The sequence below is a fragment of the Verrucomicrobiota bacterium genome (assembly GCA_034440155.1).
In the GTDB taxonomy this organism is placed as follows: domain Bacteria; phylum Verrucomicrobiota; class Verrucomicrobiia; order JAWXBN01; family JAWXBN01; genus JAWXBN01.
Map to the genome: position 1 here is coordinate 1 of JAWXBN010000090.1, position 53,015 is coordinate 53,015.

A 53,015-nucleotide genomic window follows, 5' to 3' on the forward strand; every position below is an offset into this window, starting at 1 on the left:
ATTTGCACCACGAAGGATGATGGGAACAAGATGGGTTAACTCATTCTGTAGGGCGCGCGACCCCGGTTGCCGAATGCCGAATGTCCGCGTGAAACTCTGGGATTATGCCCAGAACCGTACGACCCCCATCATATCGGCACCACTAGTCCTTCCACCTCGGCCAATTTCTTCTGGTTCATATCTAATGTGAGGAATGCACCCGCACCCAGATGAAGTGCAGTGGCCACGTGGAGAATGTCTGCTAAGCGGTGACCTCCATCTAAAGTATGCGCGCCGCTCAGCGACTCCGCCCGCTGATGCACGTCAGCCCAATCTACAGGCAGCACACTCAGGATTCCCGCATTCAGATCGATCTGAATATCTCGCAGCATTTGCAGGCCTTCATTTTGGGGAAACCCCTGAGTTCTGTCATGGTTGTACAGACGGATTTGGAGCCGCACGGACTGCCGAAACTCCAGCAGCAACAGACTCGAGACCCGTAGCGGTCCTAGAAGCCCCACCATGAAAGCATCCGCTTTCGAAGAATTAAACTGCGTCCGGTAAAGCGCACAGAGAAAGGACGTGTCGGGAAAGTGACTCATCCTTCTTCCCCCTCTAGCTCGTCTTCCCGCATTGCCGCCACCTCCCCTTCGGTGAATACCCGATCACCCCAAATAGCCTTGCGACGCGCAGCAAAGTCAGGTTTGGCAGGACGAGCATCCCGCGCGGGGGTCCATCCCGTGAGCACCCCGATGGGTTTCCCACGCTTTTCGATATGGATTTCTTCTCCTTCGGCGAGCCATACTTCAAGCTTTGAGAAGGAATTACGCAGATCACGAACAGTTACGGTTCTCATGTGGACATATTTAGTCCACATACCATTTCGCGTCAATAAAAGTTTTACGCAAAGTCCGCGACGGGACGTAAAGTTTTTTTCATGATTGCCAGACGTGGTGAGAGGGCCTTATCCTCGGCGCGATGAAACGCCTATTCTTTTTAATCATTTTATTCGGAACCCCCGTTTTCTCCCATGCGGATGAAATCCAATTACCACCTCCTGTGCGCGACGGGTTAAAGGCCTTGATCGACAAGGGGGCACAACAAGCTGTTAATATCTGGGTAAAAGGAACCCCTGTCGAAAAAGATGCAAAACTGACCACCAGCCTCCTGCAAAATCTCGAACCCATGATCGCCATGATGGGTAATGTGAATGGTTATGAGATCGTCCGCCAGGTCCAGATCAGCCCGTCGGTGGTCACCTCCTATATCGTGATCAAACTCGATCTAGGCCCGATTTACATGGTTTCGGACGCCTACCAGTCAAAAAACGGGTGGATCATCGCCAATATCCGTTTTGACGGGAATCTGCGTCCGCTCTTTAGCGAAGACTTCATTATTGATCTTTACGATCAGGCCCAAAAGAAGTAGTCATTGATCCCTTATGTTTGAATCCCTGACGGATAAACTCCAGCAGGCCTTTAAAACCCTCTCGGGTTATGGCCGTATCTCGGAGAATAATATCGGAGACGCTCTGCGCGAAGTGCGCATGGCGCTGCTCGACGCTGACGTGAATTTCCAAGTCGTCAAAGACTTCATCGAGCGGGTGAAAGAAAAGTCCCTCGGAGCGGAGGTCATTAAGTCCGTTTCCCCCGGCCAACAAATCATCAAAATCATCCATGATGAATTAGTCGGCCTCCTCGGATCGGAAAATGCCGAGCTGAATACAAACTACAACCCCACTAAAATCATGATGGTCGGGCTGCACGGCTCCGGGAAAACGACCTCCACTGGGAAACTCGCCAAGCTCCTGCAAAAACAAGGCAAAACCCCGCTCCTCGTGGCTTGTGACGTTTACCGCCCTGCGGCTATCGACCAGCTCAAAACCCTCGGGGCCCAGCTCAATATCCCGGTTTATACAAAACTCGGCGAAATGAATGTCCCGAAAATCGCCGAGGAAGCCATCGGATTTGCTATCCTCAAACAATGTAACGTCCTGATTTTTGACACGGCCGGACGCCTCCAGATCGATGAACCACTCGTCGAGGAACTCAAAAACCTGAAGAGCAAGGTCAAACCCCAGGAAATCATCCTGGTGGCGGACAGTTCCTTAGGCCAACAAGCCGTCGATGTGGCCAAAGGTTTTAATGACGCCCTCGACCTGACCGGGGTGATCCTGACTAAACTCGACGGTGACGCCCGCGGGGGAGCAGCCATTTCCATCAGGTCTGTGACCGGAAAACCCATTAAATTCGTCGGGACCGGCGAAAAAATGGATGCCTTGGAGCCATTCCACCCGGATCGTATGGCCTCACGTATCCTCGGGATGGGTGATATCGTGACCTTGGTCGAAAAAGCCCAGGAACATATCGATACAGACAAGGCCGAGGAGCTGGAGCGCAAAATGCGCAAAGGCGACATGGACATGAATGATTTTCTGGAGCAGCTCCGGCAAGTAAAAAATATGGGGAATTTGGAGAATTTACTTGGCATGCTCCCCGGAGTTGGTAATGTGCTCAGTTCCCAGTCAGGCGGCGGGCTTATTGCGCAGGGCGAGAAACAGATGAAACGCTCTGAGGCGATGATCCAGTCCATGACACCGGGTGAGAGGCGTTTTCCGCATCTGATAAATGTCAGTCGCAGACAACGTATCGCCCGTGGCAGCGGTGCTTCCCTTGTGGAAGTGAATCAATTCTTGAAGCAATTCGAGGAAATGAAAAAAATGATGAAAAACATGGGTAAAATGCAAAAACTCATGACGAAAATGGGAGGCGGGCTCCCGATGCAGATGCCCGGCATGCCCCGCTAAAAACGGGGAAATCAGAATAAAGAAAACAAGCATTGGCAATAAACAAACAGGATTTGTCAGAGGAAAAAAGTTATGGCAGTTAAGATTCGTCTCACCCGTACGGGAACAACAAACGCACCCAGCTATCGTCTGGTTGTCACCGATAATCGTAATCCCCGTGACGGTCGTTACCTTGAAAATCTCGGGACTTATACCCCGAGGGATGCAAAGCAGAATTCCGATTTGAAGCTCGATCGTATCGAGCATTGGCTTTCTAAAGGTGCAGAAATGACCGAAACAGCTGCGAGCTTGATTAAAAAAGCGCGTAAAATCGCCGTCCAAGTCGCGTAGTTTTGGATTTTTATCACCCAACGGGTAATTCCTTTAGCGGAATGCCGGGAGGTCAAAAAAACAATGCAAATTGAAGTTTTGACCTTGTTCCCCGGAATCGTCGAGGGTTCGGTGGGTGAAAGCATTATTAAACGCGCACAGGAAAAGGAACTCGTTTCGATTCGTGTGCGGAATTTACGGGATTGGACCCGTGACCGGCATAAAACAGCCGATGACCGCCCTTACGGGGGTGGTGCAGGGATGGTTCTGAAACCCGAACCGATATTTGAGGCGGTGGACGCCATCTGTGGGGAGTCGAAGTCAGAATGGCATGTGATTCTGACTTCTCCCGCAGGAAAAGCCCTCACGCAGGAAAAAGCGCGGGAGCTGGCCGGAAGGCCAAAAGTTCTTTTGATATGCGGTCATTATGAAGGAATCGATGAAAGGGTCAGGACGGCCCTCGTCGACGAGGAAATCTCCATCGGAGATTATATCCTGACGAATGGTTCTCTGGCGGCCTCGGTGATTATCGACGCCACGGTCCGGCTCATCCCCGGAGTGCTTGGTTGTGAGGAATCCGCCGAGACTGAGTCATTCAACGATTTCCTTTTGGAGTATCCCCATTACACACGGCCCGAGAATTACCGGGACATACCGGTGCCGGGGGTTCTCCTCTCGGGTAACCACGCGCAAATTGCGCAATGGCGATACGAGGAGTCCCTGAGACGGACCACCGAAAGGCGACCGGATCTCTTAGAAAAACATTTGCAGTACAAGAAAACCAATTAAAAAAAACAAATAGAGTGGAGAAGACATATGAGCAGCGCAGTTGACATCATCCGTGCGATCGAAGCCGAACAATTTAAAACTGATCTCGCCCCTTTCAATATAGGGGACACGATCAAAGTACACACCCGTGTTAAAGAAGGTGAAAAAGCCCGTATCCAGATTTTTGCCGGGCTCGTCATTGCCAAAAAAGGAACCGGGATTAATGCAAATTTCACCGTCCGCCGTATTTCTTATGGTGAAGGTGTCGAGCGTATCTTCCCCCTCCACTCCCCAAATATCGCCAAGGTCGAAGTGGATAAACATGGAGCCCCACGCCGCGCCAAACTTTATTACCTCCGCGATCGCCTCGGTAAAGAAGCCCTTCTCGTTAAAGAAAAAGGCGGCCGTAAAAAATAGTTTTTATTAAGAACCCCTCTCTAAAGGTTTTCTTTTATAACACCCGTCACTTGACCAAGTGACGGGTGTTTTTTTATATGAATTTTCCGGTGCCGACCGGTTAGGCCTTTTCCCAGCGGCTAACGGCCAAGGGAAGGTGGGTGGGCGGAGAAGTCGGGGGAAAGAAAATATTGCGCCGTCGATAAGAAGTGATAGAATCAGGATGTGGGATATCCCACTAAAATAAAAAACACTCTAAGCTGGAATCAAGAGTTCATCCACACGGTGATGATAAGATACAAAAGCCTCATATCACTTAAAAAATGCTAATCACTCTGAGAATAAGGAGCAACTAACATGACGACGACATTAGTCAAAAAGTATGAAGCGCATTTGGATGCCAAAAAACGTCTAGTCCTCCGGGGAACAGAATATCAGCACTACCAAGTCCGTATCTATAAGGATGGCCATGTCGAGTTGGAGCCCCGAGTGCTCATTCATCCCTGCGCGGTATCGAAACGAACACTTAAAACCATGGATGCATCGATGGCTAACTTCAAAAAAGGAAAAGTCTCCAAGCCCATTGATCTGTCCAGATACTAATCTGGAGGAGCAAGAAAATGGACCGTTTCGAGATCGTCATGGGCGTCCCTCATATGGGAAAATATTGGGACGAGCTGAAAAAAAACAGGCATCAAATAGACTATCAAAGTCCGAACAGAAGGACTTCAAGAAACTCATCAAGGCCTTCAAGTTGTTGGAGGCGAATCCCCAATATCCGGGATTACAATCACACGAGATTGATCCTCTGACGCGGCGTTATGGTTCAAAGGTCTTTCAGTCCTATCTGGAAAACAGGAAACCCGCCACCGGTCGGCTCTTTTGGGTGTACGGCCCAGGCAAAGGTCAGATCACAATCATCGGTCTTGAACCGCACCCTGAAGATAACAAAAGGGGCGGTTATGATCGTGTGGAACTGTCCCAGTTACGGCCCCACAAATCGTCGGATAAAGCTTTAAAAAAGAGTTTTTTTCTTTGTTAGGCCTTACCCCAAGAGCCAAGGAGAGGTGGGGGTGGGTCTATGACAGGAGTGTGATGGATCCGCGGTGGTGGGCGGAGAAGTCGGGGGAGAAAAGTGCTGGATCATTGAAGAAAAAAACTGTCCAATATGAAGAGGAAGTTACTGAGAACTAAAAAATGGAGCCGTTTATGGTAGGAATTATCTCGCAAACTAACTGCCATTCCAGTCTGGCCTCGATTTCTATTGCTATTGGTGCGTGCAGACGTATGGCAGTAATAACGATTATGTGAGGCTGAGATTTTAGATTATTTTTTTCAGCAAATTGCTCAAGAGGCTATCTTTGGGGAGCATACTCGCTCCCCGAGTGTTGCAGGCATACACCCGCTCCGCCGTTTTTTATCAAATGCCCCCGGAAGGCGTTCGGGGCCTAAATGGTTCCATCGGGCGGGGACGCCCTCGGATGCACTCGGGGACACATGCTCTCCCCGATCCTCGGCAAGCAGAGCCGCCCGCCCTACCCGCGTAAAAATCAAAACTTCTTCCTTCGGGAGCAAATTGCTCCCTAGATGGGAACGGGAGCTCTGTCGCCCTACACACTCACTCGTCAGGCTTTTTCTTCGTGCCCTTTGTGATCTTCGTGGTGAATACCCCCCCCTTTGACGGACTTGCGCTGTGAAACTCATCTGTTTTGGAGGGGGTTTGCCGGGCAACTTGCGCGTTGACTTGATGGGGTGAATGTTCTTGAACAGTATTCATGCGCAAAACCATCCTTTTCCCATTATTTGCCGCGCTGATCGCGGCTTTCACTTTCCCTGGTTGTTCCCAAGGGGAAAAAGCCAGCAAAACGGTCGCTGAAGGCCAGATGATTAGTAAAATCCGGACGCGGGGAGTATTAAAAATCGGTGTAGCCATTTTTGTGCCTTGGGTGATCCAGGGTAAAGACGGTAACCTGAAAGGGTTTGAAGTCGAACTGGCAAATCAACTTGCCGCCGACATGCAGGTCAAACCACAATTTGTCATCAGCGACTTTGACCAGTTGATCCCCAAACTCCAAGCCGGTGAAATCGACATCATCATCTCGGGAATGTCGATCACCCCTGAACGCGCCCTGAAAGTCAATTTCACGGTCCCTTATAATGAATCCGGTACTTATATCGTGGGGAATAAAAAGAGCATGAAAAAGGTCGAAAAACCTGATGATTTGAATGATAAAAAGTATGTGATCGGATTTGTCGCAGGCACGATATTTGAAAACACGGCCCAGAAAATTTTCACAAAAGCAGAACTACATCCCTTCAGCAGCGATGATGAATGTTACAAGGCGCTCAACCTCATGCAAATCGATGCCGTGATCTCCTCGAGCCCCCGCCCCGAACTGGAAGTCCTCATGAATCCTGACAAATTTTTCATTCCGTTCAACGATTCCCTCACGAATACGGGTCAAGCCATGGTCATCCAGAAAGGGGATCCTGATTTTGTGAATTTCCTAAATTCCTGGATATTCTATTACACAGCAAACCAATGGTTGCTTGAGAGAAGACACTACTGGTTCCGTACATTGGACTGGAAAGACGCCGATGTGACTTTCGGTTTAAACTAATGCCTCCGACACTGGATTTCGAAAAGGTGGCCAGGTTCAAGGGCTACGTGCAAATTGCGGGAATCGATGAGGCCGGGCGCGGACCGTGGGCGGGACCGGTTTCTGCCGCAGCGGTGATCTTGCCTAGAGATTTTGCGCACGCGGTCCTGAATGACTCCAAACAACTCACCGAAAAAAAGCGGGAAATAATTTTTGAAGAGTTAATGGCGGACAAACAAATTCTTTGGGGCATCGGTTTAGCTAGCGCAGAAGAGATCGATTCCCTGAATATCCTCCGTGCCACCCATCTGGCTATGCAACGGGCTGTGGCGGATTTATGCAGCACCCCCGATTTCCTCCTCATTGATGGACGCCCAGTCAAAGGTTTCGCCATTCCCCAACAAGCCATCGTCAAAGGGGACGCCAAAAGTCTGTCAATCGCCGCCGCATCGATTCTGGCAAAAGTGACCCGAGACCGTTTGATGCTGGAAATCGGCCGGGAATTCCCTCAATATGGATTTGCAAAACACAAAGGATATGGAACAGCCCAACACTCAAAAACCCTTCAAGAATTTGGTCCGTGTCCCGTTCACCGTAAAAGCTTCGCGCCTGTTCGCGCGGCTCTTGCTCAAAGACCCCTCTGAGACAAAGGCCATCGGTGATTTCGGTGAAGAGATGGCGGCCTATTATCTCAGGAAATACCACCGTTATAAAATCCTCGCCCGTCAATGGGAGGCTGAACACGGGGAAATCGACCTCCTCGCGCGTGACCGCGACACCCTCGTCTTTGTAGAGGTCAAAACCCGGGCTTCTGAAGATTTCGGCAGGGCTGCGGCAGCGGTCAATGCCCAAAAGCGGCGCAACCTCAGCCGTGCAGCACTCGAATACCTCCGCCGCCTCAATAAAAAGGATATATACTTCCGCTTTGATATCGTCGAGGTGGTCAAAGTCGAGGCACCGGAGACTTATGAATGCCGCCTGATTCAAAATGCATTTGAACTCAGCACACCTTATCGTTATTAACTAGGGGATCACCTATGAAAATTCCTTTTATCAAAATGAATGGCGCGGGTAATGACTTTGTCATGATCGATAACCGCGATCTGAAAACAAACCTGACCAAAACCCAGATCGAACACATCTGTGAGCGCCACCGAGGTGTCGGGGCGGACGGGCTCCTCGCTGTCGAACCCGCCCAAAAGGGGGGTAACTACCGTTTCCGTTATTATAATAGTGACGGCGGCGAAGCTGAAATGTGCGGCAATGGGGCGCGTTGTTTTGCGCGTTTCGCCCAGAGACTCTCTCCGGGAGCTAATCAACTGGCCTTTGAAACAATCGCCGGAATGATCCACGCTATTTTCGAAGGTACACTCGTCCGCTTGAATCTCAGTGATCCTAAAGGCTTTGAACTGAATAAAAAAATCAAGCTCTCCGACGGGGAATTCCTCATCCATAACTGTAACACGGGAGTGCCCCATGCTGTACTGATCGTCGATGACGCTGACAAAGCCTATGTCGGTAAATACGGGGCGGAAATCCGTTACCACGCTGATTATGCGCCCAAAGGCACCAATGTGAATTTTGTCCAAAAAACGGGGGAAGACTCGATCCGTGTCCGCACGTATGAGCGCGGGGTGGAAGGCGAAACCCTCGCCTGCGGGACCGGGGTGAGCGCCTCGGCGATTGTTGCTCATTACGTCCTCGGAACTAAGACCCCCGTCAAGGTAAAGGTGCAGGGTGGAGACACCCTCGAAGTCGATTTTACAGTGGAAAATGAGCAAATCTCGAGGGTTTTCCTCAAGGGGCCTGCGGATTTCACCTTCAGCGGTGAAATCGAGATTGAGTAGTGGACTCCCCGGAAATCACAAGCGGGGCGAGAATATCTTACGCGTGACAACCGGGGCAAATTGCTTTAGTTAAAAAACCACCATGTTTAACGGTACATACACAGCTTTAGTGACCCCCTTCCGGAATGGAAAAATCGACACACAGGCATTTGACAAGCTCATACAAGGGCAAATTGCAGGGGGCGTGGACGGGATTGTGCCAGTCGGTACGACCGGTGAATCCCCCACCCTCGATCATGATGAACACATCGAGGTCATCCGATTGGCAAAGGAATACTCACGCGATAAGCTCAAGGTAATTGCCGGAACTGGAGCAAATTGCACCAAAGAAGCTATCGAGCTGACCCTGGCTGCCGAGGCCCTCGGCATCGACGGCACCTTGCAAGTGGCCCCCTATTATAACAAGCCCAGCCAAGAGGGGCTTTACCAGCATTTTGCCGCAATCGCACGTGCGACGAAACTGCCGATCATCCTTTACAGTATTCCCGGACGTTGCGGGATCGAGATTTCAGTTGAAACCACTCTCCGCCTCGCCACAGACTTTAAAAATGTGGTTTGTATGAAGGAAGCCGGCGGGACACCCGAGCGCGTCAGTGCCCTGCGCCAAGCGGGACTCCCCGGAAACTTCACCATCCTGAGCGGAGACGATTCACAGACGCTTCCCTTTATGAGCGTCGGTGCTGTCGGTGTCATCAGCGTGGCCTCAAACCTGATTCCGTTGGAAGTCTCCAAAATGGTTCGGCTTTTTGCCCAAGGCGACCTCGATGCCGCGCGCAGATTGCACGAGCGGCTCTACCCGGCATTCAAGGACCTTTTCATCGAGACAAATCCGGTTCCGATCAAGGCGGCCCTTGCGATCAAAGGCCTGATTGCCGAGGAGTACCGTCTGCCATTGGTCCCCATGTCCGCCGCTAACCGTGCTAAAATGGTGGAATCCCTTAAAAAAGCAGGTGCTTTATGAGTGTGACAAATTTAATGATTGTCGGAGCCAAAGGTCGTATGGGCCAAATGCTCATCCAATGCGCCGGACAGGACAACGAACTCAAAGTCATCAAAGGGCTCGATATCGATAATCCCTCGTTTGATCCAGAGATCAAACAAGCACAGGCCGTTATTGAGTTCGCCCTCCACGATGCGACCACCCGGACCCTTGAGGCGTGTTTATCAAACAAAGTGCCCTTAGTCATTGGCACGACCGGCCACTCGAAAGAGGTCCTCGCGCAAATTGCGGCAGCGGCAAAGCTCATCCCTATCGTTCATGCGAGCAATTATAGCCTAGGAATGAATGCCCTTTTTTACCTCGTCAAAAGGGCCGCCGAAATCCTCGGTAGCGACTATGATCAAGAAGTCATCGAGATGCATCACCGCATGAAAAAGGATGCCCCCAGTGGTTCAGCCCTCTCGCTGGCGAAAGTCCTCGCCGAAGTTAAAAAACAAGATCTTGAGAAACTTACCCGGCACGGCCGCGAGGGAATGCCGGGTGAACGTAGCCGCGACGAAATCGGAATCCATGCTCTGCGCGGGGGTGACGTCGTCGGTGATCATACCGTCATGTTTGCCGGGATCGGTGAACGTGTGGAGCTCACCCATAAAGCCTCCAGCCGCGAGACATTCGCTCGTGGGGCTTTGCGTGCCGCGAAATGGGCCACGACCCAGACACCCGGCCTTTACGAAATGTCTGATGTCCTTGGTTTAAAGTGATTTTATGATCCCCGTGGGCATCGCTCTTGGTTCAAACGTGGGGGATTCCGCGGGGAATATTGATAAGGCTTTTGAATGGCTCAAAACCCTTTCTTTGGATGGTACCCTCATCCCCTCGGGCCTCTACTTGTCCACCCCTGTGGAATGTGCACCCGGCACCCCCCTTTTTCTGAATGCTGTCTGCGAAATGAATGTCTCTGACCAGACCGATCCCCCCGGATTCCTCCGCAAATTGCAACAATACGAAATCCTGTGCGGACGACCCGCGATCCATGGGATCAACCAACCACGGACTATCGACCTCGATATCATCTATTTCGGAAATAAACGGAGCAATTTGCGTGAACTGGTAATTCCCCACCCGCGTGCGCACACGAGGCAATTTGTACTGGAACCGCTCGCCGAAATCCGGCCCCATCTGGTTCTACCCAGGCAAACAAAAACCGTTACCCGGTTGCTCAATGAATTGTCCGATAGAGACCCGCTCTTCAAAAAGATGTCCAGCCCATGAGAAACCTTTTCATTCTCCCTGGATTTGTCTAGGCTTTCAAATCGTGAATCAAGGCAGCCTGAAAACTTTTGGAATCGTCGCCGGCAGCGGGGTTTATCCCCGGTTAATGGCACGTGCGGCCCGCCATAATGGGGTCGAGAAGATAATCGTCGCAGCTTTCGAGAATGAAACCGACCCGCAAATTGCTTCGTTTGTCGATGAGGTAATCTGGATGCGTGTGGGACAGCTGGGAAAACTATGCAAATCCTTTAAGAATGCCGGAGTGCAAGAATGTGCCATGGTCGGGGCTATCGGGCTCAAAAACCTCTTTGACCTCAGGCCGGATTTACGCTGCATCAAAGTCATAGCGAGCCTGAAGGAAAGGAATGCCGCGACACTTTTCGGGGCGGTCGCGGGTGAACTCGAAAAAGACGGCATCCATGTCGTCGAAGCGACACGTTTCCTCGATGACATGCTCCCGCACGCCGGACATATTGCCGGGCCCAAGCCCGATAAAAAGCAATTAGCGGATATCGCTTACGGTTCACAAGTCGCCAAACAAATCAGCGCGATGAATATTGGCCAATCGGTGGTTGTCCGCAACGGGACAGTGCTTGCAGTCGAAGCCTATGAAAGCACCAGCGACACAATCATCCGGGGGGGTAAAGCAGGCAAAGAAAATGCCATTCTCGTGAAAGTCAGTAAACCCGGCCATGATTTCCGTTTTGATGTCCCTGTCATCGGGATTAAAACCCTGGAGATCGCCAAAGAGGCCCAAGTCAAAGTCATCGCCGTAGAGGCGAGAAAAACACTCCTGCTTGAGATCGAAGACCTGAAAGTTTTTGCTGACCGCCACAAAATCACCCTCTACGCTTTTGATCCGGAGCAGATTCCATCATGAAAGAAATCCAAGATCATTCAAAAATTTTTGTCATGGCCGGCGAGGCCAGCGGGGACGCAATCGCTGCCACAGTCATTGAGTGCCTTAAAACCCAACACCCCGGGATTGAAATATATGGGGCTGGCGGACAAAAATTAAAAGCTGCCGGACAAAAACAATGCCTCGACCTGACTCCCGATGCCGTGATGGGCGCCGCCGAGGTGATCCTGAAGCTCCCGAAATTTTTTAGTTACTTCAAACAAATCGTGAAGGAAATTGAAAACACCCATCCCGATATCCTTTTACTGGTTGACTACCCGGGATTCAATCTCCGCCTGGCAAAAGCGATAAGGAAAAAATCTCCTCAAATCAGGATTATCTACCTGATCTCGCCCAAAGCTTGGGCTTGGAAATCAGGACGTGCAAAAATACTCGAGAGAAATGTCGATCTCCTGATTTCAATATTCTCATTTGAAATGGATTGGTATCGCTGGAAATGCCCGAGCCTCAAAGTCGAATATGTCGGTCATCCTATGGTTGATGAACTCGAAAAGATCCAGGTTCCTGCCAACCGCGACCGGCATATCCTCGGGATTTTCCCCGGCAGCCGCCGTCGTGAAATCCAGCATATTCTGCCTCCCCTCTTGGATGCCGCCCGCAGGATCAAAGAAAGAAGTATCATTAATAAAATATTTATCGCCGCGCCAAATGAATTGGCCGCTGAACAAGTCCGAGCAGTCATTCACTCACAGAGTGCCAAATATCCCACGGCGACCTATGATATTGTCACAGGGATGTCCCGTGAGGTGGCGGCCCAATCATTCGTCGGCATAGTCAAGTCGGGTACGATCACCGCCGAATGTGCTTATCTGGGACTGCCCATGGTGGTGGTTTATAAGGCCGGATTACTGGAGGCTTTCCTGATGTGGATTTTTGTCAGGGTCAAATATTTCTCATTGGTGAACCTCATTGCTGGGCGCGAGGTCGTCCGGGAACTGGCCCAATTTTATGTCACTGGCCCGAAAGTCGCCCAAGAAACCCTGAAGCTGATCAATAACCTAAAAGCCAACCAAGAATGTGCCCGAGGACTCAGTGAAGTCCGTCAAAAGCTGGGTACTGCCGGTGCGGCTGGCCGGGCAGCAACATTAATTAATGAAGTTTTGAAAAAAGACGAACTTGCGTTATTGTGAAGCCATGTCGGATGTCTATCAACAACTCGGGGAGCTCTTGGATGTATTCGTCGGTGGAAAAACATTGCCGGAAGGAAAAAACATATCTGTTATCCTTCAGGAACTCGACCACATCAAAGATACGTGTCGTGAAGAGCTCGATCCACAAATGCTGCATTACCTTGACCGTCGCAGTTACGAAAAAGCTTTTGCCTACTTAAAAAATCCACAACTTCCCCACCGTCCATGATATCCCCAATCAAAACGTGCCTTTTTATCTTCTTAATCACCTGCACCACACAGGTCTTTCCGGCGATTAACGAGTCTTCGATTCCAAAGGCCATGACCCCGGAGCTTTTCGAAGTATTCCCCATGGAAATCAAAGACGGGTATGTCGTCTTATCAAAAACGATCCTGCTCGGTGAACAAGGCATTATTCCGGCCGGGACAATCATCCTGAATCTTCATGCCCCTGTCTTAAAAAATCAAAAAGATACACGCAGTTATGCTTCTGATGACAGGCTGAAAAACACTTTTACAAAAGGACGCGGATTAAGAAATGCCTACACAGACCTCACACCAGAGCAAAGGGCTGCTAACAAACGAACCTCCCAGACAGAATGGTTTGAAACGGAAGTTTTTGTCGAGGCCCTCCGATACGCCTCAAAAAATCCCCTCTCCTTGAGTTATGTGGATCCAGTAAAAAATACGATTGAAACAGCTCCATTGATGTTATTTGAAGGAATGTTCGTCGCAGAAGATGCCGGTAAAATCACCGTCTTGGCAATTGCCCAAAATGGCCGAGCGGCTCAGGCAGGTTTCTTGACCGGGGATATCATCACGACTTTGAATAATAAGCCCCTGCCCAACGGAGTAAATTCTTTAGTGGAAGAATATTCTCTTCATAAAAAAATGTCCGGTACGCAGCAGGCTGAAATGATATTCAGTGTTAATCGAAAAGGGGAACAGATTAGCCATACGCTTAAAGCCCCTGTCTCATTGAATTCTAGTTTTTTCTAGAAACGGAAAAAATCATAAGCATTTTGGGTGGTCACCTTAGCGACTTCCTCAAGGTTTATCCCTTTGATTTCAGCAATCTTCTCTGCAACAAGACGGGTATGGGCCGGTTCACACCTTTTCCCGCGGAAAGGAACAGGAGCCAGGTACGGACAATCTGTCTCCACCATCATCGCCTCTAGGGGAAGGGCCTTGACGGTGTCCTGGATTTCTTTGGCATTTTTAAAGGTTACAATTCCAGTAAATGATACTAAGGAACCAATTTCAAGAATCTGCGCGGCCTCTGCGGCATTATTGACAAAACAGTGCCATACCCCGCGGACCTTCTCCTTATATTCAGTCATAATCCTCAGGCAATCGTCAAAAGCACTCCGTTGATGAACGACGACATTTAATCCCAGCTCCACAGCGAGATCGAGTTGCTGGCGAAATATCAGTTCTTGTTTGACCTTATAAGGATCATCCCGTTTTTTCTTTTCAGATTCGCTGGCGTCTGGACCAAGGGATTCACTCGGTAAATGGTAATAATCCAGGCCGGTTTCACCGATAGCGACTACTTTGGGTGCACGGGCTATTTCAAGCAGCGTTGCGATCACATTATCAGGGGCCTCCAAACAATCGGTCGGGTGCCAACCAACGGCTGCGTAGACGCTTTCATAACGCGCTGCGAGGGCGACCGCCCCTTGGCTGGAAGTAGCCTTTGTCCCAATCGAAATGATTTTGGATATTCCTCTTTCATTCGCTTGTGACAAAAGGATTTCGCGGTCATCATCAAAGGTAGCGTAATCCAAATGGGCATGTGTCTCAATGAGTTCCATAATCACCTTTATTCTTCGGCCTTCCAGAGTCTTTATTCAAGGCTATTTTCATCATGGCAGATTGATGCTATAGGATAAATACGGTTATGGATCAAAAAAATAAATCCCTCAAAGGGGCATTCCTCTTGGACAACGGGTCTTTAGCAGGGACTTTTTTTGCCCGCTCGGTTATTTTAATTTGTGAACACAATGAAAAAGGGGCTTACGGATTGATCGTGAATAAATCGGTATCCACCACCATCGGCTCAGCCCTCGCCGCCGACCTTCCTCAAAAAACAAAAAACTCACCCCTTTTTATCGGCGGCCCGGTTCAGACAAAATCCCTGAGCTTTCTCTATACCTCCTCGGAAGACTCTTTCCACTCTGTCATCAAGGGAGTGGACCTCGGGCATGATCTGGACGATTTGCAGGAGATATCTAGACAAGATGATCCTTTGTTCAAGGTGAAGATTTTTGCCGGTTATTCAGGATGGACTTCCGGGCAGCTGGAAAATGAAATCGAGAGGGACTCTTGGTTAATCCTCCCATCAGATTCCAACCAGATTTATGAAGAGCCTCATGATACCTTATGGCAAGGTATGCTCCAAGCACTCGGATGGAAATACAAACTCATCGCTGACTTTCCCGAGGATACTTCCTTAAATTAAACTCCTCCCCCATGAGTTTTCTCTTGCACGGTTGAATAATGTTGAGTAAATCTTTTCATTCGTTTCATGCGCGGTTAGCTCAGTGGTAGAGCACTACCTTGACACGGTAGGGGTCACAGGTTCGAACCCTGTATCGCGCACCACTTCTTCTGATTAGAATGCCTATTTACCATTATATACAATACTAAATCGCTCTGACTTTATGCTGATTTAATAAAAATATCTATTGATAGTAATCTCTAACTATCATAATATGAATAAATGATTGACGGTGGTGAACTAAGGGTCCTCTGCGTTGATGATGATGTCGTTATGTTAGAATTAGTGGTATCATTCATCAATTCTCTCGGATATACGGCGATTGAAGCCGTTACCTTTGATGATGCCTTGAGCAAGGTACAATCTTACTCACCGCACATTATCATCTGTGACTGGAAACTTGAGGATAAAGATGGGTTGGATCTTTGTCGCCGCATACGCACCCTCGATCAGGTTGGATACATTTATTTTATTCTCCTTACCGCTTACGGCGGTGAACGGAACGCGGCCACAGCTATGGATGCGGGAATTGATGACTTCTTAACCAAACCAGTTCAAAGAAATGAATTAATTTCTCGTATGAAGGTTGGCAAACGGATTGTTAACGCCATCAACTCAAAACAGCGGCCTATCCATGATGAAGAAGGGCTACCTGTATGTGTTTATTGTAAATCTGTGGAAGACAAGGCTCGGGTTTGGGGGCCGGTAGAAGCTTATCTGGCTAAACTCACATCGGAGCCCATTCTTCCGGATATTTGTCCTACATGTTATGACCGTATCATGAGATTTAATTCTCCAAGATCATCACATCCTCAATCTCATCCGACTGCCTGATAGAATATTGGGTTAATTAACTCCAAAAATCTCCTCCTGTTTAACATTAATTTTTTATTTCTATTAATGGAGAGAGTCGTAGCCATAGAGATTCAGACATAAAAAAACCCGCAAGAAAGATTCCTTGCGGGTATTAAATGTGAATCTAGAAGAATTTCTAAGAAAGATTCGCCAATACTTCTTTAATTTTATTAAAATCAGGTAATTCTTTAGGTGTAGGTGTTTGTTCGCTGTACTGGATAACTCCATTTTTATCGATTACAAACGCTGCACGAGCACTGACAGAACCCAAACCAATCAAATCGTCGAGTAAAACTCCATAATCAGCGGCTGTTTTCTTATTCAAATCACTTAGTACCGGGATTTTGATCGCATTTTTTTCTGCCCACGCTTCTTGAGCGAATGGACTATCAACGCTGATCGCATAAACGCTAGTATTTAAGGCTTCATAAACACTGATTCCTGAAGTGATATCACACATCTCTTCCGTACAAACACTCGTAAATGCTAAAGGAAAAAAGAGGACGATTGTATTCATTTTCCCAAAGTTATCACTCAGTTTAACATCAGAAAGTCCTTCTGCGGTCTTTCTTTTAAGGCTGAAATCTGGGGCTTTTGTTCCTACTGAGAGTGGCATAATATTCCTTTTTGAATTTTTGTTTAAAGTTAAGACTCATAAATTGCCTAGAGATACTCAATTGTCAAGTTATTGCGATTACTTCTCAATTAATCAGCAGTTAAATTTCATTTTTACTTTAAGTTTACCCCTCACCCACTCCATCTTCATGATTAATATAAGTATTTTATAAAGTAGTGATATAATTTTAATTGACTCGCTCGGTTTCTTGGTCATTTTTTAAATTTATTTGATTTAGAAATATACCGTGGTACTCTATTTTTAATCAAAACCTAAAATTATGTCTTCTGAACCTAATCAAAATATCAATTCCACTATTGCTCCCTCTAATAATACTAACGGTGTACCACCAAAAATTCATGATGCAGTTATTCGTCTTGCTGGGAATTCACAAGATGGGATTCAAGCTGTAGGAGCAATTCTTGCAAGATTGGCTGGGCGCAGTGACCAAGATGTCATGACCTATATGACAATTCCTTCCACCATTTCAGGGGGGCCTTCGATTTTCCAGGTGAGAATCGGTTCCGGTGAGGTCATGTCCAGTGGGGACGAGGCGGATTTTCTCGTCGCATTTTATCAACATTCTTATGAAGAGCACATTAGCAGCCTTAAGAAAGGCGGAATTCTGCTATACGACTCCGATCACGTAACACCGAATCTTGATGACCGTAACTATAAATATGTGGGTATTCCCATCTCTGGTTTAACTGTCGAGGCGATTGGGGGAACAGCCCGTGATAAGGGGAAGAATATGTTCCTTTTAGGATCACTCACTAAAATTTTTAATTTGGATCTGGTAAAGGTGGAACGCCTTTTAAACGAAAAATTTAAAAGCAAAGACGAAAGTATTATCAATACAGTCATGTCAGCATTCCATGCAGGTCACGGATACGATACAGGAAATATTATCGGTCTTTATCAATTTGAATCTGTTAAAAGGGCTGATGGACGAGCCCAAGTCACCATGACCGGCAATGAGGCACTTTCACTGGGAGCGATTGCAGGCGGTATCCGTTTTGGGTCCGCTTATCCGATTACCCCATGGTCGGATATTATGGAGTATTTGCGCCGTGAACTTCCAAAATATGGTGGGCTCTTTATACAGGCGGAAGATGAATTAGGGGCCATTTCCATGGCTATCGGCGGATCTTATGCGGGTAAACTCGCCCTGACGGGTAGCTCGGGACCCGGGATATCACTAAAATGTGAGGCCATTAGTTATGCCGTTATGGCTGAGATTCCTTTAATTATCGTGGACGTTCAACGTGGAGGTCCCTCTACCGGATTACCGACCAATGCAGAACAAAGTGACCTCTACATTGCCTGTTTTGGTGGACACGGTGATGCCCCCCGCGTAGTGCTTGCCCCTAATAGTGTCGAGGATTGTTTTTACCTGACCATCGAGGCGATTAATATTGCCCGAGAATACAGCACCCCGGTCATCATCCTCTCGGACCAGGCTATCGCCACACGTATTGAAGCATTTGCCGAACCTGATCTGCAAAAATACGTGCAAGATATCACTCCTGATTTCAAACCAAAACCGGTAGGATGGAAACCTTATACACTCGATGGACTCACTCATCATGCGCCTCCCGGTACTTTTATGAGTGATGGGAGGTATCCTCTCGTGACAGGTTTAGAGCATGATGAATACGGCCATCCGACAGGCAAACCGGTCCTCCATAAACTCATGACTGAAAAGAGACGGGAAAAAATAAAAAAAATCGCTGAAAAACTACCACCCTCAACACTCTACGGCCCTAACGAAGGTAATGTACTCTTGGTCAGCTGGGGTTCCTCTTGGGGGCCCGTCTGTGAGGCGGTGGATAAAGGCCGTGCCAGCGGGAAAAGTGTTTCAGCATTGAATATCCGTTACGTTAACCCGCTTCCCAACGGATTAGACAATATCTTTGCCGGCTTTAATGCTGTCTGTGTCGTCGAACTTAATGACCAAGGCCTCTATGGTTATGGACAACTAGCCAGCCTATTACGGATGAAATATTGTGATCCAAAAATCAAGAGCATCACCAAAGCAGACGGATTAACCTTTAAAGTCAGCGAAATCCTGGATGCCATAAAAGAATATACCGGAACCGAAACCCTAGACCCCGTAAAAGCTTAATTATTTCAAAGACACTGATATGAATGCTACCCTCCCCACACCAAACTCCACACAAATCAAATCTGAGCCCGTCGATCTGACTGAGCGTCCGAGCCTAGAGAACCGTTCTAAATATACCAAAAAAGACCTCACCGCTGACCATCCCACTTGGTGTCCTGGATGCGGGGACTTTGGGGTCTTAGCCCTTTATTATAAACTCCTCGAAAAAAAGCAATACCCTGTCGAAAACATCACCACGATTGCAGGGATAGGTTGTTCAAGCCGCTTTCCTTATTTTGTCAATGGCCATGGAGCCCATTTTATCCATGGTCGCGCAGTGGCATTTGCTACGGGGGTGAGTTTGAGTCGCCCTGACCTGCACGTATTTACTTTTGGTGGTGATGGGGACGCTTTCTCTATCGGGGGGAACCATCTCGAACACGCTGCCCGACGCAATGTGAATATGACTTATGTGATCATGGACAATAATGTCTATGGACTCACTAAAAAACAGACTTCCCCCACTTCCCCCATCGGTTTTAAAAGTAAAACTGATCCTTGGGGTGCTTTTGATTACCCGATTAACCCCATGAAAAAGCTCATTTCATCGGGAGCGACATTTATCGCCCGTGGCACTACCACAAACGCCGCTCATCTGGCAAAACTCTTTGAACGCGCCGCTGATCATAATGGATTTTCTGTTATCCACGTTTTATCGGAATGTGTGGAATTTTTCGCAGGTGCCTTTGACTCCGCAAATCCCCGCAAAGGCGGTATTTTCAGGGAAATTGAAGAAAAGAAAAATGACGGTACGCCCGAAGACAATAAACGCCATGATGTCTCCAACGAATTGGCCGCTTATAAGCTTGCTCAAGACGACTTCCCGGGTTGGTTCGGTGTGTTTCATGAAATAAACCGTCCGACAAAAAATCAGCAAGAATGGAAAGTTATCGAAAATGCTCGTGCAAAATCAAATAATGCCTCAGCTATCGAGCTACTCCAACAAACCTTTGACCGCTTAAAATAAGCCTTTCAACCATAAACCCGGCCACTGGTTCATGGTTGAATATTCCCGTAAGTCTGGTATGGCTTAGGTCATGCGACAATCACGCCGTAAAAGGACACCCCACCATTCCGCCCTGACGGAACTCAATGTCACTCCGTTACTGGATTTGGCCTTTGTTCTTTTGATCATTTTTATGATTACGACTCCATTGGTCGAAAAAACCGTATCCATCGATATTCCCACGTCGGATACCGCCAGCCAATCAATTGATGCTGATACGATTAAGATTATAGAAGTGGATAAGGAAGGGAAAATATTTCTGGAAGGTGAAAAGCTTGAACCTTCCATGCTCGATCAACGCTTGGTTTCCATGAAACATGCAAAGCCTGACTCGGCGGTGGTCGTCAGGGGGGATCAAATTTTGAAACTTCAAGAGTTGATCAGGGTTATTGATATTATTCAGAAAGCCGGAATTACAAAATTTGGCATTGTCACAACACCCCACTAAATAATGGAAAAACGATTCAGTATTAATTTTGTGATTGTGGTCGCGGCTCACGCCACTTTGATCTTTTTTATCCTTTATTTTGGACACTTTCTCATGTCAAAACCCATGGTTACTGAAAAAGTCGCTTGGATGAGTCCGGGCATTATGAATGCCATGGGGCAACAAGGAATGGCTAAACAAGCCACCGTGCCCATTCCTGACAAAAAACCATCCCAATCTCAGGCGGCCATAACTCAGCCGTCAATTCCTAAAGCACCCCCACTCCAACCTGCTCCGATTGAAAACACCCCCACCGCTCTCCCCCCAAAGTCAGAGCCGAAAGTGCCCCCTACCCCACAGCCTACGCCTGAAATCAAAAAGACTACCCCTCCTAAAAAGGTGGTTCCTTCCCCTGCCGTCACCAAAAAGCCTGACATCACTACCCAATCAGAAACCAAGGGTGATTTGAATATTGCCAAAATACAAAGTCCAGAAAAGAATCCCCCGTCGGCTTCCACTTCCGTAGTAACTGGCGAAACAAAAGTTTCCACGGGAAAATCTTCACCCGTCATCAAAAAATCAGATAAAATAGTCAAAAAGAGTGCCCCAGGCAACGTTGCAACGACATCTTCTATAACCCAAAAGAATACAGACTCTTCTACAGCAAACACCGACTCTAATCAAGAATCAACCGGTTCGGGATCGGCTAGCGCAGCTGCTATCAGTAGCTTGGAATCTATCGCCGGGAATATAGCAGGATCGGGGGCTGCAAAGTCCGGTCTTACCACATCGATGACGATCGGCACTTATGGTGTGGCAGGAGGACAGGAATCTGATTTTTCAGATTACTTTGGCCACATTAAAAGCAGAATGATTGATGCATGGGACCAACCCAAAGAACTCCTCGGTGTGGGGAAAAAGTTTAAAACGGGTATCAAAGTAAAAATCACAAGGGGAGGGGCTATTTCTTCTGTGAGTGTTATTTCCTCATCGGGCAATCCCCTATGGGATGAGTCCGCACTTGCCGCTGCAAGGAAAGTCTCAAAAGTCAATTCCCTACCAGAAGGCCTCGGGGATGATACGGGACTTAATCTGACCATTTACTTTGAGCCTGAGGATTAATCATAAAAAAAAGCTGCCAGTAAAAATACTGGCAGCTGATTAAAAAATCTTCCGCTTTGCAAAAGACTACTTTTTAGTTACCGACGCACGGATGGCATCCAAAGTTCCAGCGGAACCGAGCTTCACATTTTTGGCAGCGATAAATTTCGCATATTCATCCATAAAGATTTTACCCGGAGGACGGAAATCAAATTCACTGGGTTTTTCATGGAAGAATTCACGGTGGACACGGGTCCAAACCAAACGGCCATCAGTATCAATATTGACTTTTGTCACACCCAGCTTTGCTGCGGGCAAGTATTCATTTTCATCCACGCCACAAGCACTCGGGTCAAGGGTACCACCGGCCTTATTGATCCGGGCGACTTCTTCTTTAGGAACACTGCTGGAGCCATGCATGACAATGGGTTTACCTGGGCAGATTTTCTGAATTTTCTCAATGATGTCGAAATGCAAACTCTGGTGACCTTTGAATTTATAGGCACCGTGACTGGTTCCTATTGCAGCGGCAAGAGAGTCACAACCCGTCTTATCGAAAAATTCTTTAGCTTCATCAGGGTTAGTCAAGCAGGCATGCCCATCCTCGACAACGATGTCTTCTTCCACACCCCCGAGCTGACCGAGCTCAGCTTCGACGCTGATTCCCTTAGCATGGGCCTTATCGACGACACGTTTGGTAATTTCCATATTTTTCTCAAATGTCTCGTGGGAGGCGTCAATCATGACGGAACTGTAAAAACCGGAGTCGATACAGTCATAACAAGTTTGCTCATCACCATGATCGAGATGTACCGCAAATATCGCCTCGGGAAAAATCTGGTCGGCAGTACGGATAATTGCTTCGAGCATGAGTTTATTCGAATAATTACGGGCACCTTTCGAAAGCTGAATAATGAATGGGGCCTTTGAGTCCATACATCCACGGAAAAGACCCATGGTTTGTTCAATGTTATTAATATTGTAAGCGCCTACGGCAAATTTACCGTATGCAACGTCGAAGAGTTGTTTTGTGGTTACGATCATATCTTTGTCCTTTTTAGATGAAGCTTTTGATTCGGAAAGCTCCAATTCTGTAATTTCGTCCCTTTCTTTGACCAAAAGAGACCTCTTTTGTCAAAGATAGTCGTCGCAAATATTTTACTTGATATTATCTTTTCAAAAATTGTTTCCGAGAGCATACTCCGGCCCATGATCAAAGAAATCTCCAATCTCCTCGGCGATAAAGCGGATTCACTGCTCAATCATACTTGTCAAACAATTCCCAAAGACATGCTTCACATCCCCCGACCGGGTGTTGTCGACAATCTTTTCGGCCCTAGCGACCGGAATAACCGTGTGTTAAACAACTTGCACCGTCTGTATAATACCGGCCGGCTGGCTGGTACAGGGTACATGTCTATTTTACCTGTGGATCAGGGTATTGAACATTCTGCCGGGGCTAGCTTTGCGAAGAACCCGATCTATTTTGATTCGGAGAATATTGTCAAACTCGCTATTGAGGGCGGGTGTAACGCTGTCGCCTCGACATTCGGGGTTTTAGGCAGTGTTGCCCGGAGATATGCCCACCAGATTCCATTCATCGTCAAAATCAACCATAATGAATTGCTCACTTATCCAAATAAGTTCGATCAAATCATGTTCGGCACCATCGAGGAAGCCTATGAAATGGGTGCAGCCGCTGTGGGAGCTACCATTTACTTTGGATCAGAAGAAAGCGGACGTCAGATTGTGGAGGTGTCACAAGCATTTGCTTATGCGCATGAACTAGGAATGGCCACCGTCCTCTGGTGCTATTTGCGCAACAACGAATTCAAGAAAGATAAAGATTACCATGTCTCCGCCGACTTGACCGGACAAGCAAACCATATCGGAGTCACTATCCAGGCGGATATTATCAAACAAAAACTTCCTGAAAATAACGGCGGTTACACTGCATTAAATATGGGTGATTCCAGTTATGGAAAGATTGACAAACTGGTTTATGAAAAACTCAGTAGCGACCATCCGATCGACCTCTGCCGTTACCAAGTGGCAAATTGTTATTTAGGCAGAATCGGCCTGATCAATAGCGGCGGCCCCTCTGGTAAAAACGACTTTGGCGAGGCAGTCACCACAGCCGTGATTAATAAACGCGCTGGAGGCTCAGGCCTGATCTCGGGACGCAAAGCTTTCCAACGTCCCATGGCTGAAGGGGTAAAACTCTTGAATACCATCCAAGACGTTTATCTCTGTAAAGAAATCACGGTCGCCTAATTTTCTATCAAAACTCATCAAAAAAACCCGCGCAAATTGCTCTGCGCGGGTTTTTTTATATGACTTTTTAAAAAAAGTTTCTTAGTAAGGTAATGGAAACCGGGAGGTTAATTCGCGTACTTTTCCGCGGATTTCTTTTAACTTTGGATCTTCGGCATTCCCCGTAGCCAATGCCTCGGAAATCAAGTCACCTACCTGGTCAAATTCTTTTTCCTTAAACCCACGTGTGGTACAGGCCGGTGTCCCCAGACGGATTCCGCTGGCGACAAACGGGCTCTTTGTATCAAAAGGAATCGCATTTTTATTCACCGTGATTCCAGCTTGGTCGAGGATCGTTGAGGAATCTTTACCCGTCAACCCCTTGACAGAGACATCCACGAGGCAAAGATGGTTATCTGTCCCCCCGCTGACAATCCGGAATCCATTCTTCTGCATCCGGGCGGCCAGAGTCTTTGAGTTTTTCACCACTTGCTCTTGGTAAGTATTAAATGAGGGTTGTAATGCCTCATGGAAACAAACCGCTTTTGCGGCGATGACATGTTCCAATGGCCCCCCTTGGATTCCGGGGAATACCTGGGCATCGATTTCCTTTGCATACTTTTCCTTGCAAAGGATCAGGCCACTGCGCGGGCCACGGAGGGTTTTATGTGTGGTGGTCGTGACAAAATCCGCAAAGGGAACCGGAGAAGGATGTACCCCGGCTGCCACCAAACCGGCAATATGCGCCATATCCACCATCAGAAGGGCTCCCACTTCTTGGGCTACTCGGGAGACCTTTTCAAAGTCAATGATCCTAGGATAAGCAGAAGCCCCTACTGTGATCAGTTTTGGTTTATGCTCATGAGCAAATTGCTCCAGTGAATCATAATCAAGTAACTCATTATCCCTACGGACACCATAATGGACGACCTCATAAAAGCGTCCTGAAAAATTAGTTTTAAACCCGTGGGTCAAGTGACCGCCATGGGCCAGATCCATTGTCAAAATCTTGTCCCCAGGCTGCAAAAAGGCAAAATAGACAGCCATATTTGCGCCACTTCCGGAATGGGGCTGTACGTTGGCATGTTCCGCCCCGAAAAGTTTTTTGGCGCGGTTAATAGCAAGTTGCTCCACCTCATCGACAAATTCACAACCGCCATACCAACGTTTTTTAGGGTAACCTTCCGCATATTTATTGGTCAGTACGGATCCTTGGGCCTCCATCACCGCCGGACTGGTGAAATTCTCACTGGCAATCAGCTCGATATTCTCCTGTTGGCGTTCCCTCTCCTGCTCAATAAATTTCGCAATTTCAGGATCCACATGGCTCAAACGTAATGAAGTCTCCTCAATCTTGGAAACACGACGCTCATGGCGACCTCCTTCGAAATTTGTATTCAACCAGATATCCACGATTTCCTTAGCCCTATCCGGCGAAGTCTCATCAGCAGAGAGGCAAATAACATTCGAGTTATTATGTTCACGGCTTAAACGGGCTGTCATGTCATCGTGGACCAAAGCGGCCCGCACCCCGGGGATTTTATTCGCCGAAATGGACATCCCGATGCCAGTTTTACAGACTAATATACCGCAATCAAAATTCTCATTAGAAACCGATTCGGCGACTTGATGGGCAAAATCCGGATAATCCACTGAATCCTTGGAATGGGTGCCAAAGTCCTCAATATTAATATTATTATTTTTCAGGGTTTCCTTGATGGATTCCTTGAGCTCAAAACCGGCATGATCCGATCCGATAGCGATGCGCAATTTGCGTTGTAGTTCCTGTTCCATAGGCTTTTGTTTTTGTGACTCCTCGATAAATTCTAAAATAGAAGATAAGGCTTTTTTAATTTCCTGGCAACAATCCATGTAAATTTCCAGCGGCATTCCGATCGGATCGACGATATCCCTCTCAAAGTCTTCGATATCCATGACAAACTCTTTGACCAAAAAAGTCTTCTCAGATGCAAACGGGAAGAGCATTTTAACCGCTTGGGCGTGTGACGAGGTCATGCAGAAGATATAATCGGCAAGCACAGCGATCTCCTCAGTCATATTCTGACTGCGGATATTGGAGATATTAATCCCTTCTTCACGACAGGCAATCACCGAATATTGACTCGGCGGCTGGTTTGGCATCGCTCCCAAACCACATGAAATAACCTGAAAATCATCATGCCCAGCGGACTGGACAAGCTTTTCAAAAAGCCCTTCAGCCATTGGGCTGCGGCAGATATTACCTGTACATACAAAGACGACTTTTATCATGGAATATTACCCAGACTATAACACGCCCTATTTTTTTTCAAACATTGATTCTGATATTCCTCTAAAACATAAAATCTCAATATTTGATTCTGAAAATAAAATTGACACGGCAATTTTTCTGCCGGATGCTACCACGATGAAACATCCGCTTAAACTTCAAGCATTTACATTAATTGAACTCCTTGTCGTGATCGCCATTATCGCTATATTGGCAGGCATTAGTTTTCCCGTTATCATGAGGACAAAAATGAAGGGAATGATTGTTAAAAGTTCCTCGAACCTAAAGAATATCGGGGTAGCTTGTCGCTTATACACGAGTGATAATGATGGATTCTTCCCGGTCAGTGCCATCCCCGCCACTACCGCCGCCCGATCTGATTATAACCTCTTGATTCCTAACTATGCGAGTAAAGGAGTATTTCAAGCTCCTACAGATACGACTGCATTAAATATCGCAAAAACTAATTCATCAGCCACCCTTGTATCAAATGAAAATAGTTATACTTATTTTTCAGGCTTGGATGTCATTGCTCTGTCCGGTGCTGTCAGCAGTTCAACAGACTCAAGTATTCCTCTTGCTTCAGAAAGGTTGAATCAAAAACCCTTGGTGAATACCAATGCCCAAGCCCTGACAACCACGATTTTTAATGGAACGGGGGTGAACATATTAAAATCAGATGGTTCAGTCGCCTTCACTCCCGCCACAAATGCCCCTACGGCATCAGTCAAACTCTATCGGGATATCACCGTGGCTGTCGGCATCACAAATTTGAATACCAACGCTGGCTGGAGGAATAATGAATAAAGCCGCGTGATTAGAGCGGCTTGATTTTATTGATACCATGCCTGACTGACTCAGGCTGAAGCGGATATTGTCTTTAAATCCGGTCTTTTATTCTGGTATGTTTCAGCGTAGGCGAGGACTTTGGGATCAGGCTCGATACCCCAAGCCTTGCAGGCATCCTGATAAACCTCCGGCCACCAGCTTTTGTGTTCAGTTAACCCGTCAGTCTGATACTTATTCCAATCCATGAGGATTTTTGACCAGCATTGGTCACCATATTCAATGGCCTCGTGGGCATCTTTAAAATCGCTGACGTACCAATCACGCCCGATCCGTGCATGGAGCACCTCATCAGCCCAGTCATAATCCTGGAAGAGCGCTGAAAGGGGATTTCCGGATATCTGGGCAACCTCCCACTCATAACGCTTACCTGTCTTTGGCATCAACCCTTGCTCGATAAAATAAAGCACGGCATGCCGTTCAATCGGTTTGAGCTGGGTATTGAGTCCCATGGACCAGTTAAAAGTGAATGTTATTTTTTTCCAATCGATACCTAGATTCACAAATCCCACTTCCCCCATCATCCCATGGCGGGCCTCATCCCAGAGCTGCCGGCTCAAATCACGGTAATATTCCCAAGGTTTACCCTTTGTCTGGGCGATAATACCGGCCATCATCTCCGGCACATCGACCTCCCGGAAACGTTTAAAAAACATCATGATCGTTTTTGCCTGAGCGGAGTAATCGGGATTATACAAAAATGCTTCGGCATTGACCCCTTGGTTATAAAGATCCTTGAACCGTTCATCACGTTTGGGCACCGGATCATAGGTGTAAGGCTTTAGGGAATAAAACGTGTCGGCTTTTTTCCCAGACACCTGATGGGTCCCATCAATCCCGCCAGAGGTAAGGAGGGCTTCATCCAAGACTTCGCAATAATGATTCATCTTATCCTGGCACTGGGCATCAATCATCCCTTTGATAGCCTGTCCGCCAAAATCATTCATATCATTCAACTCCAGTAAGGCAAAACGCAAAATCCGGACGGTAGGTTGATCCGCCAGGATATTGGTGTCCTGCTGGAATTTTTCGATCGCTCCTATCAATGAGGGAATCGCCTTCCCATAAAGGCCGAAAACAAGTTCCTCGGAGGTAGGGCAGCAAAGGATCTCATCAAAAAAGACTTCTAAATTCCCATCTGGAACGGTATCTAATCCCAATGGTGGCTCCCTCATTTCCCCGACACGTTTCCTTAAGGCTGCGACATGTTCGGCGGCCAACCATGAGTGGAGACTGTAAGCCGATTTTAGCTCGTAGATTGGTTCGGCAGTGATACGGGCTGTCATGATTTCGTGCAAACGTTTTAATGAATAATGAAATCGTTTCAGACGACGGACGACCTCTTCGACGGAGAGTCCTGGCCTCATCGCATCTGTCATCAGTCCTATTCCCGCAATATGGGGAATGCCACGGTATTCAGGGTAATTTATTGCTATCATAGAGTGCTTCCTAAAATGTTTAGTGATGTTTTGACAATCCATTAAAAATATCCATGTTAATTAGAAATTCAACCTTTCATTGACATTCCTCTGTTAATAAAAAAAACAGAAACCGGCCAATAAACTTATGAAATATAGACGTTTCGGACGGACTAACCTTCAAATACCTGTTTTATCATGTGGCGGAATGCGTTACCAGCACAGCTGGAATGACACTCCCCTGGGGGATATCCCCGCAGATAACCAGTCCAATCTAGAGCAAACAATCCATCGTGCGTTGGAACTAGGGATTAACCACATTGAAACCGCACGCGGGTACGGTTCATCAGAGGTGCAGCTCGCACAAGTCCTCCCGCGCGTTGAAAGGAATAAGATTATTGTCCAGACAAAGGTAGCACCGTTTGAAAATCCGAAGGAATTCCTTGCGACTTTCGAGACATCCATGGAGCGGTTAAATCTGGATTATGTTGATTTATTTTCCCTTCACGGGATTAATACCGCTGAGATACTAGACTGGTCCCTAAAAAAAGGTGGATGCATGGACATCGCCCGCCAGCTCCAAAAGGATGGACGTGTCCGTCATATCGGATTTTCCACCCACGCTACCTGCGATGTCATTACAAAAGCGATTGAATCCGATGAATTCGACTATGTGAACCTCCACTGGTATTTTGTGAATCACCTGAATTGGCCGGCAGTGGAATGCGCCGCCCGTCACGACATGGGAGTCTTTATTATCAGTCCGAATGACAAGGGGGGGAAGCTCTACGCGCCACCGGAGAAATTAGTCCGTTTGTGTGAACCCCTTTCCCCGATGATTTTTAATGACCTTTATTGTCTTTCCAAATCCGGAGTCCATACATTGAGTATAGGTGCGGCCAAACCTTCCGATTTTGATGAGCACATCAAGGCCTTGGAATATTATGATGATATCTCTACGACCATCGCATCCATTGAAAGCAAATTGCGCAAAGAGATGGATTCCGTCCTCGGTCATGACTGGTGTGCAAAATGGGATCAAGGAATCCCCGAATATTTCGATATTCCTAGCCAGATCAATATCAAAGAGATCCTGCGGTTATGGACCTACACAAAATCTTTGAATCTAATCGACTGGGGCAAGATGCGCTACAATTTGCTCGGGGGCGCCGGAGGACACTGGTTCCCCGGTGAAATGGCCAAGGAAATCGATAACGAAAAAATTATTCAGGCCTGCCAAGCAAGCCCGTTTTCGGAAAAAATCCCGACTATTCTGAGGGAAGCCCATGAGTTACTTTTTGACAAACCAGTTAAACGCCTCAGTCAAAGTGATTAATCTCACCCTCTGCTAATCCGTTTAGACAAATTGCATCTTCATTAAAAACTCAGCATTGGACTGTGTGGCACTGAGTTTCCCGAGCATATTGGTGTAAGCCTCCACGGCGGGCAAAGTTCCCATAGCTTTCCTCATCAGATTCACACATCGTAACTCATCAGGGTGCAGTAATATCTCCTCCCTGCGGGTTCCAGACCGCGCAACATCCACAGCAGGGTAAATCCTCATATCCGAAAGGTCCCTGGAAAGGTAGAGCTCCATATTTCCCGTGCCCTTGAATTCCTCAAAAATCAATTCATCCGCCTTGCTCCCGGTATCGACGAGCGCAGTCGCAATGATAGTGAGACTCCCCCCCTCTTCCACATTCCTTGCACTCGAGAAAAACTTCCGGGGCCGCATCAATGCCTTTGCATCCACCCCGCCTGAGAGCACACGGCCATTACTTGGCATCATATTATTATACGCCCTTGAAAGGCGTGTGATACTATCTAACATTATTAATACATGCTTTTTATTCTCCACCATTCGTTTGGCGCGTTCCATAGCCAGTTCTGCCACTTGGATGTGACGGGCGGGATTCTCGTCAAAAGTCGATGCGATGATTTCAGCTTGTAGATTCCTCTCCATGTCGGTCACCTCTTCAGGGCGTTCATCGATCAAGAGGATAATCTGAACCAGCTCTGGATAATTTGCGGTGACCGCTGTGGAAATTTTCTGCATCAGGACGGTCTTTCCTGTCCTGGGGGGTGCGACGATTAATGATCTTTGACCCCGGCCAATGGGACAGAGGAGGTCGATTACCCGTGAAGATATCTCATGAGGGTCATGCTCCAAAATCAGACGTTCCTTGGGGAATTCAGCAGTCAATTGCTCAAAAGGCATCCGAAGGCGGTTCCCGTCAGGATTATTTCCATCGACAGCCTCGATTTTTAATAGCGCGAAAAATCGCTCATTATCTTTAGGCGGACGGATGTGACCGGTGATCTGGTCTCCTGTTCTTAAACCAAACCGCTTGATCTGCGAGGGGGAAATGTAAACATCCTCAGGACAGGGGAGATAATGGTACTTTGGGTAACGAAGAAAACCATAACCCTCTTGGGTGATTTCCACGATTCCCTCGGCGACCATATGCCCGTATTTCTCGGCATTTTTCTTTAAAATTTGAAAAACCAGTGCTTGGGTATCATTCGGATTAAAATCCTCCACCCCATAGTCCCGCGCCAGATTAAATAGATCGGGTGCTGCCATGGATTGAAGATCAGAGATATTCAGGTCGGTGCCGACCAGATCTTCACCTCGGAATTTCCGCCGGACAAAACGCCTTCCCTTTTTAAAATAGGGCCGGGCCACCTTCCCTTGGGGTTTGTCGACATGTTCACCCTGGCGGGGGGTTCCATTTTCAGCGGGATTTTGTGGTGTGGGATGTAGTGGGTCAGAAGTCATGTCAGGGGATTGCTCTTGAAGATTAGTGGTGTATTGAAGAGATGTAATTAATAGGTAAACGACTATTTATCGATCCGACAAGTTCAATTTTTCTAACAAAATACATGTCTGACGATCCCTATGGCCGGTCGTGAAATTATTCCAAATAATAAAATCTGATTTTTCAGCTTTTATAGCCATTGGAATTTGCGCGTCAATACGTAAAAGAGCCTCATTACGGGATAACTTGCGTTCATTGACCAATCGACCGACTTGGATTTCTGGTGAACAAACCACACTGACAATCATGTCAAATTCACCTTCGGCATGGGTTTCAAACAGGAGGGGGATTTCCACAAATACAGTTTGGCCCGGGTTTTTCCCTACAAATTCTGCAGCTTGTGTTTTCCAAATCCGTCGAATTTCAGGATGTAGGATCCCATTTAAAACCCCCCTCTTTTCGCTGTCCCCAAATACTTGCCGGGACAGTTTTTCGCGTGAGATATTTCCGTTGTTATCAATAATCTCGACACCGAATCTCTCAATGATTTTGGATGCGCAAACAGACGTTTTGAGGAGTAACCCGTGTCCAATCTGGTCAGTTAAAATAACGGAGTACCCTTTCCCCCTGATAAAACCAGCTACACTGGATTTTCCACATGCTATCCCGCCTGTTATGCCAACAAACATTTATTCTAACACTATTTGACCATTACCTAATAAATGATGGGCTTTCCCTTTATGCCAATTTTTTACCTCTGACATAAGATATAATGCACTCAGTGGAAAATCACCACCCTCTAATGTTTTACCGTCCAACCTCTGACCGCCTCCCCTGTATAGATAACTCGTTCCCAAATTGTAATCATAATAACCGAAGGATGGATATTTTTTATTTTTTGGTGATAAAAATATTTTATTCGGCACGTAAGCAACGAGGCAATAAGGTAAATCCAAGCGTCCATCTGGAAGTGTTGATTGTGGATCATCGACTATCAAATCACCATTTTCATCGAATTTTGCAATTGCCGGTATAAATCCATCGTTATCGGCGGCGTAAGCCAGAATACCGGTATAAATCGTTCGTAATTGGGTCAAGGCTGTCCCTCTATCCGCCATATCCCGTACATTTTTGAAGAGGCTAAATGAGATTGTAGCAAGTACCGTAACAATCGCTAATACACATATTATCTCTATTAGCGTAAACCCTTTATTATGTTCACGATAGGACATATACTAAAATCTAAATCCATTGGAGGTATTATCAATAACATTTAATTTAATATTAACAGATACTAAGTTTGCAGTATAACTTCCAAATCCTGCCTGCACTGTCACTGACCATGTACCTTTTGCGGGAACATTCAAAGCCAATAATGAACTATCCGGTATGAAGCTACCAAAGATTGGAATTTTTCCTACTGAGTATATTGTCTGTTTTGCATTACTTTTAAAATTCAGCGAATGCGTATATGAAGCAGAACTAGTAGTAGCAAACCCTGACGTACCCCTATAAAAAGGGCGGAGTAATGAATAGGTATTTCCCTCTGGATCAGTAAGAACAATTGAAATACCATCCAAATCCCATGTGGTCTGCACAACCACTTTTACCTCCGCAGAATACACAATACCATTATCATCTACATCCGCGCTTACAGTTGCGGGAAGATATCCATCAGAACTTCCATAAACATATTGATAATAATCAGTACCATATGAATTATAATAGTAGATTGATGTGTTAGTGTATCCATAAAATGATGAAGTGCTCGTATTGGTTGTTGCCGCATTATTCACGACGTTCAGGTTAGTAGAGCCTGGGTATGTGTAGCTGTAATTTGTATTTCCATATTGGTCTACACTTGTATATGTTTCGGTAGAATTATATGTGATATTTGAAATAAGTGGTGGTGGCGTCGTAATATCAACGTAAGTATATCCCGAATAATAATATGTGTAATTAGTGCCATCTTGCGTGTAACTGCTTGTGGTAGATGGATAAGAATAGTTATTTGTGTAATACTGGCTGAAATTAGAATTAGTCGTATAGGTGACATTATATGCCGCAGTCAGTGCTTGAGGCATATTTATCTTAGCATTTACGGCTCTTGTATTTACAACTACACCACCGGACGAACTAAAACCATTGATCTGTCTCCTCTGAGTATCAATAAAATAATTTGTATTCCCAGTCCCTTGACTTACTAACGATGGTGTATTTGTTCCTGAATTTTGTCCTGTAATAGTAACCCCATTAGACGTGGTAGTTGCAGAATTTGTAATGGCAGTAGGGGGTATACTAGGAGTAGTCGATTGTGCGCTTAAAGGATTTGTAAGAATTAACGCGACTAATAATATTAAAAAAACACGCATAAGGGACTTTCCAACTTTCATAGAATTATGTCAATTCTATTTGTTTAATGGCTGTCCAGAAGGATCCACCAATGATGCCGTGACAAAAATCGTCAGATTCTTTTTCAAACTCTGGTTGGTTTCGTTTTGGAATAACCTTCCGATTCCCGGGAGATCACCTAAGAATGCCACTTTATCATGGGTTTTTTGAATATCCTCACGGATCAGGCCACCTAATGCTACGGTTTCCCCGTCATAAACATAGACTTGTGTTTCGACTTTACGGACACTAAAAATAGGTTGATTGATCACATTTTCTGTCAATAACTCCCCGGTGGCCGCACGAATCGGACTACCATAGTTAATAAAACCGTCAAATTCTGTCACTTCAGGGACCAGTGTTAGCTCAATGGTTCTCTTGTTTGCACCCACTGAAGGTGTCACGGTAAGAATCACACCCGTCTCGCGTGTGACAAAGGCTGTCGGTGTCGAGGGGGTTACGATTGCGGCTGAGACTGAATCACCCGTACCGGTAGGCACCTGAGGCCTTTCATATTCAGACGGATAAATAAACTCACGGGTGATCCCCAGACGGGCCTGCTGTCCACTCTTTGTGGTTACGGATGGTGCTGAAAGCAAATCCACATTCTTTTTCTGTTGTAAAGCACGAATCACTACTTGGAACTGGGGATTTGTCAACACACCGGTAATCGCCAAAACAGGATCAGGTGCCACGGTTAACGCATTGCCTAAAAGTGAATCAATCGTTGAATTTTGAAGAGAATTTCTCCCATCTGCTGCAGAACCATTGGCATTTCTCAAACCTCCTGTGATCAAATTCCCCACAGAACCAACAGTACCAGCCCCACCGACAGTTACTTTACCATTACCCACACCAATATTACCCAGAATCCAGTCAAAACCTAATTCCTTTAAGTCATTCTGGTTGAGTTCCACAAAACGCGCTTCAATTTGAATTTGAAAATTCTCTTCGTCGCCAATTCTCACAAGTTCGTCAATCAATTCCAGATTGGATGTTGTATTTACTACCAGTAATGTGGTCGGGCTAATTAAACTCGCTGAGGCCCCTTCGGGGAATGTTACCCCCTTGGCTTCAAGGCTTTCACGTGCGCCACCTTGAGAAATCGTTGTCCCTGATGATACCCGTGCTGAATTCCCTGTGGTGGCAGGGCCAGTCGAAACCTCGGAAGTAATAAAACCAGCTGGAATTTTAAATTTACGGCGTTGTAAACTCTCATTTTCACCTGCACCGGGCACGATCACTACAGCAACAGGATCAATCCTAAAACCAACATTGGCTCCTGTGGTAATAAAACGAAGGGCATCCCTCAGGGAAACATTTTGTAAATCCAATGTTACTGGATTGGGTTGGACATCGGGAGGTAATTGCACTACAAAATTCACCCCTTTTTGGCCATCGGGAGATTTTGTATCTAATATTCTCGCCTGTTCTTGCATATATTTTACGGCTGATTGAAGGCTTGCATCCGTAAATTTCAAATTTGGAATTTTAATATCATTGAGTTTTTTCTCAATATCTGTGCCCATAGACACGGGATCTGAATAGGTGGAATCACTGGGAGCAAAATTAGATTTTCTGCGATAATCTTGAGACCACTTATTTTTAACTTCCCAAGCTGCTTTTTCATCAATCGTATCCTTGAGGACTTCTGCCGCCTTATACTTCTTTTGATAGACGGCTTCTAAACGTTTGGCAGCGGCTGTATTATCCTTATCAATCGAAAGAATTTGCTCATAACTTTTAATCGCTTGGTCATATTGACCGGACTGGAAATAAGCATCACCATTTTTAAAAAGTGTGCTCACATCTTTTGATTGTGCCAAAAATTCCGGACTAAGAGCCTGATTGATATTTTCGCGGTCAAATTGCCTTTTTTCAGCTAATTTTTTAGCTTTGATCTCTTCTTGTCCTAAAAGCGCGAATGCTTCCGCATTATTCGGATTATACTTGAGGGATTCCTTCAGATACTGGACGGCCAATTCAGGATCCCCGTCTTGGGATGCTTTTACAGCCCTCATGTAGGCTACCGAACTCAACCCATTCTGCACATTGGCATAGGCTACGCTATTTGCCGGAGAAGGATCACCTAAGAGTGATTTCGCTGCATTAAAGGCTTCTTCAGCCTTTTCGAGTTCACCCCCATTAAGGTAAAGATAACCATTAGTAATTAATTGATCGGCTTGTTTGAGCTCAGCTTGTCTTTGTTTAACTTCCTCAGCAGAAAGTTTATTAACCCCCGTGGGCCCAGCATAAGTGCCCGCCATTAAATTCATTTTTACTGAATTTAATAAAAATAAAATTCCTAAAATGTAAATGACCCTCAACATGACTTTCATATTTAGTCCTATAATATTCATTTTTTCGTGATATCTATCTCAAACCGTTGATCTTCAGCATTTTGCTTTTGAACACTAACTTTATCAGATTGAATGTCAATAACTTTGTATTCGTTTTCCCTAATTTTAAAAACTTCACCTACTTTGACATTATAAGAGTTCTTTTCATCTTTCTGTGCTAAAGGGAAGTCAATGATGGCCGAAATAATACTTGCTTGTTTACGGTCACCTAATATCAAGGTAATTTCCAAACCATCGTCTCTTTTGACCTTAAGCTCAGAAAGGTCCACCATTTCGTTACCTCCCGTTGAGGGATTTATCCGTTTTTCAGCCTTTTTCTCAAAAGCCATAATCGAGTATTCACCATCCGCACCCAGGCTTTTTTCCCCTAATTTCAAGAATTCGGTCTTCACCTTTCCAGCCTTGTCAGAGCGGTTCACCTGGAATGTTTTGACACCGCCTGTTTCGTTATATTCTTTAAAAAGAATATAAAAATCTTCTTTGATATATTCTTTCCCGACAAGCTTTGTAGCCCAATCCGGCCTACTATCGGCTGAAACAGGAGAGGTCTCCTGCTTACCCTCGGTTACTTTAGAAAACCAAATATACTCATCGTACGTGGTAAATCCGTCCTTATCCGGATCATCACTACCGACTCCCTCCACCTTCGAAAGGGCATATTGGTCTAACCACCAAAACGGGATTCCGTCGATCGTCTCATTTTTTTGATCCACCCACTCGGCTTTTCCTGACTCCGGATTATATTTTATTTGCCCTTTGGGCCCGAAAACTTGATGGCCAATCTGGTCATCACGAACCCAAGGTTTTGGATTCTTCAAGTCTTCAAAAATTTTCACAGTCGGAGCCGCATTCCAATTACTGACTCTTCCCCCCTTTAATTGAGTAGGGTCCATGACTGGTCCGAGATTTTTACTGAACTCCCCGTAACTCATAAAGGTCATGATACAAATCACGATTAGCAGCAGCATGGCCGCCGCCAATGCGACGGGTGCCTTCTCTGATTTAAAATCAATTTTCAAGGTTGAACCTCGCTTTTAATGGGTTCCGTACCCGGATAATTGAATATTAAAAGCTCAAAGCGAACTGTGACATTGATTTTATCTAAGCCGAAAATGATCCGAGGTGCAGAACTCTTCTTCTGAGTTTCCTCGATTTCTTCACTGGTCATGTCCTTTAATGTGGGAATTTTGAGATTTTGGTTCTTGGCGATCACGTCCTTTACCACAAAAAGGTTCCTTGATTTGGCCATCTGATTAACCAACTCTCTCAGGGAAGTAATATCCCCGACAAATGAAACTTCAAAGGGAAGGCGCATCAGGCCCAGTTCGCTATCCTCAGTAATTTTCAGGTTCATGGAACGGGCGCTCTGGGTGGGTTTTTCATTGGGTAGTCCGGCCCTGTCTATGGACTTTAATTCTTCAATCCCATCAATATTCAAAACCATCGGGACAAGGGCTTTTAAGGCACCTAATTGTTTATAAAGGATATCCGTGTTTGAATCATCAGGCAACACGCCCCCGTACATTTCAAAACTAAACCCGTAATCTTTGGGTATTTGGACTTCCGCTGTTTTTGCCATGGTGGTCATTTCTTGGCGGAATTCGACAATTTCATTACGCAGGTCAATCGGCTTGATATTATCTTTAGGAATTGCCGGATTATTAAAGTAATCAAGGAATTGTTGTTTCGCTGAGGCAATCTCCTTTTGGCTATTTTGGACTAATTTAATATTTTCCGCTGATGGAAATGGTTTTGACTCGAGGAGAGGATTGAGTTGTCCCCGTTTAATCTCAATATTTCCTTCTGCTTCCTGTAATCCCTCCGATGAAGAAGAGATCAAATATAAACCGATCAACCCGAGCACCAATGTCACGGATGTGATGACGATAATCGTGATGTTATCTTTGAATTTCACTGTTTTAATACTTCACTTTGATTTTGATTCAAAAAAGCCTCGACGGGTTTGATTCCCACGCGGATCTGGAATGAATAAACAAAATCCCCTTGTTTGGGAGTCTCCAGCTTTACAATCGCCTTATTCACATCAGGAACCACAAAATAAGGCGATTCCTTCAGCCTTTCGACAAACTGGTACACCACATCGGATTTCCCCTGTCCTATCTCTTTTTCATTGTCGACTTTGCAGAGACCTTCAATCATGTAAACTGTAGCTGCCAATTGTCTTTCAGCTTCATTCTTGTTTTTGTTCAAAGGCTTCTGTTTCTTGTCATCTTTGGCAGGTTGTGAGCCCAAAGGAATCGTCGCATTAGTCGGTTCAAATGTCGTCACCCACATATTCTGGTGGATCCTCTCGGTCATATCGCGGGCTAACTGGGAAAAATAATCTTTTTGGGAGATGATCCCAGTGATTTTTTTAATCTCATTCTCCATCTCCACCTGTTTTTTTAATTCTTTAGTGATCGTATCCTTGTTTGATTGATACTGATCGACCACAGCATTGATATCTCCCAGATTCTTCTGGACTCTTTCTTCTTTCCGGTAAATCGCAAACCAAGCGATATAAATGGATAATAAAATCGCTGTCGCCGTGGCAATATACTGGGGCAACCGCAGTCGCGCAGTCCTGCGCGAAACGATAGAAGGCGGTTCCAGATTTATCTCCACAGTTCCTTGACCTGATTGCCGGAGCGCCAAGCCGGTTAATTCTGAGAGGGAATGGACAGAGGAAGAAATATTTTCCTCACTAATCCGGGGTGATACTTTGATATTTTTGAGGGGATTCAGGTACTCCACCTCCACATTGAGTTTTTCTTTAAAAAACTGTGGCGTGTACGTCATGATACTACTGCCACCACAGAGATATAAACGATCCGCTGATTTTCCCCCTTGTTGTGTGCGGTAGAAATTCGTTGACCGTGTGATCTCGGCATGGAGACGGGTCATCCCTTGGCGGATTAATTTACTGATCCGGGCGACATCCGGATCTTTGGGATCTTCATAGGCACCCCCTAACCCCACAAATCCCTTACTCCTTTTGAGTTTCTCGGCCTCTGCGAAAGGAACCTGGAATTCCGTCGCAATACTCTGGGTCAAATTATTCCCCCCTACCGGGATGGAACGGCAGAAAAAACGGTCTTTTTCGATAAAAATAAGATTTGTGGTCCTCGCCCCGATATCGACAATCAAACTACAGCCTGATGCCAGACCGTAACTATTCCGGAATGAATTATAGGTCGCCATCGGGGCCACATCCGTGAGGATGGGTGTCAACCCGATATGGGTCATCATCGCGTAATTTTCCTCAATGACATCGCTTTTAACCGCAAAAAGGGCGACTTCATATTCCACACTCCCAGGGGGTGATATAATCTGGTAATCCCAAACAACTTGGTCAATCGGGAAAGGCACATTCTGCTGCGCTTCGTATTTGATGATTTGCTTGAGTTTTTCCGGGCGATCTATGGGTGGAAGCTTGATGAATTTCGGGAAAACAGATTGCCCTGAGATCGTGTAAGCGATCTTTTTATGTTTGATGTGGCGTTCCTTAAAGATTTTCGCCAAAGAATCCTGGACGAGCGGGAGCGGATTGATTTCTTTTGACGGATCTAGTTCCAAATCCGTAAAAAAGAAATTCTCAAGGACCAAAATTCCCCCTTTATCTTGGGAAAATTCAGCTACCTTCAGCGTATAAGAGCCTATGTCAATGGCAACAATCGATGTATTGGACATTTTAAGCGATAAACTTTTTATTCTTTAATCATTTCATACGTTCCCCACCAAGATTCATTCCAAGGGGTTTTTGTCTTCTTTAAAAGTACTCCGGAGGTTGTGGAAATGGCACTTTTCCAATCAATATTTTTTAAGAGTGCTTTATCGGTACTATAAGCATCTTTCTTTTTTCCCCCGGCGGAAATCTCTACATATACAAAGGCTTTTGTATTCGACCTGAAGGCTGAACTCCCCCCGTAACGTTTAACAAGATTCGGATGAATATACACAGAGGCATAGTGGGGCGCACCATCATAAACATTCAAGTAAACCACTTCCGTGCTGAAAAATGAATAAGAGTCATACCATTCCTTTCCTTTGGGTTTGGTTACATCATCTATTCCCATAACAAAGTTAAATTGAACTTCCGGTGTGAAAGCTTCTGCTGGAGTGGCCGGTTTTGTGTCGCGTTTTGGATGAACCTCATATTCCACAAAAATTTCTATCCAATTTTTATCAATACTGGTAATCGCTGGCCGTCCGGGAGTTCCTTCATTGTTATTTGGTAACTCGTTAATCTCCACTTTCTTAATTTTAAAATCCACACCCATCGGTTCATTATCCTGTGCAATAAGGCTCAGTTGGGCCCCTTGAATTACGAAAATCATTATGAAAATTTTAAATATTGCTTTTATGGACATGGACTTCCTTTCTATTTCTATGTAGAAACTCACATAAACCTACGTATTGTGAGGCCTTCGGTCAACTAAATAAGATTTTTTAACTTGCTCAATTTGGTCTTTTTTCCTCGTAAATGAATTTTCGACTATCTCAATCTTAATCTTGCCCCCTTGCCATGAAAAAGCTATTTACCATAAGCTTATGTCAGCAAATCAATCTCTCGACGTAAAATATGTGGCTCATCTGGCCCGCCTGAGCCTGAGTGAAGACGAAATTTCCCGTTTTCAAGGCCAATTAACCCAAGTCTTGGAGTATATCGAAGATCTCAAAAAACTCGATGTCGACCATGTTATTCCTACAGCCCATGCTGTACCGCGCTTTAATATCTGGCGGGAAGACGTGGAAAAAGCTTCTTTGGATGTTAATCAAGCCCTCCTTAATGCCCCACAAAAAAACGGGGAACTCTTCTCCGTTCCTAAAGTCGTCGAATCATAAATCACCCATCCCCTTTATAAACAGCCATGAATCTCTCCACCCTCCCCCTCCACACACTCCACGAGCAACTTGTTTCCAAGCAAATTGCTCCGCTAGACATTGCCGAATCTTTAATCTCCCGCACTGAAGCCGTCGAATCCAAGGTCGGGGCTTTATTGAATTTCGACCCCGAAAAACTCCGGAAGGAAGCCTCTCAAACGACTTTTGACCCCGAAAAACCCCTCTCTGGTATTCCTGTCACACTTAAAGACAATATTAATGCCTTGGGTGAAACTTGCTCCTGCGGTTCAAAAATCTTGGCTCCATACCGTTCACCCTATGATGCCACCGTCACACGCAAATTGCGCGAGGCTGGGGCTCTGTTTTTTGGTCGGGCAAATCTTGACGAATTCGCCATGGGCTCCTCCACAGAAAATTCCGCCCTCAAAATAACCCGTAATCCTTGGGATCTTGAACGTGTTCCGGGTGGATCAAGCGGTGGTTCAGCCGCCTCTGTCGCTGCCGATGAGGCTATTTGTTCACTCGGCTCTGACACCGGAGGATCGATCCGCCAACCGGCATCTTTGTGTGGCGTAGTCGGCCTGAAACCCACTTATGGACGTGTCTCCCGTTTTGGACTGGTCGCATTCGCCTCTTCCCTCGATCAAATCGGCCCGATCACTAAAGATGTCCAGGATGCAGCCATCCTCTTAAATGTGATTTCAGGCCATTGCCCGATGGACTCCACCTCATTAGATACCCCGAAAGAAGATTTTACAGCGGACTTGGGCAAGGGTGTCAAAGGACTCAAGATCGGGCTCCCTAAACAATATTTTATCTCGGGGATCGATGCCGAGGTCGAAAAAGCTGTTCGTGACGCGGTCAAACAATATGAATCTCTCGGAGCGGAAATCGTCGAAGTCGACCTACCCCATACGGAATATGCCGTGGCCACCTACTATATCATCGCCACTGCGGAAGCCTCTTCGAATCTGGCCCGTTTTGACGGGGTGCGTTATGGACTACGCTCTCCTGAGTCTGATGGGATCATCGATATGTATGGAAAGACCCGTGAATTAGGTTTTGGCCCCGAGGTCAAACGCCGCATTATTTTGGGCACTTATGTCCTGAGTTCAGGATATTATGATGCCTACTATCTGCGTGCCCAAAAAGTACGCACACTGATCCGGAAAGATTTTGAGCAAGCCTTTACCCAATGTGATGCCATCATCACCCCGACCTCTCCGACAGCTGCCTTTAAGGCCGGTGAAAAAACAGAAGACCCCCTTCAAATGTATCTGGCTGATATCTTTACAATCGCGGTGAACCTCGCCGGTAACTGCGGAATCTCCATTCCTTGCGGATTCACCGGCAGCGGGTTGCCCATTGGCCTACAGTTATTAGCAAACTCGATGGAGGAAAGCAAATTGCTCCGGATCGCCGATGCTTACGAGCAATCCACCTCGTGGCACAGACAAAAGCCGAAATTGTAAGGGCTTTTTGGATTCTCATTTTTGGTTTAAACCAGCATCTTTGATGTATTCGTCACGACTGGTATGATCCGAAAAATACAGTCAAACCTAGCCTGATTTCAGCCGAGTGATGCCGCCAAGGAGATTACTTTTTAATCAGTTCAGGATATTGCTCGGCAATCTTGCGGTATGCCATAAACGCCGCCCGGCGTACTTCGGGGTCGTTATTCTGATTCTTGATGATTTCCTCAAGGAGACTTACAGAATCTTTATCCCCATAAAGGCCGATCGCCAAAAGGGCAATATAGCGTACCTCTGGGGCAGGATCACTTTTTGCCATTTCACGGATACGCGGCAGCCCCGGCCCCGATTTCATCTCCGCCAAGCCGTCCACAGCAAAACGACGGTAATCGGCATCTGGATCTTTCGTGAACTCGATTAAAATAGCTTCGGCTTGGGAATCTTTGAGATTTGCGAGGGCTTGCGCGGCTGTCATCCGAGTTAATTTATCATCTGACGACAAGGCTTTTTGAAAAACCGCTTTGTTTTCGTTTGAACCTAAAAGCCTCAGCGAAATCGAGGCATTTTCCCGGACATAAGAATCTTTATCACTTAAAAGCTTGATTAAAGCTTCAGCCGCTTTGGGATCACCAATTTTCCCGAGTGATTGGGCGGCCTCTCCCCGGACAAACCACGATTCATCGCCCAGGACCTCGATCAATGCATTCACAGCCTGTTTTTCCCTGATTTCACCAAGGGCATTGGCGGCAGCACGGCGGACATCTTTGTCCGGATCTTTCAGCAAGGCGACTAATGGTTTGAGACTATTGGGGTCTTTGGCAGAGGAAAGGGCTTTGGCAGCTGCATTACGGACGACCGGGTTCTTACTGGCAAGTGCATCGATGAGCACAGGGTCGGAGTCACGGTATTCAGGCTCACCTGTCTGTCCCTTTTTACGGGGTTTTTCGAGCAATTTGCGGTAAGCACGGTAAGCCGTGCCTGGATCATTTGCATTCAAGTAGACAATGACTACTTGGCGTTGGAGCTTGAGGTTAGTTGGTTCAGCTTCTAATCCGTCAGCCAAAAGGGATAAGGCATCGGAAAATTGTTTTTCCTCTATCAGTTGATTGGTTCTCTCCAATGTCTGGCGCTCTACTTTGGATGAGCAACCACCCAAAATGAACATCCCAAAGGTGAGTACGAGCGCAAAAGATAAAAAGTCCAAGTTTCTCTTCATATAAAAAACACTAACGATTCATAAAAATAGTCACAAGTGTAATTTTCTTTCCCCGGAAAATGCTTTATTATACATTTCATCATGCTTCAGAGACGCAGACGTATATATTATTACTCCATCCTCTCAGCATTTTTCCTGTTAGTTTTGGTGGTCACCTCTTTTTATCTCTATCAAAAACTCTCTCCCAGGCCTCCCGAAAAACCCTTTCCATCGACGGGGGGTGAAAGTTTCCCCGTCCGGGTCATCTATGACATCCCGCAGTTCTACCAAGATGATCCGCTTTGGTACCACGATGAGATCGGTATCAGTGGTTCACGCATGGGGCCGGAAGGTTGTGCGGTGACGGCAGCAGCCATGACCCTTGACTCCATGGGCATTGATACCGATCCAGGGAGATTAAATGCTTATTTATCAAAAACACACGGGGGCTACACTGCCAGGGGCTGGATTTACTGGGAAAAGGCTGCGGAGATACAGCCCAGCAAGGTTTATAAGGCTTTTGAAGGGATGGGCGACCACAAACTGATTGATGAATCTCTCAAAAAAGGCCTTACGCCGATCATCAAGATTTACTTGCCAAATGGGGTCAGCCATTTTGTCGTGGTCATCGGCAAGGAGAAAAAACGTTACCTCATCCGCGATCCCAGTTCCCGTTTCGACGGGCAAATTGTTTATCTCGATGAAGCGCACCCCCAGACCCTCATCTACGGTGTACGCCTCTATGATTACCGTTAATTAGCCGCCTTACGTTCCCGAAAGAGAGCGATCCAGACACATATCTCATAAAGACCATAGAGCGGTAGGGATAATGCCATGAGGGTGAAGGCATCCGATGTCGGCGTCACAGCAGCAGCGATAATAACAATAATCAAAAAAGCATAACGCCTGCCCTTACTGAGCACCCGGGCAGGTAATACTCCCAGCCGGTTTAAAATCAAAACCACAATCGGTAATTCGAATGAAAGGCCAAAGGCTAGAAGGAAATTCGATACAAATGAGAAATAACCCATCATGGACCAGCTGGGTTTAAAACCCATTTTTAAGGATTGGGAAAAAAAGAAGTCTAGAGTCAGGGGTAATAACAAAAAGTAAGCAAAAAGGACCCCCGTCAAAAAAAGAAAAATCCCTGATCCTACCCCCGGTAAAATGTATTTTTTTTCTTTTTTTGTCAATGCTGGTAGGATGAATTCCCCGAGAAAATACAGGATAAATGGGGCCGAAATAACAGCCCCTCCATACATCGCGATATTCAGTACCATATTAAAAGAATCCGCCACCCCGAGATTCAATAAAAAACTCTTTGGATCCCCTAATCCGTTGACTTTCGAAAGCGGATACAAGTAAAGATTCACCAGTTCATCCGTAAAAATAAACCCGATCAAGATTCCGAGGGCGACAGCAATCACCATTTTGACAATCGCTTTGCGCAAATCATCCAAATGTTCGAGGAATGATTTATATCCTCCACTATCGATTAATGCCCGTTCGTCATCCATTTGATATGCAGAATAAAAAAGCGGCTTCAACTGTTAAATTCAAGCCGCCTTTCTGTAAATTTTTTTAATAAAATCAATGAGGGGGAACTACTTTTTATCCTCATCATTTTTCTTGTCTGATTTGGCACCGGAATCATCCACATCCTTAGCCTTCTTAAATTCATTAATGGCTTTCCCGAGGCCCTTGGCTAATTCAGGCAACTTTGCCCCGCCAAAAAGAAGAATGACAATGCCCAAAATAATGATCCACTCATATCCACCCGGCATACCAAAAGCAAAAATAGGATTAATCATATTATTTCTTTACGATACCAAATTCACAACGACGGTTAAGAGCCCAAGCTTTTTCGTTATTCACTTTATCCAGAGGACGTTCAAATCCATAACTCAATGTTCCCACCCTCTTCCCGCTGATACCCAGACCGATCAAATAATCACGGCAAGCAATCGCACGGCGTTCACCCAAGGCACGGTTATAATCGGCTGTTCCGCGCTCATCCGTGTGCCCGAGGATATAAATATTCATATCAGCGTTTTGTTTCAGATAGGTTGCGACAGTCTCAAGCTTCGAACGCTGATCTGGAGCGATCGTGGAGCTATCGAATCCAAACTGCACGTTATACAGTTTAAGGGTTTGTTTATCGAGATTTTTGTCAGGATCAAAACTATCACCCACTCCAAAAGTACGGTCGGCAGGCATTTCAGTCGCAGAATCCCAACCTCCTGCGTTAGCCCCCGCACTTCCCGCGCCTGCGCCTGCGCCGGGATCCTGCAGGTCTTCGGAAGCACAACCAGCCAAGAAGGCGACACCAGCACATAGAATGAGGATTTTGAAACGATAGATAAGTTCGATCATTGTTTTCATGGAGATATATTAATCAATATTGGAATCAATCAGTTTTTTAAGTTTTTTAATAGGTTATCGGGACCAGGTTGATTCCGTCGCATTTCCCGATCCTCCAACTACTTGTAAAGTTTCCCCGCTACCAACGTCAAGAACAATAAGATCAGAGCCACCCCCGCGGTGGCGGGTATAAATTAATTGACGGCCATTTGGTGACCAACAAGGATCTGTACTTTCATCCCCTTGTGTCACCGTTTTTGTCTGTTTTGTCGCGAGGTCATAGATGGCAATCTGGAATCTCCCACCTTGGCGCGTGGTAAAAGCGATTAATTTTCCGTCGGGTGACCAGTTTGGCCGAGTGCTGTAAGTGGAGCCTGTCGAAAGACGCTCGGAATTCCCCCCCCCTTTAGAAATGATGTAGAGCTGCACGCTGCCACGTTCATCCGACACATAACAAAGCCTTTGCCCATCTGGCGACCATGTAGGTGAAGACGATGTGCCCCGAGTCTTTGTGACGCGGGCAGGTTTATCCTTGCCCACTCCTGTGAGTGGAATCAAGGCGATCTCGGGTGTCCCGAAAATACTCGCTGAAAAGGCAATCTCGGAATTATCAGGAGAAATGGCTCCCCCGGTATTTGTCCCGGCATAGGCAGCCACGGTTTTCCGGTCTTTCTCCACAAGCCTCTGGAGGACTAGATCAGGGAATCCAGCTTTGTAGCTCGTATAAACCAAGTATTTACCGTCACGGGAAAGACTGGGACCCACATTGAGCTTTTGGTCACTAGTTGCTTGCCGGGCATTAGCCCCATCATAGTCGGACAAGAAAATTTCCTTTTTACCCCCGCGCTCTGTGACAAAAGCGATCTTGCTATTCCCAATGCCTTTGACACCAAATTCCGCCTTCACAATTTCATCCCCCAGACCGTGAGCACCGTCACGGGGAGAACCGGCAAATGACTGGTCGATAATCGTCTTTCCAGTAGTATCCACCACGACTCCTTGCACGCCCGAGGCACTTGAGGTACCTTTCACCGTATAACGTCCTAATCCCGCGGCCACGATCTTAAATCCTTGGATTCGTAAATCCTGCTCGAGGACTTTAGTCGCTTCCGCCCCGCCTGCACCTGTAATTGTTTCAACAGTAATCGGAGTCTGAGCTTTTGATGCGACTTGGACCGTAATGGCCTGTTCTTGGGCAAATACGGGTAGGGATATAAAAATCAGTGAAAGACAAAAAAATGATATGTTTCTGAGTATCATACATTCCAAGAAAAGCATTTCTCCCATTACATCAAGCGCAATCTGGTTTATTCTTCCCAAAACCCGACCACGCAGATCTGAAAAAATCGCCCACTTTTCCTCTCCCACGCTTTTCCTCTCCCACGCTTTTACTTCACCAGGTCTTGGTTAGTCCGGGTATCACGGGTGGCGATTTTTGCGGGTTCATAATTCAGGTAAGGAGAAAGCCACCTTTCAGCCTCCTCCTGGGAGATTTGTTTACGCAGGGCGTAGTCGATGACTTGGTCGCGCCCGAGTTTACCCACCGCAAAATAATGGCTTTCGGGATGGGCAAAATATAACCCGCTTACCGAACTAGCCGGCCACATCGCGCAGCTTTCCGTCAGGGTAATACCCGCATTTTTCTCCACGTCGAGCAGGCTCCAGAGAGTGTTCTTCTCGGTATGGTCCGGACAAGCGGGATACCCCGGTGCTGGACGGATACCTCGGTATTTCTCCTCGATGAGTTCGTCATTGGAAAGCCCCTCGGTCTTACCGTAACCGAAAAATTCACGGGCTTTTTTATGCATGAGCTCTGCAAACGCCTCGGCTAAGCGGTCGGCCAAGGCCTTCGCCATGATTGACTGGTAATCGTCGTGGTCTTTCTCGAAACGAGCACAGAGTGTATCCAGACCGGCACCCGTCGTGACAGCAAATCCACCCAGATAATCCTTGAGCCCGCTCGCCTTAGGCGCGATAAAATCCGCCAAAGCCTCATTGGGTTTGCCTTCACCTTTATTCATCTGCTGACGCAGCGTATGGAGACTCGTGAGCAATTTGCTGCGGGACTCATCGGTATAGACCTCGATGGTCTCTCCCACACTATTGGCGGGGAAGAACCCGATCACGGCGCGGGCTTGAAGCCATTTATTTGCGATGATTTCCGAGAGCAATTTGCGGGCATCGTCGTAAAGCTCCCGGGCTTCCTTTCCAATCACTGGATCATTAAAGATTTTCGGGAAACGACCGCGGAGTTCCCACGTATGGAAAAAGGGTGACCAATCGATAAACTCGGCAATTTGTGCGAGGTCAAAATCTTCAAACGTACGGATACCGGTGAATTCAGGCCGGGCAATTTGCTCGGGCTCCCAAGCAATTTGCGGGGCGCGCTGGCGGGATTCATCCAGAGAAAGGAGGTTGGCTGCAGAACGGCGCAGGGCATGGTCCTCGCGGATTTTGGCCTGCTCGACTTTCAGGTCCGCAGCAAATCGCTCACGGTTCACCGGATTAAGCAACTGTGAAACCACGGGTACGGAGCGGGAGGCATCGAGGACATGGATGACTTCCTTGCTATAATGCTGGGCGATTTTCACGGCGGTGTGTGCTTTACTGGTCGTGGCCCCACCGATCAGAAGCGGCAGGGTAAAGCCTTCACGCTCCATCTCGCGGGCGACATGCATCATCTCATCTAGTGAAGGCGTGATCAGCCCGCTTAACCCGATCACATCGACTTTCTCTTCCCGGGCACGGGCGAGTATTTTATCACAGGCGACCATGACCCCCATGTCGATCACTTCATAATTATTACATTGCAGGACGACCCCGACAATATTTTTACCGATATCATGGACGTCACCTTTGACCGTGGCCATTAATACTTTGCCCTGGGCACGGGTGTCCCCGCTGAGACGTTTTTCTTCTTCCATGTAAGGAATCAGGTAAGCGACGGCTTTTTTCATGACACGCGCACTTTTTACGACTTGAGGTAGGAACATTTTTCCCTCACCAAAAAGGTCGCCCACTACATTCATCCCGCCCATGAGCGGGCCTTCGATGACCAGAAGTGGTTTCGGATATTTCTGGCGGGCCTCCTCGACATCGGCATCGATGAATTCAATAATGCCTTTAATCAAAGCGTGTTTGAGCCTTTCTTCTACTGTCCCCTCACGCCAGCTCATGTCTTCCTTCGACTCGGCTTTTCCCGTTTTTTTGACGGTTTCAGCAAAATTCACGAGGCGTTCTGTGGCATCGATGCGACGGTTAAGCAGCACATCCTCGACCATTTCCATAAGGTCTTTGGGCACCTCCTCATACACGGCTAATTGCCCGGCATTCACGATCCCCATATCTAGCCCGGCCTTGATCGCATGGTAAAGGAATGCCGAATGCATCGCCTCGCGAACGTGGTTATTGCCCCGGAAACTAAATGAAATATTACTGATCCCTCCGCTGACTTTGGCATGGGGCAAGTTGCCCTTGATCCAATGCGTCGCGCGGATGAAATCCACCGCATAATTATTATGCTCCTCGATACCCGTGGCCACAGTCAGTACATTGGGATCAAAAATAATGTCTTCCGGCGGGAATCCAACCGTATCCGTCAGCAGCCTGTATGCGCGTGTGCAAATCTCGACACGGCGCTCAAAGGAATCAGCCTGCCCCTTTTCATCAAAAGCCATGACGACCACCGCCGCCCCATAAGCGCGGACGAGGCGTGCCTGATCGATAAATTTCGCTTCGCCCTCTTTCATGCTGATGGAGTTCACAATCGCTTTGCCCTGCGTACACTGGAGCCCTGCCTCGATCACCGACCATTTGGAGCTGTCGATCATCAGGGGCACACGTGAGATGTGCGGCTCGGAGGCGATGAGATTAAGGAATGTCCGCATCGCGGCTTCCCCCTCGATCATTCCTTCATCCATATTAATGTCGAGAATCTGGGCGCCATTATCCACTTGCTGCCGGGCGACATCGAGGGCGGCTTCGAATTGATTTTCCTTGATGAGCTTGGAAAATTTTGGCGAACCCGTCACGTTACAGCGTTCCCCTATATTTACGAAGTTCGTTTCCTTGACGACATTCAGGGGCTCAAGCCCGCTCAAGGAAAGGATATGATTGGGCTGTGGCCATTGGCGAGGCTTGGATTTCGCAGCGACCTTGGCGATCTCGCGAATGTGATCCGGGGTCGTCCCACAACAACCACCGACAATATTCAGCCAGCCGGCCTTGAGCCATTCTTCGATCATGGGAGCCATGGTCTCAGGGGTCTCGGGGAACCCCGTCGCTGACAGGGGATCGGGCAACCCGGCATTTGGATAAATACAAAGTGGGACGTGCGCAAGTTGCGCGAGCTCCTCGACATACGGGCGCATTTCTTCAGGCCCGAGAGCACAGTTTAATCCTACAGTCAAAAGGTTCGGCGTGTGGCTGATGGAGTTCCAAAAAGCCCCGATCGTCTGGCCGGAAAGGGTGCGGCCACTCCGGTCGGTAATCGTGCCCGAGAGCATCACCGGCAGTTGTTTACCACTGTCATTAAAGTATTTTTGAACGGCAAAAATCGCAGCTTTGAGCACGAGCGTATCAAAAGTCGTCTCGATCAAGATCACGTCGCTACCTCCTTCGACCAAGGCTTTAACCTGCTCGTAGTACGCTTCGACAAATTGCTCGTAAGTGTGTGTCCGGTACGCGGGATTATCGATATTTACCGCGAGTGAAAGCGTCCGGTTGGTCGGTCCCATCGCCCCGGCGACCAATGCAATCTTCCCAGGATTTTTTGCGACAAAATCATCCGCGGCCTTCCGCGCAATTTGTGCAGCGGCAAAATTCATCTCAGCTACCAAGGACTCCATTTGGTAGTCATGCATGGCGATTGTTGTCCCACTGAAAGTATTTGTCTCAATCAAGTTCGCACCGGCTTCAAGGTATTGCATATGAACCTCATACACCACCTCAGGCTTAGTCAGGACAAGCAGGTCGTTATTCCCTTTGACATCAATAGGCCAGTCCTTGAAGCGTTCACCCCGATAATCCGATTCTTCGAGTTTATAACGTTGAATCATGGTTCCCATCGCGCCGTCGATGACCAAGATTTTTTCTTTGAGGATATTTTTAAGTGTAAGGATGTCGTATTTCATATCAAGTTATCAAGATATGATGATATGACATTTCGAATTCCTTCGCAACCGTTTTTTTCGTGCAAGACATATTTTATCTTAAAATAAAATTCCCTTTTAACCGTCGGTCCTTAATCAAACCACAAACTCTTTTATCAAGGGCTTGATACCCGTCAGCTCGATACTGCGTGTATCTGGTTGCGAGCCACCGACATAGAGCTTGAAGCGGCCGGGTTCAACAAAACGTTTTCCGGCATCATCAGTCACGAGGAGTTGATCCCGGTCGATTAAAAGCCGGATTGTCCGGGATTCCCCTGCCTTGAGATGGATTCTTTCGAAAGCGGCAAGCTGGCGGATGGGGGTCGGGTAATTACTTTCACAATCGCTGACATAGGCTTGGACGACCTCGTCGCCATCGCGCAAACCTGGATTTGAAAGAGTGACTTCCGCCACGATTTCAGGAGTGACGGAGACTTGAAGATGATTGTATGTAAATTCCGCATAACTGAGCCCGTAACCGAAAGGGTAAAGTGGATCACCGCGGAAAAAACGATACGTGCGGTTATCCATGGCATAATCGCTGAAATCGGGTAAATCGTCTGTGGAACGGTAGAAAGTGAATGGCAACCGGCCCGATGGATTCGTTTCTCCAAAAAGAATCTCGGCAATGGCCTTTCCCCCTTCCGCACCCGGATACCATCCTTGGAGAATAGCCGGGAGATTCTCATCTGCCCAGACGGGAGCAAGGGCACTGCCGCTCATGAGGACGAGAATGACCGGCTTTCCTGTGGCGGCGACTTTTTGGATCAAAATATTTTGTACAGCGGGTAATTCAATGGCCGTTTTGTCCCCGGCAGCTTCTGAGTTAAAGGCATCTCCCGCTTCTCCTTCAATGCGTGGGGTGAGGCCCATGAACATTACGACGACATCGGATCGTCGTGCCGCGATGAGGGCCTCGGAGATACGGTCGTCATCCTCGGCACAAGCCTCGGTGCGTGCAGAGATGTGTTCACACCCCCGGGCATGCCAGACTCTGCATCCTGACTCGACAGCTTCGAGAATGCCTTCCAGCGGGGTGATCTGACGGGTCGGAGTACCATTGTAGTTACCCAGTAAGATATCGCGCAAATCTGCATTTGGTCCGATAACGGCAATCGATTTAATTTTCTTTCGATCCAGCGGGAGCAAATTGCCCCGGTTACGCAAGAGCACGATACTCTGACGCGCGGCATCGAGGGCGGCCTGACGGTGGGCATCACACTCGATAATTTCATAAGGTGTATCACTTAAAGGGGCTGAACCCTCCGGATCGAAAATGCCGAGGCGAAATTTCACCCGGAGCAAATTGCGCAGGACTCCATCAATCTCGGACTCAGTGATGAGACCGCGCTCAAAAGCAAGGGTCACCCCCTGCTCCCAATCAGTCAGGCAATCAACTCCGTTTTTGAGTTCCATTGCGGCAGCCTCGGCATAATCAGCACATTTTTTATGTTCCTTATAAAGTGCCTCTCCTGCCCCGGCATCACTGACGACAGCCCCGTCGAAACCCCATTCCCCACGCAAAATGTCTTTGAGCAGGAAAGTATTTGCACTCGCAGGCACTCCATTAATCGCATTATAAGCACTCATGACGGAATTCGCCCCCGCTTCCACACACATTTTGAATGCGGGCAAATAAGTCTCCCGCATATCACGCATGGAAACAACCGAATCAAAGCTCAGCCGTGTGGCCTCCGGCCCACTATGAATAGCAAAATGTTTCGGAGTCGCACAAACCTTCAGGTGATCGGGGTCATCACCTTGGAGACCTTTGACGTAAGCGACTCCGAGGGAGCCGGTCAAAAAAGGGTCTTCACCATAGGTCTCATGGCCGCGGCCCCAGCGTGGATCCCGGAAAATATTAATATTTGGCGCCCAAAAAGTCAGCCCTTTATAGGTGCCAAAGTCGCCCTGCCTCACGGACTCATGATGACGCGCACGGCCTTCGAGGGCTATAATCTCTCCCATTTTTAATACCATATACCTGGAAAAAGTCGCTGCCATGGCGATGGCTTGGGGAAATACAGTCGCCGAGCCACTGCGCGCCAGACCATGGAGGGC

Annotated in this window: 52 protein-coding genes, 1 tRNA gene and 1 pseudogene; 31 read left to right on the forward strand and 23 right to left on the reverse strand. The window is 46.9% G+C overall.

Going from position 1 to position 53,015, the window contains the following annotated elements; genetic code table 11:
* Positions 1-128: 128 nt before the first annotated feature.
* Both SGI98_09380 and SGI98_09385 read right to left on the reverse strand, forming a co-directional pair.
* The gene (locus SGI98_09380) at positions 129-581 is read right to left on the reverse strand and encodes a PIN domain-containing protein (protein ID MDZ4743614.1); all 453 of its coding nucleotides are present in this window, start codon (positions 579-581) and stop codon (positions 129-131) included.
* Positions 578-835 carry a prevent-host-death protein gene (locus tag SGI98_09385; GenBank protein MDZ4743615.1) on the reverse strand — a complete coding sequence of 86 codons (258 nt, stop codon included), beginning with the start codon at positions 833-835 and terminating at the stop codon, positions 578-580. The genes SGI98_09380 and SGI98_09385 overlap by 4 nt, the downstream gene beginning before the upstream one ends.
* A 122-nt stretch (positions 836-957) precedes the next feature.
* Here SGI98_09385 and SGI98_09390 point away from each other — a divergent pair, with 122 nt between their 5' ends.
* From SGI98_09390 to SGI98_09475, 18 genes and pseudogenes are all read left to right on the forward strand, one after another.
* The gene (locus tag SGI98_09390) at positions 958-1,407 is read left to right on the forward strand and encodes a hypothetical protein (GenBank protein MDZ4743616.1); all 450 of its coding nucleotides are present in this window, start codon (positions 958-960) and stop codon (positions 1,405-1,407) included.
* A gap of 13 nt (positions 1,408-1,420) precedes the next feature.
* Positions 1,421-2,785, forward strand: coding sequence for a signal recognition particle protein (ffh, locus tag SGI98_09395; protein ID MDZ4743617.1), 1,365 nt, complete (start codon positions 1,421-1,423; stop codon positions 2,783-2,785).
* A gap of 72 nt (positions 2,786-2,857) precedes the next feature.
* The gene (rpsP, locus tag SGI98_09400; GenBank protein MDZ4743618.1) at positions 2,858-3,115 is read left to right on the forward strand and encodes a 30S ribosomal protein S16; all 258 of its coding nucleotides are present in this window, start codon (positions 2,858-2,860) and stop codon (positions 3,113-3,115) included.
* A gap of 63 nt (positions 3,116-3,178) precedes the next feature.
* Positions 3,179-3,883: a tRNA (guanosine(37)-N1)-methyltransferase TrmD gene (gene trmD / locus SGI98_09405; protein MDZ4743619.1), complete on the forward strand. Its 705-nt coding sequence runs from the start codon at positions 3,179-3,181 to the stop codon at positions 3,881-3,883.
* 27 nt (positions 3,884-3,910) lie between these two features.
* The gene (gene rplS / locus SGI98_09410; protein MDZ4743620.1) at positions 3,911-4,279 is read left to right on the forward strand and encodes a 50S ribosomal protein L19; all 369 of its coding nucleotides are present in this window, start codon (positions 3,911-3,913) and stop codon (positions 4,277-4,279) included.
* Positions 4,280-4,615: 336 nt separating this feature from the next.
* Entirely contained in the window at positions 4,616-4,861 is a 246-nt protein-coding gene (locus tag SGI98_09415) for a hypothetical protein (GenBank protein MDZ4743621.1), read from the forward strand.
* Between the two features lie 17 nt (positions 4,862-4,878).
* Positions 4,879-5,300: pseudogene (locus SGI98_09420) on the forward strand (hypothetical protein).
* Between the two features lie 733 nt (positions 5,301-6,033).
* Positions 6,034-6,879 carry a transporter substrate-binding domain-containing protein gene (locus SGI98_09425; protein ID MDZ4743622.1) on the forward strand — a complete coding sequence of 282 codons (846 nt, stop codon included), beginning with the start codon at positions 6,034-6,036 and terminating at the stop codon, positions 6,877-6,879.
* On the forward strand, positions 6,879-7,502 hold the full coding sequence (locus tag SGI98_09430) for a ribonuclease HII (protein ID MDZ4743623.1): 624 nt from the start codon (positions 6,879-6,881) through the stop codon (positions 7,500-7,502). Before SGI98_09425 ends, SGI98_09430 begins: the two co-directional genes overlap by 1 nt.
* The gene (locus SGI98_09435) at positions 7,483-7,881 is read left to right on the forward strand and encodes a YraN family protein (protein ID MDZ4743624.1); all 399 of its coding nucleotides are present in this window, start codon (positions 7,483-7,485) and stop codon (positions 7,879-7,881) included. The genes SGI98_09430 and SGI98_09435 overlap by 20 nt, the downstream gene beginning before the upstream one ends.
* A gap of 14 nt (positions 7,882-7,895) precedes the next feature.
* Positions 7,896-8,705, forward strand: a complete 810-nt coding sequence (gene dapF, locus SGI98_09440) for a diaminopimelate epimerase (protein MDZ4743625.1) — start codon at positions 7,896-7,898, stop codon at positions 8,703-8,705.
* Positions 8,706-8,787: 82 nt separating this feature from the next.
* Positions 8,788-9,666, forward strand: coding sequence for a 4-hydroxy-tetrahydrodipicolinate synthase (gene dapA, locus SGI98_09445; protein ID MDZ4743626.1), 879 nt, complete (start codon positions 8,788-8,790; stop codon positions 9,664-9,666).
* Positions 9,663-10,406, forward strand: coding sequence for a 4-hydroxy-tetrahydrodipicolinate reductase (gene dapB, locus SGI98_09450; GenBank protein MDZ4743627.1), 744 nt, complete (start codon positions 9,663-9,665; stop codon positions 10,404-10,406). Before dapA ends, dapB begins: the two co-directional genes overlap by 4 nt.
* Positions 10,407-10,410: 4 nt before the next feature.
* Entirely contained in the window at positions 10,411-10,917 is a 507-nt protein-coding gene (folK, locus tag SGI98_09455) for a 2-amino-4-hydroxy-6-hydroxymethyldihydropteridine diphosphokinase (GenBank protein ID MDZ4743628.1), read from the forward strand.
* Between the two features lie 43 nt (positions 10,918-10,960).
* Positions 10,961-11,797, forward strand: coding sequence for a UDP-2,3-diacylglucosamine diphosphatase LpxI (lpxI, locus tag SGI98_09460; GenBank protein ID MDZ4743629.1), 837 nt, complete (start codon positions 10,961-10,963; stop codon positions 11,795-11,797).
* Entirely contained in the window at positions 11,794-12,966 is a 1,173-nt protein-coding gene (gene lpxB, locus SGI98_09465) for a lipid-A-disaccharide synthase (GenBank protein ID MDZ4743630.1), read from the forward strand. Before lpxI ends, lpxB begins: the two co-directional genes overlap by 4 nt.
* Before the next feature lie 4 nt (positions 12,967-12,970).
* Positions 12,971-13,195: a hypothetical protein gene (locus tag SGI98_09470; protein ID MDZ4743631.1), complete on the forward strand. Its 225-nt coding sequence runs from the start codon at positions 12,971-12,973 to the stop codon at positions 13,193-13,195.
* Complete coding sequence (locus SGI98_09475; protein ID MDZ4743632.1) at positions 13,192-13,965, forward strand: hypothetical protein; 774 nt, start codon at positions 13,192-13,194, stop codon at positions 13,963-13,965. The genes SGI98_09470 and SGI98_09475 overlap by 4 nt, the downstream gene beginning before the upstream one ends.
* On the opposite strand, the gene SGI98_09480 is transcribed toward SGI98_09475, so the two are convergent.
* Positions 13,962-14,780, reverse strand: a complete 819-nt coding sequence (locus SGI98_09480) for a TatD family hydrolase (protein MDZ4743633.1) — start codon at positions 14,778-14,780, stop codon at positions 13,962-13,964. The two genes, SGI98_09475 and SGI98_09480, sit on opposite strands and share 4 nt — an antisense overlap.
* A gap of 86 nt (positions 14,781-14,866) precedes the next feature.
* On the opposite strand from SGI98_09480, the gene SGI98_09485 reads away from it, so the two are divergent.
* From SGI98_09485 to SGI98_09495, 3 genes are all read left to right on the forward strand, one after another.
* The gene (locus tag SGI98_09485; protein ID MDZ4743634.1) at positions 14,867-15,427 is read left to right on the forward strand and encodes a YqgE/AlgH family protein; all 561 of its coding nucleotides are present in this window, start codon (positions 14,867-14,869) and stop codon (positions 15,425-15,427) included.
* Positions 15,428-15,495: 68 nt separating this feature from the next.
* A tRNA-Val gene (locus SGI98_09490) sits at positions 15,496-15,570 on the forward strand.
* A 118-nt stretch (positions 15,571-15,688) separates the two neighbouring features.
* Positions 15,689-16,300, forward strand: coding sequence for a response regulator (locus SGI98_09495; protein ID MDZ4743635.1), 612 nt, complete (start codon positions 15,689-15,691; stop codon positions 16,298-16,300).
* Positions 16,301-16,457: 157 nt separating this feature from the next.
* Here SGI98_09495 and SGI98_09500 read toward each other — a convergent pair whose 3' ends face one another.
* On the reverse strand, positions 16,458-16,937 hold the full coding sequence (locus SGI98_09500) for a redoxin domain-containing protein (protein MDZ4743636.1): 480 nt from the start codon (positions 16,935-16,937) through the stop codon (positions 16,458-16,460).
* Between the two features lie 280 nt (positions 16,938-17,217).
* Between SGI98_09500 and SGI98_09505 the strand changes: the two genes are divergently transcribed.
* From SGI98_09505 to SGI98_09520, 4 genes are all read left to right on the forward strand, one after another.
* The gene (locus SGI98_09505) at positions 17,218-19,062 is read left to right on the forward strand and encodes a 2-oxoacid:acceptor oxidoreductase subunit alpha (protein MDZ4743637.1); all 1,845 of its coding nucleotides are present in this window, start codon (positions 17,218-17,220) and stop codon (positions 19,060-19,062) included.
* 19 nt (positions 19,063-19,081) lie between these two features.
* Complete coding sequence (locus tag SGI98_09510; GenBank protein ID MDZ4743638.1) at positions 19,082-20,068, forward strand: thiamine pyrophosphate-dependent enzyme; 987 nt, start codon at positions 19,082-19,084, stop codon at positions 20,066-20,068.
* Positions 20,069-20,138: 70 nt separating this feature from the next.
* Entirely contained in the window at positions 20,139-20,555 is a 417-nt protein-coding gene (locus SGI98_09515) for a biopolymer transporter ExbD (GenBank protein MDZ4743639.1), read from the forward strand.
* Between the two features lie 3 nt (positions 20,556-20,558).
* A complete protein-coding gene (locus tag SGI98_09520; GenBank protein ID MDZ4743640.1) occupies positions 20,559-21,656 on the forward strand; it encodes a TonB family protein in 1,098 nt (365 codons plus the stop codon).
* 66 nt (positions 21,657-21,722) lie between these two features.
* On the opposite strand, the gene SGI98_09525 is transcribed toward SGI98_09520, so the two are convergent.
* Entirely contained in the window at positions 21,723-22,679 is a 957-nt protein-coding gene (locus tag SGI98_09525) for a ketose-bisphosphate aldolase (GenBank protein ID MDZ4743641.1), read from the reverse strand.
* 168 nt (positions 22,680-22,847) lie between these two features.
* Here SGI98_09525 and SGI98_09530 point away from each other — a divergent pair, with 168 nt between their 5' ends.
* Complete coding sequence (locus tag SGI98_09530) at positions 22,848-23,909, forward strand: class I fructose-bisphosphate aldolase (GenBank protein MDZ4743642.1); 1,062 nt, start codon at positions 22,848-22,850, stop codon at positions 23,907-23,909.
* Between the two features lie 81 nt (positions 23,910-23,990).
* On the opposite strand, the gene rpiB is transcribed toward SGI98_09530, so the two are convergent.
* Positions 23,991-26,159, reverse strand: coding sequence for a ribose 5-phosphate isomerase B (gene rpiB, locus SGI98_09535; protein ID MDZ4743643.1), 2,169 nt, complete (start codon positions 26,157-26,159; stop codon positions 23,991-23,993).
* A 136-nt stretch (positions 26,160-26,295) separates the two neighbouring features.
* On the opposite strand from rpiB, the gene SGI98_09540 reads away from it, so the two are divergent.
* Positions 26,296-26,964 carry a prepilin-type N-terminal cleavage/methylation domain-containing protein gene (locus SGI98_09540; protein MDZ4743644.1) on the forward strand — a complete coding sequence of 223 codons (669 nt, stop codon included), beginning with the start codon at positions 26,296-26,298 and terminating at the stop codon, positions 26,962-26,964.
* Positions 26,965-27,014: 50 nt separating this feature from the next.
* Here SGI98_09540 and SGI98_09545 read toward each other — a convergent pair whose 3' ends face one another.
* A complete protein-coding gene (locus tag SGI98_09545) occupies positions 27,015-28,442 on the reverse strand; it encodes a hypothetical protein (protein MDZ4743645.1) in 1,428 nt (475 codons plus the stop codon).
* Positions 28,443-28,569: 127 nt separating this feature from the next.
* Here SGI98_09545 and SGI98_09550 point away from each other — a divergent pair, with 127 nt between their 5' ends.
* A complete protein-coding gene (locus SGI98_09550) occupies positions 28,570-29,757 on the forward strand; it encodes an aldo/keto reductase (GenBank protein MDZ4743646.1) in 1,188 nt (395 codons plus the stop codon).
* Between the two features lie 21 nt (positions 29,758-29,778).
* Here SGI98_09550 and rho read toward each other — a convergent pair whose 3' ends face one another.
* The 9 genes from rho to SGI98_09595 all read right to left on the reverse strand — a co-directional run bounded on the left by rho (position 29,779) and on the right by SGI98_09595 (position 40,301).
* Complete coding sequence (gene rho / locus SGI98_09555) at positions 29,779-31,200, reverse strand: transcription termination factor Rho (GenBank protein MDZ4743647.1); 1,422 nt, start codon at positions 31,198-31,200, stop codon at positions 29,779-29,781.
* Between the two features lie 66 nt (positions 31,201-31,266).
* Positions 31,267-31,869, reverse strand: a complete 603-nt coding sequence (gene coaE / locus SGI98_09560; protein ID MDZ4743648.1) for a dephospho-CoA kinase — start codon at positions 31,867-31,869, stop codon at positions 31,267-31,269.
* Positions 31,870-32,412, reverse strand: coding sequence for a type II secretion system protein (locus SGI98_09565; GenBank protein MDZ4743649.1), 543 nt, complete (start codon positions 32,410-32,412; stop codon positions 31,870-31,872).
* Between the two features lie 3 nt (positions 32,413-32,415).
* Positions 32,416-33,573, reverse strand: coding sequence for a hypothetical protein (locus tag SGI98_09570; GenBank protein ID MDZ4743650.1), 1,158 nt, complete (start codon positions 33,571-33,573; stop codon positions 32,416-32,418).
* 15 nt (positions 33,574-33,588) lie between these two features.
* Positions 33,589-35,847 carry a tetratricopeptide repeat protein gene (locus tag SGI98_09575; protein ID MDZ4743651.1) on the reverse strand — a complete coding sequence of 753 codons (2,259 nt, stop codon included), beginning with the start codon at positions 35,845-35,847 and terminating at the stop codon, positions 33,589-33,591.
* A gap of 80 nt (positions 35,848-35,927) precedes the next feature.
* On the reverse strand, positions 35,928-36,950 hold the full coding sequence (locus SGI98_09580; protein ID MDZ4743652.1) for an Amuc_1099 family pilus-like system protein: 1,023 nt from the start codon (positions 36,948-36,950) through the stop codon (positions 35,928-35,930).
* Complete coding sequence (locus tag SGI98_09585; GenBank protein MDZ4743653.1) at positions 36,947-37,846, reverse strand: Amuc_1100 family pilus-like protein; 900 nt, start codon at positions 37,844-37,846, stop codon at positions 36,947-36,949. The genes SGI98_09580 and SGI98_09585 overlap by 4 nt, the downstream gene beginning before the upstream one ends.
* Positions 37,843-39,621, reverse strand: coding sequence for a type IV pilus assembly protein PilM (gene pilM, locus SGI98_09590; GenBank protein ID MDZ4743654.1), 1,779 nt, complete (start codon positions 39,619-39,621; stop codon positions 37,843-37,845). The genes SGI98_09585 and pilM overlap by 4 nt, the downstream gene beginning before the upstream one ends.
* Positions 39,622-39,638: 17 nt before the next feature.
* The gene (locus tag SGI98_09595; GenBank protein ID MDZ4743655.1) at positions 39,639-40,301 is read right to left on the reverse strand and encodes an Amuc_1102 family pilus-like protein; all 663 of its coding nucleotides are present in this window, start codon (positions 40,299-40,301) and stop codon (positions 39,639-39,641) included.
* A 181-nt stretch (positions 40,302-40,482) separates the two neighbouring features.
* Between SGI98_09595 and gatC the strand changes: the two genes are divergently transcribed.
* Positions 40,483-40,776 (forward strand): Asp-tRNA(Asn)/Glu-tRNA(Gln) amidotransferase subunit GatC, encoded by a 294-nt coding sequence (gene gatC / locus SGI98_09600; GenBank protein MDZ4743656.1) that lies wholly within the window; start codon positions 40,483-40,485, stop codon positions 40,774-40,776.
* A 26-nt stretch (positions 40,777-40,802) separates the two neighbouring features.
* On the forward strand, positions 40,803-42,248 hold the full coding sequence (gene gatA, locus SGI98_09605) for an Asp-tRNA(Asn)/Glu-tRNA(Gln) amidotransferase subunit GatA (protein MDZ4743657.1): 1,446 nt from the start codon (positions 40,803-40,805) through the stop codon (positions 42,246-42,248).
* Between the two features lie 124 nt (positions 42,249-42,372).
* Here gatA and SGI98_09610 read toward each other — a convergent pair whose 3' ends face one another.
* Complete coding sequence (locus SGI98_09610; GenBank protein ID MDZ4743658.1) at positions 42,373-43,464, reverse strand: HEAT repeat domain-containing protein; 1,092 nt, start codon at positions 43,462-43,464, stop codon at positions 42,373-42,375.
* 81 nt (positions 43,465-43,545) lie between these two features.
* Between SGI98_09610 and SGI98_09615 the strand changes: the two genes are divergently transcribed.
* The gene (locus SGI98_09615) at positions 43,546-44,199 is read left to right on the forward strand and encodes a cysteine peptidase family C39 domain-containing protein (GenBank protein ID MDZ4743659.1); all 654 of its coding nucleotides are present in this window, start codon (positions 43,546-43,548) and stop codon (positions 44,197-44,199) included.
* Here SGI98_09615 and tatC read toward each other — a convergent pair.
* The 6 genes from tatC to SGI98_09645 all read right to left on the reverse strand — a co-directional run.
* Positions 44,196-44,960 carry a twin-arginine translocase subunit TatC gene (gene tatC, locus SGI98_09620; GenBank protein MDZ4743660.1) on the reverse strand — a complete coding sequence of 255 codons (765 nt, stop codon included), beginning with the start codon at positions 44,958-44,960 and terminating at the stop codon, positions 44,196-44,198. The genes SGI98_09615 and tatC overlap by 4 nt on opposite strands.
* A gap of 87 nt (positions 44,961-45,047) precedes the next feature.
* Positions 45,048-45,254, reverse strand: coding sequence for a twin-arginine translocase TatA/TatE family subunit (gene tatA / locus SGI98_09625; GenBank protein MDZ4743661.1), 207 nt, complete (start codon positions 45,252-45,254; stop codon positions 45,048-45,050).
* Position 45,255: 1 nt separating this feature from the next.
* Positions 45,256-45,825: an OmpA family protein gene (locus tag SGI98_09630; GenBank protein MDZ4743662.1), complete on the reverse strand. Its 570-nt coding sequence runs from the start codon at positions 45,823-45,825 to the stop codon at positions 45,256-45,258.
* A gap of 54 nt (positions 45,826-45,879) precedes the next feature.
* Positions 45,880-47,064 (reverse strand): hypothetical protein, encoded by a 1,185-nt coding sequence (locus SGI98_09635; protein MDZ4743663.1) that lies wholly within the window; start codon positions 47,062-47,064, stop codon positions 45,880-45,882.
* A gap of 128 nt (positions 47,065-47,192) precedes the next feature.
* Entirely contained in the window at positions 47,193-50,936 is a 3,744-nt protein-coding gene (gene metH / locus SGI98_09640) for a methionine synthase (GenBank protein MDZ4743664.1), read from the reverse strand.
* Between the two features lie 114 nt (positions 50,937-51,050).
* On the reverse strand, positions 51,051-53,015 hold a 1,965-nt coding region (locus SGI98_09645; protein MDZ4743665.1), incomplete at its 5' end, for a glycoside hydrolase family 3 C-terminal domain-containing protein.

Coding starts and splice junctions, on each gene's coding strand:
- SGI98_09380 (MDZ4743614.1), bottom strand. CDS start 581: ATGAGTCACTTTCCCGACACGTCCTTTCTCTGTGCGCTTTACCGGACG.
- SGI98_09385 (MDZ4743615.1), bottom strand. CDS start 835: ATGAGAACCGTAACTGTTCGTGATCTGCGTAATTCCTTCTCAAAGCTT.
- SGI98_09390 (MDZ4743616.1), top strand. CDS start 958: ATGAAACGCCTATTCTTTTTAATCATTTTATTCGGAACCCCCGTTTTC.
- ffh (MDZ4743617.1), top strand. CDS start 1,421: ATGTTTGAATCCCTGACGGATAAACTCCAGCAGGCCTTTAAAACCCTC.
- rpsP (MDZ4743618.1), top strand. CDS start 2,858: ATGGCAGTTAAGATTCGTCTCACCCGTACGGGAACAACAAACGCACCC.
- trmD (MDZ4743619.1), top strand. CDS start 3,179: ATGCAAATTGAAGTTTTGACCTTGTTCCCCGGAATCGTCGAGGGTTCG.
- rplS (MDZ4743620.1), top strand. CDS start 3,911: ATGAGCAGCGCAGTTGACATCATCCGTGCGATCGAAGCCGAACAATTT.
- SGI98_09415 (MDZ4743621.1), top strand. CDS start 4,616: ATGACGACGACATTAGTCAAAAAGTATGAAGCGCATTTGGATGCCAAA.
- SGI98_09425 (MDZ4743622.1), top strand. CDS start 6,034: ATGCGCAAAACCATCCTTTTCCCATTATTTGCCGCGCTGATCGCGGCT.
- SGI98_09430 (MDZ4743623.1), top strand. CDS start 6,879: ATGCCTCCGACACTGGATTTCGAAAAGGTGGCCAGGTTCAAGGGCTAC.
- dapF (MDZ4743625.1), top strand. CDS start 7,896: ATGAAAATTCCTTTTATCAAAATGAATGGCGCGGGTAATGACTTTGTC.
- dapA (MDZ4743626.1), top strand. CDS start 8,788: ATGTTTAACGGTACATACACAGCTTTAGTGACCCCCTTCCGGAATGGA.
- dapB (MDZ4743627.1), top strand. CDS start 9,663: ATGAGTGTGACAAATTTAATGATTGTCGGAGCCAAAGGTCGTATGGGC.
- folK (MDZ4743628.1), top strand. CDS start 10,411: ATGATCCCCGTGGGCATCGCTCTTGGTTCAAACGTGGGGGATTCCGCG.
- lpxB (MDZ4743630.1), top strand. CDS start 11,794: ATGAAAGAAATCCAAGATCATTCAAAAATTTTTGTCATGGCCGGCGAG.
- SGI98_09470 (MDZ4743631.1), top strand. CDS start 12,971: ATGTCGGATGTCTATCAACAACTCGGGGAGCTCTTGGATGTATTCGTC.
- SGI98_09475 (MDZ4743632.1), top strand. CDS start 13,192: ATGATATCCCCAATCAAAACGTGCCTTTTTATCTTCTTAATCACCTGC.
- SGI98_09480 (MDZ4743633.1), bottom strand. CDS start 14,780: ATGGAACTCATTGAGACACATGCCCATTTGGATTACGCTACCTTTGAT.
- SGI98_09485 (MDZ4743634.1), top strand. CDS start 14,867: ATGGATCAAAAAAATAAATCCCTCAAAGGGGCATTCCTCTTGGACAAC.
- SGI98_09495 (MDZ4743635.1), top strand. CDS start 15,689: ATGATTGACGGTGGTGAACTAAGGGTCCTCTGCGTTGATGATGATGTC.
- SGI98_09500 (MDZ4743636.1), bottom strand. CDS start 16,937: ATGCCACTCTCAGTAGGAACAAAAGCCCCAGATTTCAGCCTTAAAAGA.
- SGI98_09505 (MDZ4743637.1), top strand. CDS start 17,218: ATGTCTTCTGAACCTAATCAAAATATCAATTCCACTATTGCTCCCTCT.
- SGI98_09510 (MDZ4743638.1), top strand. CDS start 19,082: ATGAATGCTACCCTCCCCACACCAAACTCCACACAAATCAAATCTGAG.
- SGI98_09515 (MDZ4743639.1), top strand. CDS start 20,139: ATGCGACAATCACGCCGTAAAAGGACACCCCACCATTCCGCCCTGACG.
- SGI98_09520 (MDZ4743640.1), top strand. CDS start 20,559: ATGGAAAAACGATTCAGTATTAATTTTGTGATTGTGGTCGCGGCTCAC.
- SGI98_09525 (MDZ4743641.1), bottom strand. CDS start 22,679: ATGATCGTAACCACAAAACAACTCTTCGACGTTGCATACGGTAAATTT.
- rpiB (MDZ4743643.1), bottom strand. CDS start 26,159: ATGATAAAAGTCGTCTTTGTATGTACAGGTAATATCTGCCGCAGCCCA.
- SGI98_09540 (MDZ4743644.1), top strand. CDS start 26,296: ATGAAACATCCGCTTAAACTTCAAGCATTTACATTAATTGAACTCCTT.
- SGI98_09545 (MDZ4743645.1), bottom strand. CDS start 28,442: ATGATAGCAATAAATTACCCTGAATACCGTGGCATTCCCCATATTGCG.
- SGI98_09550 (MDZ4743646.1), top strand. CDS start 28,570: ATGAAATATAGACGTTTCGGACGGACTAACCTTCAAATACCTGTTTTA.
- rho (MDZ4743647.1), bottom strand. CDS start 31,200: ATGACTTCTGACCCACTACATCCCACACCACAAAATCCCGCTGAAAAT.
- coaE (MDZ4743648.1), bottom strand. CDS start 31,869: ATGTTTGTTGGCATAACAGGCGGGATAGCATGTGGAAAATCCAGTGTA.
- SGI98_09565 (MDZ4743649.1), bottom strand. CDS start 32,412: ATGTCCTATCGTGAACATAATAAAGGGTTTACGCTAATAGAGATAATA.
- SGI98_09570 (MDZ4743650.1), bottom strand. CDS start 33,573: ATGAAAGTTGGAAAGTCCCTTATGCGTGTTTTTTTAATATTATTAGTC.
- SGI98_09575 (MDZ4743651.1), bottom strand. CDS start 35,847: ATGAATTTAATGGCGGGCACTTATGCTGGGCCCACGGGGGTTAATAAA.
- pilM (MDZ4743654.1), bottom strand. CDS start 39,621: ATGTCCAATACATCGATTGTTGCCATTGACATAGGCTCTTATACGCTG.
- SGI98_09595 (MDZ4743655.1), bottom strand. CDS start 40,301: ATGTCCATAAAAGCAATATTTAAAATTTTCATAATGATTTTCGTAATT.
- gatC (MDZ4743656.1), top strand. CDS start 40,483: ATGTCAGCAAATCAATCTCTCGACGTAAAATATGTGGCTCATCTGGCC.
- gatA (MDZ4743657.1), top strand. CDS start 40,803: ATGAATCTCTCCACCCTCCCCCTCCACACACTCCACGAGCAACTTGTT.
- SGI98_09610 (MDZ4743658.1), bottom strand. CDS start 43,464: ATGAAGAGAAACTTGGACTTTTTATCTTTTGCGCTCGTACTCACCTTT.
- SGI98_09615 (MDZ4743659.1), top strand. CDS start 43,546: ATGCTTCAGAGACGCAGACGTATATATTATTACTCCATCCTCTCAGCA.
- tatC (MDZ4743660.1), bottom strand. CDS start 44,960: ATGGATGACGAACGGGCATTAATCGATAGTGGAGGATATAAATCATTC.
- tatA (MDZ4743661.1), bottom strand. CDS start 45,254: ATGATTAATCCTATTTTTGCTTTTGGTATGCCGGGTGGATATGAGTGG.
- SGI98_09630 (MDZ4743662.1), bottom strand. CDS start 45,825: ATGAAAACAATGATCGAACTTATCTATCGTTTCAAAATCCTCATTCTA.
- SGI98_09635 (MDZ4743663.1), bottom strand. CDS start 47,064: ATGATACTCAGAAACATATCATTTTTTTGTCTTTCACTGATTTTTATA.
- metH (MDZ4743664.1), bottom strand. CDS start 50,936: ATGAAATACGACATCCTTACACTTAAAAATATCCTCAAAGAAAAAATC.